This is a genomic window from Flavipsychrobacter stenotrophus (genome assembly GCF_002954265.1).
In the GTDB taxonomy this organism is placed as follows: Bacteria; Bacteroidota; Bacteroidia; order Chitinophagales; family Chitinophagaceae; genus Flavipsychrobacter; species Flavipsychrobacter stenotrophus.
Map to the genome: position 1 here is coordinate 230,685 of NZ_PPSL01000006.1, position 57,671 is coordinate 288,355.

At 43.1% G+C, this 57,671-nt stretch carries 49 protein-coding genes (2 of these 49 cut by a window edge); 29 read left to right on the plus strand and 20 right to left on the minus strand.

Translation table 11 applies throughout. The features are described from left to right. Window positions 1–302 carry the 5' portion of an Hpt domain-containing protein gene (locus CJD36_RS19370; protein ID WP_105040854.1) on the minus strand. Its footprint begins 52 nt before the window's first position, so only the first 302 of its 354 coding nucleotides appear in the window; its start codon is at window positions 300–302; its stop codon lies beyond the left edge, outside the window. After that, complete coding sequence (locus tag CJD36_RS19375) at window positions 281–679, minus strand: response regulator (protein ID WP_105040855.1); 399 nt, start codon at window positions 677–679, stop codon at window positions 281–283. The genes CJD36_RS19370 and CJD36_RS19375 overlap by 22 nt, the downstream gene beginning before the upstream one ends. A gap of 268 nt (window positions 680–947) precedes the next feature. On the opposite strand from CJD36_RS19375, the gene CJD36_RS19380 reads away from it, so the two are divergent. The 7 genes from CJD36_RS19380 to CJD36_RS19410 all read left to right on the plus strand — a co-directional run bounded on the left by CJD36_RS19380 (window position 948) and on the right by CJD36_RS19410 (window position 7,856). After that, entirely contained in the window at window positions 948–2,870 is a 1,923-nt protein-coding gene (locus CJD36_RS19380) for a polysaccharide biosynthesis protein (RefSeq protein ID WP_105041007.1), read from the plus strand. 153 nt (window positions 2,871–3,023) lie between these two features. Next, window positions 3,024–4,190 carry an AIR synthase related protein gene (locus CJD36_RS19385; RefSeq protein WP_105040856.1) on the plus strand — a complete coding sequence of 389 codons (1,167 nt, stop codon included), beginning with the start codon at window positions 3,024–3,026 and terminating at the stop codon, window positions 4,188–4,190. A gap of 56 nt (window positions 4,191–4,246) precedes the next feature. Beyond that, on the plus strand, window positions 4,247–4,903 hold the full coding sequence (locus tag CJD36_RS19390) for a hypothetical protein (protein WP_105040857.1): 657 nt from the start codon (window positions 4,247–4,249) through the stop codon (window positions 4,901–4,903). Window positions 4,904–4,925: 22 nt separating this feature from the next. Beyond that, on the plus strand, window positions 4,926–5,519 hold the full coding sequence (locus CJD36_RS19395; RefSeq protein ID WP_133162719.1) for a hypothetical protein: 594 nt from the start codon (window positions 4,926–4,928) through the stop codon (window positions 5,517–5,519). Between the two features lie 75 nt (window positions 5,520–5,594). After that, on the plus strand, window positions 5,595–6,446 hold the full coding sequence (locus CJD36_RS19400) for a hypothetical protein (protein WP_105040859.1): 852 nt from the start codon (window positions 5,595–5,597) through the stop codon (window positions 6,444–6,446). Window positions 6,447–6,492: 46 nt separating this feature from the next. Further along, a complete protein-coding gene (locus tag CJD36_RS19405; protein ID WP_133162720.1) occupies window positions 6,493–7,119 on the plus strand; it encodes a hypothetical protein in 627 nt (208 codons plus the stop codon). A 131-nt stretch (window positions 7,120–7,250) separates the two neighbouring features. Then, window positions 7,251–7,856 carry a hypothetical protein gene (locus CJD36_RS19410; protein ID WP_105040861.1) on the plus strand — a complete coding sequence of 202 codons (606 nt, stop codon included), beginning with the start codon at window positions 7,251–7,253 and terminating at the stop codon, window positions 7,854–7,856. A gap of 63 nt (window positions 7,857–7,919) precedes the next feature. On the opposite strand, the gene rluF is transcribed toward CJD36_RS19410, so the two are convergent. Then, entirely contained in the window at window positions 7,920–9,347 is a 1,428-nt protein-coding gene (gene rluF, locus CJD36_RS19415) for a 23S rRNA pseudouridine(2604) synthase RluF (protein WP_105040862.1), read from the minus strand. A 356-nt stretch (window positions 9,348–9,703) separates the two neighbouring features. Next, window positions 9,704–9,973 (minus strand): hypothetical protein, encoded by a 270-nt coding sequence (locus tag CJD36_RS19420; protein ID WP_133162721.1) that lies wholly within the window; start codon window positions 9,971–9,973, stop codon window positions 9,704–9,706. Between the two features lie 102 nt (window positions 9,974–10,075). Here CJD36_RS19420 and CJD36_RS19425 point away from each other — a divergent pair, with 102 nt between their 5' ends. Continuing rightward, the gene (locus tag CJD36_RS19425) at window positions 10,076–10,804 is read left to right on the plus strand and encodes an alpha/beta hydrolase (RefSeq protein ID WP_105040864.1); all 729 of its coding nucleotides are present in this window, start codon (window positions 10,076–10,078) and stop codon (window positions 10,802–10,804) included. A gap of 205 nt (window positions 10,805–11,009) precedes the next feature. On the opposite strand, the gene xerD is transcribed toward CJD36_RS19425, so the two are convergent. Beyond that, entirely contained in the window at window positions 11,010–11,909 is a 900-nt protein-coding gene (xerD, locus tag CJD36_RS19430; RefSeq protein WP_105040865.1) for a site-specific tyrosine recombinase XerD, read from the minus strand. A gap of 64 nt (window positions 11,910–11,973) precedes the next feature. On the opposite strand from xerD, the gene aroQ reads away from it, so the two are divergent. Then, a complete protein-coding gene (aroQ, locus tag CJD36_RS19435; protein ID WP_105040866.1) occupies window positions 11,974–12,414 on the plus strand; it encodes a type II 3-dehydroquinate dehydratase in 441 nt (146 codons plus the stop codon). Between the two features lie 179 nt (window positions 12,415–12,593). Here the strand turns inward: aroQ and fmt are convergent, their stop codons facing one another. Then, window positions 12,594–13,526, minus strand: a complete 933-nt coding sequence (fmt, locus tag CJD36_RS19440; RefSeq protein ID WP_105040867.1) for a methionyl-tRNA formyltransferase — start codon at window positions 13,524–13,526, stop codon at window positions 12,594–12,596. Between the two features lie 259 nt (window positions 13,527–13,785). On the opposite strand from fmt, the gene CJD36_RS19445 reads away from it, so the two are divergent. Beyond that, window positions 13,786–14,448: an NAD(P)H-binding protein gene (locus tag CJD36_RS19445; RefSeq protein ID WP_105040868.1), complete on the plus strand. Its 663-nt coding sequence runs from the start codon at window positions 13,786–13,788 to the stop codon at window positions 14,446–14,448. 237 nt (window positions 14,449–14,685) lie between these two features. Here the strand turns inward: CJD36_RS19445 and CJD36_RS19450 are convergent, their stop codons facing one another. Both CJD36_RS19450 and CJD36_RS19455 read right to left on the minus strand, forming a co-directional pair. Next, window positions 14,686–15,237 carry a DUF1543 domain-containing protein gene (locus tag CJD36_RS19450; RefSeq protein WP_240609389.1) on the minus strand — a complete coding sequence of 184 codons (552 nt, stop codon included), beginning with the start codon at window positions 15,235–15,237 and terminating at the stop codon, window positions 14,686–14,688. Between the two features lie 94 nt (window positions 15,238–15,331). Beyond that, window positions 15,332–15,985, minus strand: coding sequence for a DUF4294 domain-containing protein (locus tag CJD36_RS19455; protein WP_105040870.1), 654 nt, complete (start codon window positions 15,983–15,985; stop codon window positions 15,332–15,334). 141 nt (window positions 15,986–16,126) lie between these two features. Between CJD36_RS19455 and CJD36_RS19460 the strand changes: the two genes are divergently transcribed. Further along, the gene (locus CJD36_RS19460; protein ID WP_105040871.1) at window positions 16,127–16,387 is read left to right on the plus strand and encodes a hypothetical protein; all 261 of its coding nucleotides are present in this window, start codon (window positions 16,127–16,129) and stop codon (window positions 16,385–16,387) included. Between the two features lie 8 nt (window positions 16,388–16,395). Continuing rightward, window positions 16,396–16,800: a thiol-disulfide oxidoreductase DCC family protein gene (locus CJD36_RS19465; RefSeq protein ID WP_105040872.1), complete on the plus strand. Its 405-nt coding sequence runs from the start codon at window positions 16,396–16,398 to the stop codon at window positions 16,798–16,800. A 795-nt stretch (window positions 16,801–17,595) separates the two neighbouring features. Here the strand turns inward: CJD36_RS19465 and CJD36_RS19470 are convergent. Next, on the minus strand, window positions 17,596–18,225 hold the full coding sequence (locus tag CJD36_RS19470; RefSeq protein WP_133162722.1) for an XAC2610-related protein: 630 nt from the start codon (window positions 18,223–18,225) through the stop codon (window positions 17,596–17,598). 173 nt (window positions 18,226–18,398) lie between these two features. On the opposite strand from CJD36_RS19470, the gene CJD36_RS19475 reads away from it, so the two are divergent. From CJD36_RS19475 to lpxA, 9 genes are all read left to right on the plus strand, one after another. Continuing rightward, window positions 18,399–21,020, plus strand: coding sequence for a transglutaminase-like domain-containing protein (locus tag CJD36_RS19475; protein WP_105040874.1), 2,622 nt, complete (start codon window positions 18,399–18,401; stop codon window positions 21,018–21,020). 336 nt (window positions 21,021–21,356) lie between these two features. Further along, entirely contained in the window at window positions 21,357–23,651 is a 2,295-nt protein-coding gene (locus CJD36_RS19480) for a transglycosylase domain-containing protein (RefSeq protein WP_105040875.1), read from the plus strand. 967 nt (window positions 23,652–24,618) lie between these two features. Next, window positions 24,619–25,560 carry an NHL domain-containing protein gene (locus CJD36_RS19490; protein WP_105040877.1) on the plus strand — a complete coding sequence of 314 codons (942 nt, stop codon included), beginning with the start codon at window positions 24,619–24,621 and terminating at the stop codon, window positions 25,558–25,560. Further along, the gene (locus tag CJD36_RS19495; protein WP_133162723.1) at window positions 25,463–26,986 is read left to right on the plus strand and encodes an NHL domain-containing protein; all 1,524 of its coding nucleotides are present in this window, start codon (window positions 25,463–25,465) and stop codon (window positions 26,984–26,986) included. The genes CJD36_RS19490 and CJD36_RS19495 overlap by 98 nt, the downstream gene beginning before the upstream one ends. Before the next feature lie 18 nt (window positions 26,987–27,004). Further along, window positions 27,005–28,663 carry a tetratricopeptide repeat protein gene (locus tag CJD36_RS19500; RefSeq protein ID WP_105040879.1) on the plus strand — a complete coding sequence of 553 codons (1,659 nt, stop codon included), beginning with the start codon at window positions 27,005–27,007 and terminating at the stop codon, window positions 28,661–28,663. Between the two features lie 235 nt (window positions 28,664–28,898). Next, entirely contained in the window at window positions 28,899–30,116 is a 1,218-nt protein-coding gene (locus CJD36_RS19505) for an HD domain-containing protein (RefSeq protein WP_105040880.1), read from the plus strand. 56 nt (window positions 30,117–30,172) lie between these two features. Next, window positions 30,173–31,246 carry a UDP-3-O-(3-hydroxymyristoyl)glucosamine N-acyltransferase gene (gene lpxD / locus CJD36_RS19510; RefSeq protein ID WP_105040881.1) on the plus strand — a complete coding sequence of 358 codons (1,074 nt, stop codon included), beginning with the start codon at window positions 30,173–30,175 and terminating at the stop codon, window positions 31,244–31,246. A 47-nt stretch (window positions 31,247–31,293) separates the two neighbouring features. Continuing rightward, window positions 31,294–32,709, plus strand: coding sequence for a bifunctional UDP-3-O-[3-hydroxymyristoyl] N-acetylglucosamine deacetylase/3-hydroxyacyl-ACP dehydratase (locus tag CJD36_RS19515; protein WP_105041008.1), 1,416 nt, complete (start codon window positions 31,294–31,296; stop codon window positions 32,707–32,709). Then, window positions 32,706–33,509, plus strand: coding sequence for an acyl-ACP--UDP-N-acetylglucosamine O-acyltransferase (gene lpxA / locus CJD36_RS19520; protein ID WP_105040882.1), 804 nt, complete (start codon window positions 32,706–32,708; stop codon window positions 33,507–33,509). The genes CJD36_RS19515 and lpxA overlap by 4 nt, the downstream gene beginning before the upstream one ends. 362 nt (window positions 33,510–33,871) lie before the next feature. Here lpxA and CJD36_RS19525 read toward each other — a convergent pair whose 3' ends face one another. Beyond that, complete coding sequence (locus CJD36_RS19525; protein WP_105040883.1) at window positions 33,872–34,351, minus strand: FKBP-type peptidyl-prolyl cis-trans isomerase; 480 nt, start codon at window positions 34,349–34,351, stop codon at window positions 33,872–33,874. Between the two features lie 433 nt (window positions 34,352–34,784). Between CJD36_RS19525 and CJD36_RS19530 the strand changes: the two genes are divergently transcribed. Both CJD36_RS19530 and CJD36_RS19535 read left to right on the plus strand, forming a co-directional pair. Beyond that, complete coding sequence (locus CJD36_RS19530; protein WP_105040884.1) at window positions 34,785–35,645, plus strand: ABC transporter ATP-binding protein; 861 nt, start codon at window positions 34,785–34,787, stop codon at window positions 35,643–35,645. A 21-nt stretch (window positions 35,646–35,666) separates the two neighbouring features. Then, a complete protein-coding gene (locus CJD36_RS19535; protein ID WP_105040885.1) occupies window positions 35,667–39,302 on the plus strand; it encodes an ABC transporter permease/M1 family aminopeptidase in 3,636 nt (1,211 codons plus the stop codon). A 150-nt stretch (window positions 39,303–39,452) separates the two neighbouring features. On the opposite strand, the gene CJD36_RS19540 is transcribed toward CJD36_RS19535, so the two are convergent. Beyond that, window positions 39,453–40,106: a hypothetical protein gene (locus CJD36_RS19540; RefSeq protein ID WP_105040886.1), complete on the minus strand. Its 654-nt coding sequence runs from the start codon at window positions 40,104–40,106 to the stop codon at window positions 39,453–39,455. Between the two features lie 163 nt (window positions 40,107–40,269). Here CJD36_RS19540 and CJD36_RS19545 point away from each other — a divergent pair, with 163 nt between their 5' ends. The 3 genes from CJD36_RS19545 to CJD36_RS19555 all read left to right on the plus strand — a co-directional run bounded on the left by CJD36_RS19545 (window position 40,270) and on the right by CJD36_RS19555 (window position 42,725). Beyond that, the gene (locus CJD36_RS19545) at window positions 40,270–40,812 is read left to right on the plus strand and encodes an NADPH-dependent FMN reductase (RefSeq protein WP_105040887.1); all 543 of its coding nucleotides are present in this window, start codon (window positions 40,270–40,272) and stop codon (window positions 40,810–40,812) included. A gap of 87 nt (window positions 40,813–40,899) precedes the next feature. Then, window positions 40,900–41,979, plus strand: a complete 1,080-nt coding sequence (locus CJD36_RS19550) for an SGNH/GDSL hydrolase family protein (protein WP_105040888.1) — start codon at window positions 40,900–40,902, stop codon at window positions 41,977–41,979. An 83-nt stretch (window positions 41,980–42,062) separates the two neighbouring features. Next, window positions 42,063–42,725: an NAD-dependent epimerase/dehydratase family protein gene (locus CJD36_RS19555; protein ID WP_105040889.1), complete on the plus strand. Its 663-nt coding sequence runs from the start codon at window positions 42,063–42,065 to the stop codon at window positions 42,723–42,725. A gap of 61 nt (window positions 42,726–42,786) precedes the next feature. Here the strand turns inward: CJD36_RS19555 and CJD36_RS19560 are convergent, their stop codons facing one another. Then, a complete protein-coding gene (locus tag CJD36_RS19560) occupies window positions 42,787–43,170 on the minus strand; it encodes a hypothetical protein (protein WP_105040890.1) in 384 nt (127 codons plus the stop codon). A 258-nt stretch (window positions 43,171–43,428) separates the two neighbouring features. On the opposite strand from CJD36_RS19560, the gene CJD36_RS19565 reads away from it, so the two are divergent. Together CJD36_RS19565 and CJD36_RS19570 are read left to right on the plus strand one after the other, a co-directional pair. Beyond that, entirely contained in the window at window positions 43,429–43,980 is a 552-nt protein-coding gene (locus CJD36_RS19565) for a DUF7935 family protein (protein WP_105040891.1), read from the plus strand. Window positions 43,981–44,066: 86 nt separating this feature from the next. Continuing rightward, window positions 44,067–45,620: an acyl-CoA mutase large subunit family protein gene (locus CJD36_RS19570; RefSeq protein WP_105040892.1), complete on the plus strand. Its 1,554-nt coding sequence runs from the start codon at window positions 44,067–44,069 to the stop codon at window positions 45,618–45,620. 43 nt (window positions 45,621–45,663) lie between these two features. Here CJD36_RS19570 and CJD36_RS19575 read toward each other — a convergent pair whose 3' ends face one another. The 5 genes from CJD36_RS19575 to trxA form a co-directional block, all read right to left on the minus strand. Then, complete coding sequence (locus tag CJD36_RS19575; protein ID WP_105040893.1) at window positions 45,664–46,740, minus strand: DUF3810 domain-containing protein; 1,077 nt, start codon at window positions 46,738–46,740, stop codon at window positions 45,664–45,666. Between the two features lie 280 nt (window positions 46,741–47,020). Beyond that, window positions 47,021–51,631 carry a T9SS type A sorting domain-containing protein gene (locus tag CJD36_RS19580; RefSeq protein WP_105040894.1) on the minus strand — a complete coding sequence of 1,537 codons (4,611 nt, stop codon included), beginning with the start codon at window positions 51,629–51,631 and terminating at the stop codon, window positions 47,021–47,023. A 152-nt stretch (window positions 51,632–51,783) separates the two neighbouring features. Then, a complete protein-coding gene (locus tag CJD36_RS19585) occupies window positions 51,784–52,296 on the minus strand; it encodes a hypothetical protein (RefSeq protein WP_105040895.1) in 513 nt (170 codons plus the stop codon). 163 nt (window positions 52,297–52,459) lie between these two features. Beyond that, window positions 52,460–53,686: an NADP-dependent isocitrate dehydrogenase gene (locus tag CJD36_RS19590; RefSeq protein ID WP_105040896.1), complete on the minus strand. Its 1,227-nt coding sequence runs from the start codon at window positions 53,684–53,686 to the stop codon at window positions 52,460–52,462. Between the two features lie 174 nt (window positions 53,687–53,860). Beyond that, on the minus strand, window positions 53,861–54,160 hold the full coding sequence (gene trxA, locus CJD36_RS19595) for a thioredoxin (RefSeq protein ID WP_105040897.1): 300 nt from the start codon (window positions 54,158–54,160) through the stop codon (window positions 53,861–53,863). Between the two features lie 112 nt (window positions 54,161–54,272). On the opposite strand from trxA, the gene CJD36_RS19600 reads away from it, so the two are divergent. Next, window positions 54,273–54,926, plus strand: a complete 654-nt coding sequence (locus CJD36_RS19600; RefSeq protein WP_161499391.1) for a porin family protein — start codon at window positions 54,273–54,275, stop codon at window positions 54,924–54,926. 71 nt (window positions 54,927–54,997) lie between these two features. On the opposite strand, the gene CJD36_RS19605 is transcribed toward CJD36_RS19600, so the two are convergent. The 3 genes from CJD36_RS19605 to CJD36_RS19615 all read right to left on the minus strand — a co-directional run. Further along, a complete protein-coding gene (locus tag CJD36_RS19605) occupies window positions 54,998–55,360 on the minus strand; it encodes a hypothetical protein (protein ID WP_105040899.1) in 363 nt (120 codons plus the stop codon). Between the two features lie 161 nt (window positions 55,361–55,521). Next, window positions 55,522–56,727: a DegT/DnrJ/EryC1/StrS family aminotransferase gene (locus CJD36_RS19610; RefSeq protein ID WP_205685651.1), complete on the minus strand. Its 1,206-nt coding sequence runs from the start codon at window positions 56,725–56,727 to the stop codon at window positions 55,522–55,524. A gap of 139 nt (window positions 56,728–56,866) precedes the next feature. Further along, on the minus strand, window positions 56,867–57,671 hold the 3' end of the coding sequence (locus CJD36_RS19615) for a DUF7619 domain-containing protein (RefSeq protein ID WP_105040900.1). Its footprint extends 905 nt past the window's final position; the window shows 805 of its 1,710 coding nt (coding positions 906–1,710); the start codon falls outside the window, past its right edge — the gene reads right to left on this strand; it ends in the stop codon at window positions 56,867–56,869.

The following is a 57,671-nucleotide window of genomic DNA, read 5'->3' on the forward strand; positions in this document are numbered from 1 at the left end:
ATAAGGTTGAGTGATTGCTTGATCTCATCAAGCCCGGTTCTTTGCTTAGCAAGTCCATCGATCTTCACCAGGCTATCGTAAACACCTGTAATTTTTATAATACCTGCCGACGATTTCAGAAAATGTGCCTGTTTGTGTATATCTTCAAAATCTCCATTATTCCTTATAAGATCGGAGAGTTTAAGCATACCGGTTGCCATTGTATCCACAAAAATGCCTATTACCTCCCGTATATAGCCTTCGTCTCCGCCCGATATTTCGCTGATATAACTGAGATCAATTAAAGGGTGTTGTATTGGCATGCAATATTATTTTCAATTAGTTGAACAATCAATTCACATAACACGGGTGGGTCAAATGGTTTTGAAACGCACATATCCATTCCGGCTGCGGTCCAGGTTGCATTCTCATCTTCTACATTATTGGCAGTAAGGCCCACAATGGGAATATTGAGACCCATTTCAAATTTAATATATCGCGATGCTTCAAGTCCGCCCAATTCAGGCATCTGTATGTCCATAACAATGGCATCAAACCGCTGAAACAGTACACATTCCACAGCTTCAAGGCCATTATCAGCAACCTTAATAACAGCACCATTCTTTTCGAGAACAAAGCCTAATATCTTCTGGTTCAGCTTGTTATCATCTACAATGAGTATATTTTTACCTTCCAGCAAATTTCCTGTTTTTAATTCCTGCTAAATTCGTTATTTTTGACAACATAAAAAAATTATAATTAATTAGTAATACATTTATTTATAAATAATTATAATATATATCCTTTTCCGTTTAATAAAAAAGTTTTGTATATTGCAGAAGGGCTTTATGCATTAAGCAATTATTAATGTTAGTCCAGGCCATTGTATTGCTTGTTAATTGAGCTTAATTTTGGCGGATAAATTTAATTGTGCTGTGATATTGATCGGTGATTCTTAAATGTTGAGTATGGCATATAAAATACGCATTCTTCCCAGGTGGCTGGTTTTCTTATTGGATCTGTTTTTAGTTTGTTTTTGCCTGTTTCTGGCAAGAGCACTGAAAATGAATTTTTCATGGCCGCATGTAGTTGTGGGGCTAAGGTCAATGACGGTAGTTGTGCTGTTGTTGAATGCTGCACTGTTCTATATATTCAAGAGCTATGCGGGAATAGTACGTTATACTAATATTGAGGATACATCCAGATTGGTAATGGTGAATGCTATTGCTTCATTTTTTTACCTGGCAGTTAATATTTTTGTTTACCATTCGCAGAACTTCTTTACGCTACAGGTTGTTACAATCAACTTTTTTATAACCAGCTTTGTCATTATCTCTTATCGCCTGGCGGTGAGGTATTGCTTCCAGTTCTACAAATTATACTCTGAGGGCGAAAAAGTACCCCGTAAAAAAGTTGCGGTATACAATGCTTCGGCGAACGGATTACATATTAAAAATGTAATGAACAACCTGCCTAACGGAGACATGCAGGTAGTAGCATTTTTAGATGATAATTTAAGTGGTAACGGTAAATTGCTGGAGGGTATTCCTATATATACTACCAATGAAAGCAATATAGAGAAACTAAAAAATGAAGGTGTAGAGCTGGTGATCTTTGTAAATAAGATCACAGAAAAAGATAAGCTGAATGCACTGGTAGATAATTGCCTGCACTATGGCATACGCATACAGCAAGTGCCTACTATGCGAGACTGGCTGAACGGCAAATTGGATACGCAGCAGCTACAGAATATCAACATTGAAGATCTTCTTGAAAGAGAAGTTATTAAAATACATAACGAAGCTATATATACTGAGCTGAAAGGCAAGAAGATACTGGTAACGGGCGCCGCAGGATCAATAGGCAGCGAGCTGGTGCGCCAGCTATTAAACTACCGTCCATCTTTGATTATACTTTGTGACCAGGCAGAAACGCCGATGCACGAGTTTACACTGGAGATACAGGAGAAATATAAGAATGCTAACATTAAGGCATACCTCGGGGACATTACCGACAGGCAGCGTATGGAACACCTGTTTGAGGTTTACAACCCGCAGATAGTTTTTCACGCAGCAGCTTATAAGCACGTACCATTGATGGAGGATAACCCGTCTATAGCGGTAATGAACAATGTGCTGGGCACAAAAAATCTTGCAGAACTATCAGTAGCTAATGATGTGGAGAAGTTTGTAATGATCTCTACAGATAAGGCGGTGAACCCTACCAATGTAATGGGCGCATCAAAACGTATTGCTGAGATATTCACGCAGAGCTTCTACAGATCTATGCTCAATGATATGGAGCTGCATAAAGAAGATGGCACTCCACACATTACTAAGTTTGTAACAACCAGATTTGGCAATGTACTGGGATCAAACGGATCTGTGATACCACGATTTAAAATGCAGCTGGAAAAGGGCGGACCGATCACCGTTACTCACCCTGAAATTACCCGTTATTTCATGACCATACCCGAAGCTTGTATTTTGGTATTAGAGGCAGGTGTAATGGGACAAGGTGGCGAGATATTTGTGTTTGACATGGGTAAGCCTGTTAAGATAGCAGACCTCGCCAAAAAAGTGATTCGCCTGGCGGGCAAGGAACCTGATGTAGATATACAGATTGTATACAGCGGACTGAGACCGGGAGAAAAGCTATATGAGGAGTTGTTGAACAACGCAGAAAATACGCGCCCAACGTACCACGAAAAGATCTTGATAGCAGACGTGCGTGAATACAATTTTGCTGATGTAAGCAAGAGAGTGGAAAAACTAATAGCCTGCGCCAAACAACATTACACACTGGAGACTGTTTACCTGATGAAAGATCTGGTACCTGAGTTTGTGAGTACCAATGTGGCCTATGAGAAGGTGAATGCTACTACAAAATAGTTTCTATTTGATTACTGATATTAAAATCTCCCGTCAATGCGGGAGATTTTTGTTTTGAGCCCGGTCTATAAACAATAAGAATTTTACCAAATCACCCTACCGGTTTACTTTTTACTTTTCAAAAGGTTACTTTTGCGGTCTGAAACATAGACTTTGAACAGATATAACCAACGCGGTGTTTCCGCACAGAAGGAAGACGTGCATAAAGCTATTGAGAAACTGGATAAAGGGCTTTTCCCAAATGCCTTTTGTAAAGTTTACCCCGACTACTGGGGCAATGACGATGAGTATTGCAACCTGATGCATGCTGATGGCGCAGGCACCAAATCGATCCTCGCTTACATGTACTGGAAAGAAACAGGTGATATGAGCGTATGGAAGGGTATTTCTATCGATTCTATAGTGATGAACATAGATGATATGCTGTGCGTGGGGGCGGTAGGTCCATTTACTTACTCATCAACTATTGGTCGCAACAAACAGTTGATCCCGGGAGAAGTTATTTCCGAACTGATCAATGGCACACAATCTTACTTTGACAAATTGAGTGAATATGGCCTTACCGTTCACCTGATGGGTGGTGAGACAGCTGATGTAGGAGATGTGGTACGCACTGTAATTGTTGATGGTACTATGGCTTGCCGTATGCGCCGCGACAAATTGGTGACCACAGAAAAAATGCAGGCGGGTGATGTAATAGTATCGCTTGCCAGCTACGGACAAGCCACTTACGAAGATGAATACAACAGCGGCATGGGCAGCAACGGTCTTACCAGTGCCCGCCACGAAATGCTGAAGAATGATTATGCACGTCTTTATCCTGAAAGTGTTGATCCTAACCTGCTGGCAGAAGTAGTTTACAATGGCAAATATTCACTTACGGATGCAACTGAAACGGGACTTGATATAGGTAAGATGATCCTATCCCCTACCCGCACTTATGCACCGGTTATCTTAAAAGTACTGGAGCAGCATTTTGATGCTATACATGGCATTATTCATTGCAGTGGTGGTGGCCAGACCAAGTGCCTGCATTACCTGCCTAAGCCGCTTCGTGTAGTTAAAAACAATTTATTACCTGTTCCACCGTTATTCACCATGATACAGGAATCTGCCGGTACCAGCTGGAAGGAAATGTATCAGGTATTCAATATGGGGCAGCGTCTGGAAATATTCACAGACAAGGCTACAGCAGAAAATATCATTGCCATTTCTAAGAGCTTTAATATTGAGGCGCAAATTTCGGGCTATGTTGAGGAGTCTGACCAAAAAGAATTACTGATCAGCAGCCCTTTTGGTGAGTTTACTTACCATGGATAAAAATATTATATAGTATATTTACAATTAATAATCATCATTCTATAACTCCTTCATGTATGGCCAGATATTTCCCAGGTATTTTTGTTGCCGCATTACTTTCGTTCAGTACTGCTATTGCGCAAACTGATGATGACGATAAGGCGGACAATAGTAAGAACGGGAATAAAGAGATGCCTACCGGCATTCACATGAATGAAAGTGGCCAATTCCCAGTAGGGAGAAAGTATAAAGTTCTGGCAGTAGCACCAATGCAGTTTACCGAAAATGGTGTTGGCCTGGCCGTTAGCTACGAGCATAGTATAGACAAGCATGGTATAGTTACCTATATACTTCCTGCCATAGCCACGCTAAACTCAACTACCTCTAGCTTCAGCAATAAGCGTCACCAGGACCCCATGTTCTATTTTATGCCAGGATTGAAATTCTATCCTACATCTTGTTACGGCAAGATAAAGTATGCGCTAGGTCCATCGTTGGTAATAGGGGCAGGTCAACAAAGAGTAGATGACTATTACTACAGTAACGACCAGCTTTATGACAAATTCGTCTTTGGAATAATGCTCAATAATTCCATCAACTTCACCCCTTCGGCTCACATTTACCTCGGTATTGAATTCGGACTTGGGTTTACTTATCTGAATCGCCTTAATGGTGTTAATGATGGCATTGCAGGGCTTACACAAGGCGGACTGAAGATCGGCTACAGATTTTAATACATTCTAAAACGGGCATGTTATGACCCTACGGTCTCCACTCCTTATTGCGGCTACCTTCTTATTGACTACTAGTACCATTGCGCAGCATGTAGACCCCAAGAACAAAGAGTTGACACATGAGAAATATGAGGTATGGTCAATTGCGCCCGTCCATTTATTTGAAAGCTGCATAGGTACATCAATTAGCTACGAAAGAGGTATTGATGCCGGGGGAATTGTGACCTATATGCTACAAGCAATGGGTGGTGTAGACCTTACAAAAAAATACGCATCTAACAGGGCTACCGAAGACCCGATAATATTCATAATGCCCGGACTCAAATTTTACCCTACTACACGTTTGGGCCATACTAAGTACGCAGTAGGGCCTTCTTTGGTGATTGGTGCCGGTCAGGCAAGCGACTATAGCTCCTATTACCCGAGCGACCGCGTAGGCACCCGGTTTCTGTTAGGCATAATGGTAAACAATTCACTTAACTATCAATTTGGCCAGCGGGTATATCTAGGGATAGATTACGGGCTTGGCTTTTCATACATTGATAAATCAAGAGGCGTTAATTCGGGTGTTAACCTCCTTAACCAATTGGCTTTCAGAATGGGATACCGTTTCTGATTTATTCTAGAAGTATAATTATTTTACTTTTTTGGCACAATTAATGCTGTTAGAAAATAACACATACTTTTTTTTATGAACAAAAAGTCGTTTATAGCCACTATCATATTCCTCCTATCTGTATCTGCGGCATTTGCGCAAGACAGAATATTTCAAAGCAATGGCAATGTTATTGAAGCCAAAATAAAGGAAATAAACAAGGAGAACATTATCTATACTCACTGGAGCAACGTAAATGGATCTGCATATTCTATTTCATTAAGAGAAGTAGACAAAGTGAGGTATGAAAATGGCGTGGAAGAACGGTTCAATGGTGAGAATGACGGCGAAAATATGACAAATACTAGCCATGCCCAGCATATAGGGGGCAATCAATATCGCACTGCTGACATGAAACTAGCCGATAACATATTGGCCATAGCCCCTATTCAGTTCACCGAAAATGGTGTAGGCTTTGCACTTAGCTATGAGAAAACTATAGACAAAGCCGGCATTATTGCTTATTCATTACCAGTTATAGCCACCTTTAACCTTAATGGCCAGACAGAAGCCCACGATGGTAAACATCAGGATGCTATGTTCTATTTTTCACCGGGATTGAAATTTTACCCTACCGGCAGCCGCGGTCGCACTAAATATGCAATTGGCCCGTCGTTGGTTATTGGGGCAGGGGAAAAAACTACGGGCGGAGAGTATCATTACTGGTCAGGCTATTCTTATCTCTCAGGTTTTAACCCATATGAAACGCACAGTAAATTTATGCTGGGTATATTGGTCAATAATTCACTCAACATAAATCCTTCACCACGCATGTATATAGGTATGGACTTTGGCTTCGGTTTTACTTACATCAACCAGCTTGGAGGTGCTAACCAAGGCATAACGGGAATGGTGCAAGCCGGGTTTAAGATTGGTTACAGATTCTAATTCACGTTTCATTCAAAATTTCATTTTTAATTCAATTTATATGTTCATGAAAAAGTTGTTAATGCTCGCTTTGCCATTATTGATCTCAGGAATTGCAAAAGCGCAGACGGACGAAGCCGCGGCAAGCCCGGCTCATAAAAACGATAATAGCAACATTATAGCTATTGCACCAATACAGTTTACCGAGAATGGCGTGGGTCTGGCTTTCAGCTACGAAAAAGGAATAGACAAAGCCGGTATTGTAGCATATAATCTTCCGCTTATAGCAACGTTCAATCTTAATAATAATGTATCGAACGGCGACCACCAGGACGCGATGTTCTACTTTTCTCCTGGTATTAAGTTCTACCCTACCAGCAGCCATGGCAATGTAAAATATGCCATAGGCCCATCGTTGGTAATAGGCGCGGGCGAAAAAACAACGCACTCATCAACTTATCTTCCCAATCCCGGCAATCCTTCCAACCCTTATTATTACGAACAATACACAACCCAAAGCAAATTTATACTGGGCATAATGGTCAGCAATTCGTTGAACATTAATCCTACTGAGCATTTCTATCTTGGTCTTGACTTTGGTTTTGGCTTCACTTACATCAACAGGCTGGCCGGCAATAATGATGGTCTTACCGGCGTAGTGCAGAGCGGCTTTAAGATCGGCTACAGATTCTAAGATATTCTTCAAACATATTTACAAGAAAGGGATAGACGTTTAGTGTTTATCCCTTTCTTGTTTTTGACTTAGATACTTTACTTTAGAATCCGGTGGCACGATTACTGTTGTCTTATCATAAACACACAGTTATGATATCTAAGATACTGCTTGCTTCGGCACTTTCATTATTGATCACCAGCAATGCTAACGCGCAGGAAGCTGCACCGGTTACTGACCCAACTATTCCGGTGCTATCACCATTCAATAAAGTTCTTGCCATCGCACCTATGCAATTCACAGAGAATGGCGTAGGACTTGCAGTAAGCTATGAGCAGGCAGTAGATAAAGAAGCGATCGTAGCATTCATACTCCCGGTAATCGTTACATTCAACCTGGCACACGACCAGAAATATGGTAATAAACAGGATGCAATGTTCTACTTCATGCCGGGTATTAAATTTTACCCTACAGGTGGTTTTGGAAAAATAAAGTATGCGATAGGTCCATCCCTTGTATTAGGTGCTGGACAAAAAACAGAACCGGTATACAATCCTATTGTACCCGAATACAAAACACGCAGTAATTTTCTACTGGGCATAATGGTCAATAATTCCATCAACTTCAATGCTACACCTCATTTCTACTTAGGCCTGGACTTTGGCTTCGGCTTCACTTACATACATAAGCTGGATGGCGAGAACCAAGGAATAAATGGCATAGTAGAGGGTGGATTGAAACTGGGATATAGGTTTTAAAGATCTACTTAAACTTAGTAAGTAAAAAGCAGAATGTAAATGAATACATTCTGCTTTTATATTTTATCCTCTCCCTCTCGGGGTAGGCTTGTTGGTTGTCTTAAAGTTGACTGCGGCCCGCTTGCCTTTGGGTGTTGATGCTTTTCCCTTCTCTTCGCTGCGGGTTTTCTTCTTGGCGGCGTCGCTGTCTGACTGCCTTAGCCTTCTTGGCTTTTCGTCTCTACGGCCCATGCCCTTCTCCGCATTCTTGCCCTTTTCTTCCCTCTTCACCTTACCGTCTCTCTTACCCGTTTCGTCTTTGCTGCCGCGTGGTTCTTTTTTGGCTTTTATAATTTTATTACCTTTAGCATCGAAGCCAGGCTTATCTTTCTTATCGCCCTTATCTCTGAAGCCTTTATAGCTATCACTCTTTTTCTTGCGTGGACGCATAGGATCTACAGCCATAGACTGTTCTTCTATACTTGCAGATTCAAAGTCACTTACAACATGGCCCTTCTTCTTCGTTTTAGCACTTGGCACACCGGCTTTCTGCTCCTTCTCTTTCTTTACCTTGAAGTAGTTTTCCTTTTCTCTCTTTGCTTTTTCTTTGCGGCTGGTTACTTTTTTTACCCCAGCAATTTCACTGTCAGCAGATTCGGTCCTTCCACCCATTTCACGGTCCAGGAAGGCTTCTTTGCGCAGTCTTGCCTTTGTTTCTTTTTCGCTTTCCGGCTTTTCGTCGGGGTTGAATGGCTTTCTTTCAGACTTTGGTTTACCTGGCTTTACTTCGCTGCTCGATCCGCTCATCATATCATTAAGCTTTTCCATTTCGGGCTGTGAAAGGTAGCGCCAGTGACCTACCGCCATCCCTTCCAGGTTGATGTTCATGATACGGATACGTGTCAGTTTCTGCACCTCATAGCCCAAATACTCGCACATACGGCGGATCTGACGGTTAAGGCCCTGCGTAAGCGTGATACGGAAACGTTTGTTACCTTCCTGTCTTACTTCGCACTTTTTGGTACGTGTACCCAATATAGGTATACCATTGCTCATTTGCTGTATGAACTCGGGTGTAATGTTCTTATCAACTATTACTATGTATTCCTTTTCGTGGTTGTTACTTGCGCGGAGGATCTTGTTGACAATGTCACCATCGTTGGTAAGCAATATCAACCCATCACTATCCTTATCTAAGCGGCCTACAGGAAATATGCGTGTAGGGTGATTGAGGAAAGTAATGATGTTGGTCTTATCTCTTACATCTGTAGTACTGGTAACACCTACAGGCTTGTTGCAGGCTATATAAACGGTCTTCTTCTTTTTCTTGATCGGCTCACCATCTACTTCTACTTTATCACCTGGCATAACCCTGTCTCCGGGGAATGCAGGCAGGTCATTTACAGTTACTCTTTCCGATTCTATCAATTTGTCGGCTTCTCTTCTCGAGCAGAATCCCGATGAGCTGATATACTTATTAAGGCTTACTAATTCGCTTTCTATTTGTTTCATCTTTGGCTTTACACCTACTTTTAATAGCTGTAAATGTAATTCATTATTACCACTCGGTCATTTTGAGCGCATTTAAGGTGAATATATTGCCTGAGTATTCTACTTTCATGATTAAAATTGAGGCGTTACCTGCTTCATTTTTTTTGCGCCTAACTGATTAATGACATTGACTTAAGAATTTGGCAGGTTACTACCAAAGTTATTTCGCCCTTTCAGGGCTGAGTGTTTTGTACTCTATTTAACCGAGGGCTTCACCCCCGGCTATTGTGTTTCGCCTCTTCGGGGCTGGCTAAAAACCCTTAAGTCAATGGCTTTGAGATAAGTGCGTATGAAATGTATTAGCGCCAGATTATCTGCTATTTTCCGATATTCCTGATAGCCTCGTCTAGTTTAGGTTCCAGAGCAGTAACGGGTGCAGGAAGATCTGCGGGAAGATTACGAAATTTGAATGAACCACTATAGGGATCGAGATGCAACTCCAGGCTATGGATCTGTTGATTTAGCGTAGTGCCATAGCCGGGTATGCGGATATCCACAGAAAAAAAAGTGATATCATTAGCCTGCCTTTCCATAATACCGCATTCATATAATGTACCTCCATCCTCTATTTCTACATCGAAAACCATGTTAGTTTGTTTTAAAACCATCACACAATTACCATGCCCTCAATCGGGGATTACTACCACACTATTAATTGATTCTATAACTTCGTCTATATAATTGATGCAATGAAAATCATACACTCGCTGCTGTTCGCCATTTGCCTGATAGTATCTACCGGCATTTCTGCAAAAGAAACCAGGATCCTGCAAAAGGATATGGTGCTGAAGTACATAGTTAATGAACCCACTACTAAAACCTCAAACACTCCGCTCATTATATTGCTGCATGGCTATGGCAGCAATGAGGGTGACCTTTTCAGCCTTGTCAAAGATCTGCCACAAGAGGCGATAATACTTGCGGTGAGAGCACCTGTTACATTACCCAATGGGTATGCATGGATGCCGGTCGCCAGATTTGGTGATAAAGAAGACCCTGCGGCACCGGAAAGAAGCAGGCAATTATTGATGCAGTTCATTGACCAGGCAGCAAAGAAATATCATGTACCGGCATCGCGCATATACCTGTTAGGCTTTAGCCAGGGAGCAATGATGAGCCTTACCATAGCCCTTACCCAACCCGAGAAGACAAATGGAATAGCCATGCTAAGCGGAAGATTGATAGACGAGACCAAGAACAAGATGGCCAGGCCCGAGCTTATCAATAAGGTATCTATTTTTGAGGCCCATGGCACCGAAGACCAGGTAATACCAATAGCTACAGGGCGCGAAGCCCATGCCTACCTGACCAGCAAGAATATAAAAACTGAGTATCACGAATATAAAATGGCACATACTATTAGTGGGGAAGAATTGTTGGATATAAAGAAATGGTTTGCGGGGAATTTGAAGAAGTAAACGATTATATCTACCTTTTATTTAGTTCATACAAAACGAATACGTCCCGAGGCGAGAGTGCTTTCCCGCAATTCTGCGGGATAAACTCAATCCTCGAAATGCCCCCTTGGGGAGTACAAAACGAATACATCCCGTGCGAATGTCCGGGGTTCGAGAGCCTCACCCTGACATTCGGGGAAGAGGACAATATTAGATGCTGAATGATCTATTTATACCTCGGGTGAAATTTCTCTAGAGTATTGCGGAGATAAGAGCGGTCGAGGTGGGTGTATATCTCTGTTGTGGTGATGCTTTTGTGGCCCATCATTTCCTGCACAGCTCGGAGGTCTGCCCCACCTTCTACAAGGTGCGTCGCAAAGGAATGACGCAAGGTATGCGGATGTATCTCTCCACTCAATCCTGCCTTAGCCGCGAGGTCTTTGATGATGTAAAACACCATAATGCGCGACATGCCTGCACCCCTGCGATTGAGGAACAACACGTCTTCCTGCCCGCGTTTAATGGAGACATGACTACGGATATGCTCCCGATATATTTGTATCTGGTTTATTGCTTCCTCTCCTATCGGTACTAATCTTTCCTTATCACCCTTACCCAGCACTTTTATAAAGCCAACATCCAGGTAGAGGTTTGTGAGCTTTAGTGTGATCAGCTCACTGACGCGCAGGCCGCAGCTGTACATGGTTTCTAGCATAGCGCGGTTTCGGGTTCCTTCGGGCGTGCTGTGATCGATAGCTTCGAAGAGCTTATCTATATCGGCAATGCTGAGCACATGAGGTAGTGCCCGTTTTTGCTTAGGGGCTTCCAACAGTTGCGTAGGGTCTTTGCGAAGGATCTCTTCCAACGCCATGTACCGGAAGAATGATTTTACCCCGCTGAGTATTCTGGACTGTGTACTGGCGGCCAATTCCAGCTCATGAATAGATTGCAGAAATGATTGCAGGTGCGCCAGCTCCATTTGTTGCAGAGAGATCTCCTTATGCTCATCCTGCATATGATCGCGGAGCATGGCCACATCATGCAGGTATGCCTCAACAGTATTGTCAGACATACCCCTCTCCAGCATCAGATAAGCTTTAAACCCTTTGATATATGCATCCCACATGATCGGGTGTAAATTACGGAACTAATTTGTGTGAACACTTCAGCAGAAGTTTTACATTTGTTGTATGCAACACCTGGCTATAGTCAACGGACCTAATCTTAATCTCCTTGGGGTAAGGGAGCCGCATATCTATGGCAGTGAAACATTTGAAGACTACCTGGCTAAGCTTAGAACACAATTTCCGGAGGTGGATATTGAGTATTACCAGAGCAATGTGGAAGGTGAGCTGATCAATTTCCTGCATGGCTGCATGGGCAAGAAACAGGGCATTATACTTAATGCAGGTGCCTATACCCACACCAGCATAGCCCTGGCTGATGCTATCAGTGCTATTAATGTACCGGTGGTAGAAGTGCACGTCAGCAATGTGCTGGCGCGGGAGGATTTCAGGAAGACTTCATTCATAGCGGCAAAGTGTGTGGGGTCTATAAGTGGATTGGGCATGAGGGGTTATGAGCTGGCGGCTAGGTGGTTTGTCGGAAGCGAAACGCTTCCGAAGGGTTAGGACGAAGCAGGACGCTTCGACGAGTGCGGGATTGTCTGAATCACAGATTCAGGTAATCGCTCAGATTTCACAGATTCTATTTTTATATTCAAAACGAATACGTCCTGTGCGAATGTCGTGGTTCGAGAGCCTCAACATGACATTCGGGGACAAAGTAAGTCTATGCCAGAGCAGTCTACTTAACCTCTATACCCTCTCAAAAACGAAACGATATCCATTCTCTTTTTGCCTTCCTGTTGTAGTTCTTTTATATAGAGCCAGCCGTCGTCACCTGCAAAACGAAGGTAGGTGGCGTGATCGGTTTCGAAGGTACCGGGCTTTACCGACAGATGCACAGGCGTAGGTTCGGAGGTGAATATTTTTATGGATTTATCGCCCAACATGGCGTGTGCAGCGGGATAAGGCGATAATCCGCGTATAAAATTATTGATGTCGGCTACTTTCCTGTCCCAATGGATAAAGGTATCTTCTTTGAATATTTTAGGTGCGTTTCTCAGTTCACCGGCATCTACTTTATCCTGTGGTATTTCTACAATAGTGCCTTCTGCAACAGCTTTTACCGTTTTAATGAGTAGTTCTGCGCCTGCGGCCATTAGCTTATCGTGCATGGTGCCGGCAGTATCTTCGGACATAATGGCTACCTTTTGTTGCAGCATAATATCACCGGTATCTATCTCATGCTTTAGCTTGAATGTTGTAACGCCGGATTCTGTCTCACCATTCATAATGGCCCGGTTGATTGGTGCTGCACCGCGGTATTGTGGTAGTAGTGAACCGTGAACATTCAATGTGCCCATAGGAGGCATGTTCCACACCACCTCAGGCATCATGCGGAAGGCTACTACCACCTGGAGGTCTGCATTGCAGTCACGCAGTTCTTCAAGAAATGATTCTGCTTTCATCTTTTCTGGCTGCATGAGGTGCAAGCCATTGGCCACAGCATATTCTTTTACGGCAGAAGCATGATTTTGCTTGCCACGGCCGGCAGGTTTATCTACCGCCGTAACAACACCTACAACATTGGCGCCTGCATCAACAAGTGCTTTGAGGGAGGCAACAGCAAAATCGGGAGTGCCGAAAAAGACAATACGCAGTTGGTCGAATGATTTCATTGGAGTGCAAAGTTAATGGAAAAAGGGAAAGGGGTGCTTTGTGTGATTGGCTCGGCAACACGTATATAAAACGAATACGTCCTGATGCGAGACTTCTCCACCAACGAGTTGGGGACAGGTTCGTTCATCGCAGTGACATCTTAGTGCACCTCAAAGAGAACCGACCCGATGGCCGTCGGTCAGAGACCGACAGCAGGCGTACCTTGTAAATTAGACTGGCATAAATTTTATAGTGATGATATACACGTAATTTTATTGAATGAGAACTGCTATAGTGATAGGCGCAACCGGGCTTGTAGGTAATGAGCTTACCCGACTTTTGCTTAAAGATTCCCGCATTGGGCAAGTGAAAATATTTGTACGTAGGAAAACGGGGTTGAGTCATAGTAAACTGGAAGAGCATATAGTAGATTTTAACTTACCTGATGAATGGAAAAAACTGGTAACGGGCGATGTACTGTATTCGGCATTGGGAACAACGCTAAAAGCCGCGGGGAGTAAAGAAGCTCAATATACAGTAGATCATACCTATCAGTTCAATACAGCAAAGGCAGCAGCTGCAAATGGTGTGCAAAAATATGTGCTGGTGTCGGCGGGCGGTGCTTCTGCAAATTCAAAGATCTTTTATTCCCGTATGAAGGGTGAATTGGAAAGGGACATCAGGAAGTTACCTTTTGAAACCATCCACATTATACGCCCAGGGATGCTAAAGGGTCACAGGGCGAATACGCGCACAGGCGAGATCATTGGCGGTGCGGTACTTGGGCTGGTGAGCCGCTTACCTGGCCTTAAAGCCCTGCAACCGATAGAGGGACACGAGGTGGCCAAGGCAATGATCAATGCATCGTTCAGGCATATAGTAGGTATTCATAGTTATAGTCCGGGTGAGTTGTTTAAGTTGGCGGAGTTGGTGTCGGCGTGAGGTGATTTACAACGAAGTCGTTATGCGCGAATGCCTCACAGGTTTTTTGAGACATATTCGTTCCGGTTTCTGACCAAAACGAATACGTCCTTAGGTGAGATTGCTTCGCAAAGGGCTCGCAATGACCCGCATGAGGAATCTCAAAACGAATACGCCCCGTGCGAATGTCGTGGTTCGTACTTCGAGAACCTCAGGATGACTGGCCACCATGATATTCGATGTAGCTTTCTATTTGATTTATAGTTTATCCAATTTAAAGTAGCCGATGTTTAATTGATCATCGTGGCCGTTGTGGCCAGGTTCTACCAGTAGAGTATAGTTTTGGGCTTCGTCCTGCAGCACATCCTGAACGATAAAAATATCGTCGACGTCTACTCCGTATTTATCATCAATATGTGATTCTGCACCTTTAAAGCCCATGTGCTTGTAGAAGGCTGTTTGCTTAGATAGTTTTACCGCTGTTGCCATATCGGGGCCGGCAATAACCATCTTGTAGTGGTATTCTTCAAAATCGCCGGGCTTGTAGCCGCCAAGGTTAACGAAGAAAAGCTGATCACCGGAGGTTTGCGCATGTGACCTTTCTACGACCGATACTTTATAGCCATTAGCATTGTTCACTTCGCGCCATGCGTCTACGTGCATCTTCCCTTTTGCTTCCGGCCAGAAGGCCTTCATGGAAGGGATAAGTTCTTTCATTGATGGGGCAATACCGAAAAAAATGTCGTGCTGTTCGATGCTGCGTCCTGCGGGCCTGCAGCCTATGAGTACCATAAATAGTTTTTGTGTCAAAGTGTGTGTGTGTTGGAAATGCTTGTGATGCCCGGCCGCTTAGGAGACGCAAAATCTTGCGTCTCTACGTACACCGGTTTAAGAAATTGTATCGCTATTTTTTACTGACCTTTTTCATTAGTTCGTCCTGGAGGTAGAGCTGGTAGCGGTAGGCTGTGGAGGCTTCCAGTTCTCGGACGATCATTTCGAGTTCTTTGTCATCGCCGGTGGGGTCGTAGTCTTTCCGGAGGTTATTGTTGAAAAATACCCCGACCGACTGCCACATGACTGCCGATAATCCACCCTTTAGTTCTCTTATGACGTGGTAGCAGTTGTCCCCTGTCTGGCGATTGATGAGGGAGATGAGTACGTGCCCCTGCTCTATGGACATATTTTTGAGGGGCTGTTTAAAGGCGGCATCCAGCTGGCGATCAATCTCCTTCATATATTTTTTGCGATCGCGTCTCCTATCCATGGTATCCATATCGGCCTGTACCTTTTTAAAGATGGCCGCAGCGGTGAGTGCATATGAATAAGTGTTGTATACCCGAGACCTGAGTAGGTTGAGCCGCTTACGTTCTTCTTCATTACGCATTCTGTCTTTTAATTCAAATTCAGCCAAGAACACATACGGATATGCCCGACCCTCTACTATTATACCACCAAGACGTATAGTGTCGTTGGTTGTAGCCTGTTGAGCATGGCTTTGCAGTAATGCAGTAAGCAGCAACAAAACAACAAGTGAACAATATATATACGACTTACGCATCTCTATCAAATTTACTACATTTCTTAATGACACTTCTGACAAAAAGTAACCCAACAGCCTACAAACAAAGTGTTAATATTCTATACATGCATCAGTGGCACGTTGTTTGCTCTGTATATATAAAGTATTTTTGCACCGCTTATGAATAAGTTATTACCGGTATTATTGGTTTCTGCGATCGGTTGGACATCATGTACCAAGGAAAAAACCGCAGTACCGCTTACACAAAAGGAAATAAAGAAACAGGTAGATTCTATTATGTCGGCTAAGAGTAAGTCTATAATAGAGAGTGCAAACAGGGACCTGCAATTGCGCCTGAAGATAGAGGTTAAAGGCCGTGCCGATTCATTAGTGCGTATGCATGCAAAACCCGACACAACTGTAAAGACACCCAAAATATAATTATGTATATGCAAACACAGAGACCAATATTGTTCTTTGATGGTGTTTGCAATCTGTGTAATTCCACCATTCAGAAAATAATCAGGTTCGACAAGCAAAAACAATTTCTGTTTGCGCCGTTGCAGTCTACCGCCGGGCGAGAAGCATTGCAACATGTTACCGAAGCCGAGGGTAAAGCAGGCAGTGTTATTCTCTTTCATAATGATCAATACTATACGCGTTCTTCTGCGGTATTGCAGGTCTTTAGGCTGTTAGGAGGTTGGTTTAATTTATTGCTTGCGGGCTATATCCTACCTCGATTTTTACGCGATGCTCTTTATAATTACATAGCCTCTCACCGGTATAAGTGGTTTGGCCAACAAAATGAGTGTATGGTGCCTACGGCGGAGTTGAAGGAGAGGTTTCTTGCCTGACTCCCCGGGGTTAAAACCCCGGGCTAACATTATTAGCCCATTCAGGGCTTTCCGAAAGTGGCAATTTTTTCGTGTTTACGGAATTTTTGTTTGGTTGGTTTTGGCTGTGCTTGTTTGTGGGAAAGGGTTTTAGGGCGATTTAACAAATTTCATAAAATTTCCACTTTCTTCTACTTTTTTCTACTCACTTCTACTTTTTCGTCCAGTGTCTGGTCCCATTGCCCACCCGATGTGGAGACGCAAAATCTTGCGTCTCTATGAACTGCCTCGTACCTAAATAAATTTACTTGTTGCCTTCGATAAATATTCAAGGGTACAGGCTCGGCAGGAGATCTGTTGGCAATTTCCGCCAGTGGTGTTTTTTGCGTTTCCGGCAGTTTTTTTTAGTGAGTTTCCTTTGGATGACTGGTCTGTAAAGGGTTTGGGCTGTTTTTAAAAACCGCCAGTTTTCGCAGTTTTTCGCAGTTTTTCCGCCAATTTCCGCCAATTTCCGCAGTTTTTTGTCTGAATCAGGATGGTCAGGATTTCAGGAAAAGGTGGATGTCAGATGCAACCGGGCTGAATATTTTCAGCCCCTACATGTTGTGAGGCGAATGGGGGTGATGAGGGTTCATATGTCAAAGAGCGCACAGGTTTTCGCCTGATTTGGGTGTAAATTAATACGCGGAAATGACGTGAGAAAATAAAGATATTCACAAAAATGTGGATAACTCATGCTATATAATGAAGGTTCAATGGGTTATGGCAGTTACCTGAAGTGAAAAAAAATCACTTAGTTTGATTGCTTGCATAGTGTTAATAATTCGAAATAACATTATACACTTTAACCCATTTATCTATCTTACTGTTGTACTGAAATTTTACGGTTCTTTTTTTCATTGCATTGATCGCAATTTTAAATGTCAGAATTTTCGTCTTTACATTTATGTTGGTTGGGAAAACTGTTGGAAACTCTAGTGAACCGATTTTCAGAAAGTCTGAATTTTCAATAAAGCTGCCATCCTTGTTCTGAAAGTAGAAAGTATATAATTGGCCAAATGCATTGCTAGCTTCGCTCCTCACTGCCAAATCTTCCTTACCATCAAAATTCAAATCTGCGATAACAATATCGCCCATATCACCATCAGTTACCGACTCACCCTTGTTTACATTTGTTACGTATGACCGACCTACACAATCAAAAGGAATAGTGACTTCAGTTGTAGAATAATATAGTTTTTGTGTTTTATGTGTAGTCTTATTGCGAACAATGACAGTTAGGTTTTCAATGTGTTCAAATGAGTCTGTTTGCTTATCAGTGACGTTAATTTCGAAATCAAATATGCGAGATAAATTACTGTATTTGCAGCTTTTTTTCTGTGCGAATCCATCGAACACGCTAAGTAGAAGTATAAATACGCAAATATGACATCCTCTTTTATTCATAGTGATATGATCAAATTTGAAGATAATGCTAATTAATGTGAATTGGACTGAATTCGTCAGCTATTTATGTGACCAATTCAAGAGCGTTGTTAAAAGACAATTGTAATTGGACGAACTCACGTTATTTTTTAACAAACATCATAAAAGTATAAACCCTATTTTTATGCAGCTATATGAATATACAACGTGCCACACCTGTAAATGAGTTCCTGGCAAAGCTTATTTTCCTGATGTTGCCAACGGCTGCTATAGGCTTTTACCTGCTCAATAGTCTTAATGTGCGGTATGCCATACTGCAGAATGAGGCATGGCTGCAAAGCTTGTACATGGCCGCGGGGATGGGTGCTGCGGCGCTTATCTATTCGTTCCGTGTACGATTTCTACCCACTTATATAGCGCTACTGGTGGTGCTGTTCTCTACTTATAAGGGAATGGATGCCTTTTCTACCAGTGAGTTTTCTTTTTTCGCATCGGTACGCTTTCTTGTCTTCTCCATTTTGTTTAGCACCGGCTGGCTTATTGGCTGGGGATATATCAGACTCAGATATTTTGCGGTGTTGATATCGGTGAGTCTGCTTACTGCATGTATAGCCACTATAGCTACAGCCAAGGTAGATACCGTAGAAGCATTGCTGATAGCTTTCATACCTACGATAGCCTATGTTATCTATAATATATTTACGGCAGAGCAGATCTACAATTATAAGGATAAGTCTAAGAAATTCTGGTGGTTCCTTATACGGCGGCTAAGCATATTTGGTGTGTTGCTGGGTATGTTGCTATGGAGTGTGGTCTTCTTTATGCGCAAGGACATAAAAGAAACGGTGGCCCAATATGGCGGCGGAGGCAAAAAGGGCGGCAATAATATGATGAAGCAGAACAAAGATGGCACCTTTGATCTGAAAGACTATTCTAAACTGAGTAATTCTCTGAACCGCGATAAGCAGTTACTGTTTTGCGCACATATTGATAATTACTTCCCGGGTACTAAGTACCCCAACCCGCTGTACCTGACGGCATTCTATTTTACTAAGTTTGATACCACTACGGAGACATTTGAAAGGGATGCAACCATACCTTATAATGACCTGTTTGAACCCGACCCATCTAAAATACCGTTGTTTGGCACCAAGCAGGATACAATGGTGATACACAATAGCCTGGGCAATAAGGCACGTACCATTGTGGATGTAGAGATCTATAATTGTAACCTGTCTCCCAGCACCTACCTGGCACCTAATGTGGGCTTCTTCGTGCAGCCAATAACGGTGGAGAAAGATTTCAGGGAGAAGTTCAGGTCGGCATATCGCACGAAGAGTTATGTTTCATCGCTCAACAGTGCCTATTTTGTATATAACATGGACACGCCTGTAATGAGACAATTTCAGGAGGCGAGGTTTAAGGTATTGCGCACAGCAGGCGGATATGAAAAGGTGGATCCGAAGTTCATGAGCTATTATACCTACATGCCGAGTGGAGATAAGTTCAAATCTATTACAGCTCTGGCGCACAGGGTAACGGATACCGCCCATACGCCGGTAGACAAGGTGATAGCCATAAGAAACTACTTCCTGTCGAAGAACGAAAACGGAGAACATTTATACAAGTACACCGACAATCCCGGCGAGCCGGATATCCCGAATGCATCTAAGTTGCTGTACTTCCTGAATGAGAATCATAAGGGATATTGCGCTTATTACGCAGGGGCTACCCTCTTCATGCTGAGGTCTATAGGTATTCCATCGCGTATTGCAGTAGGCTTCCTTACGGAAGACAGGAGCGATAAAAACAAGGGCTGGTATTGGTATTACGCCAACCAGGCGCATGCCTGGATACAGGTGTATTTCCCTGGTTTTGGCTGGCTGGACTTTGATACTACTGTGGGTAACAGCGACTCTGAGAACCGCCCTACTCCACAGCCTGATGGTACACCACCGATGCAGCCACCTAAGGCATGGCTGGCCGCCGAAGGCGTGGTAGAAAGCACGGATACTGTAAAGAAGACGATGCAGTTTACTGTAAAGCACTATGTATTTCATGATAAGGAGTACAAGCCTGAGCAGCCGGTAAGCATATCGCTGGACATGAAGGTGTCGTCTATCTTCAGAGATAGTATGACGATACCGTTTGCCAAGGTGCAGAAGGGCGATGAGGGCACGGCGGTGTCTTATGCGGAGATATTGAAGAAGATAGAGCCGTCGGATAATGAGAACGCAACATCGCTCATTAACAGCCTGCCGATGCCTACACCAATTGATGAGGTGTACCTGAAAAACAAGACACAGGTGGCGCCGAAAGAGCTACAGAAAAAAGTGGCGGAGGTGAAAAAGGTATCTAAAAGGCAATTGCTGTGGATAGGACTGGGTTTACTGGGTGCGTTCCTAGTTGTTATGCTGTTATTGCCGGAAATAGTGCTACGCTATTTTATCTACAAGTATAATCATACAAAGGCTGAAAACGACAAACCGTACTGGGCATACAGAGCGGCAACGTATTACCTGCATATGATAGGCATTAGTCGCGGTAACCGGACACCTATGCAGTATGCGAAGCAGTCGGTAGATCCATTCTATAGTACTTCGTTCGGGGCATTTATGAATGTATATCTGAAGAAAAAGTATGCGAAGCAGGAGCTGAATGAGCGGGAAAGACTGTTGGTTGATGAGTTCCTGAAGCCGTTCTTAGCGGCTGTGAACAGTAAAACTGCGTTTAGCGACAAGTTCTTCGAGTTTATGAATGTTGTGCGGATGGCAGGCTTTTTTACAATGCCGCCGGAAGAAGAAAAAGAAGTGTAAATTTGCGGGGGGAGGTGTGGCGTTTACAAAACGAATACGGCCGGATGTTCGGGTCAGAGACCCGTTAAATTTGCTCGTCACGAGAGCGCTTCGCTAACTCTCGCGACAGTCAGGGTTGTGTGGCGTGTATAAAACGAATACGTCCCGGTGGCTCGTGTTGGGTAGAGACGCAAAATCTTGCGTCTCTACGTACGGATGAGTGAAGAAGGATGGGGTGTACAAAACAAATACGTCCCGATGTCCGTCGGTCAGAGACCGACAGCAGGCGGAGAGGTGAAAGTCGGATAGTAGTGAATCATAATAATTAGTATATTACAGATAAAACAATAAAAGGAATTGAAAAACCAACCTGAAAAACCAAAAGTAAAAACCAGGGCTAAGCGGTCTGTGCGCATTCTCTGGCGTTCGTTTATCGTGTTCCTTGTATCACTGGTTTTGCTTGTAGTAGCTATAGACCACGGGCTTATCGGCTATATGCCGTCAATGATAGAACTGGAAAATCCGCAGAGTGCATTGTCGTCTGACGTGTATGCGGCGGACGGAACTATTCTGGGCAGATATTATGTCCAAGACAGATCGAATTGTAAATTTTCAGAGGTTTCTCCCAATATCATCAATGCGCTGATAGCTACCGAGGATGCCCGTTTTTATGATCATGCGGGTATTGACCCTATTGCTACGGTGAGAATATTTTTCAGACTTGGCCGTGCGGGTGGAGGTAGTACCATATCTCAGCAGCTAGCTAAAAACCTGTTCCCGAGAGAGAAAAAGAGTTTTCTCACACTACCGTTTGTAAAGCTTAAAGAGTGGGTACTGGCCGTAAAGCTGGAACGTAACCTTACCAAGAATGAGCTGATCACTTTGTATCTGAATATTGTTCCTTTTGGTGATAATGTATTTGGTATAAGGAATGCTTCGCTGACATTTTATAATAAGACTCCTGATAAGGTAACTGTGGATGAAGCAGCAGTGCTGGTAGGTATGTTGAAGGGTAATACCATGTATAACCCGCGTAAAAATCCTGAGAGAGCTAAAAACAGGCGTAATACAGTGCTGGACCAGATGGTAAAATATAATTACCTGACTGAGGGCCAGGCGGACAGTTTTAAAGACCATGAAACACCGCTGAACTATCATAAGATAGACTACCATGATGGTATTGCGCCGTATTTCAGGCAGGTGCTGGAAAGCCAGGTAAAGGCAGTGCTGAAGGACATGAAGAAGCCCGACGGTACACCTTATGACCTTTATAAAGACGGACTGAAAATATATACTACCATTGATGTGAGGATGCAGCGCTATGCAGAAGAAGCTATGCAGGAGCACCTTACAGAGTTGCAGAAACAGTTCATGGCGCAGAACGGATATCGTGATGGAAGTATATGGACCAAGGGTGGGAAATCTATTGACAATATACTCACTGCCAGCATTAAGGCTAGCGACCGATACCAATCTTTCCGCGACATCAACATGACGGAAAAGCAGGCTATGGCTATGATGGCAAAGCCTAATAAAACCAAGGTATTTGCCTGGAACAAGTTACATTATAAGGATACGACGATAAGTCCGATAGATTCTATCAAGTACATGAAGACCTTCCTGCAGTCTGGCTTTATGGCTATGGATCCGTTTACCGGTGAGGTGAAGGCATGGGTAGGCGGTATAGACCATACGTTCTTCCAGTTTGACCACGTAAATGTGAACACGAAGCGCCAGGTAGGTTCTACGATCAAGCCGTTGCTTTACAGCTTTGCAGTAGACAATGGATTCTCTCCATGTGGTATAGTTCAGACCAGTCCGCAGAGCTTCCCAAGTATGCCTAAGCCATACGATGCGCAGCCGGGTGAATCATTTGGAGATGTACCTATGAAGTACGCGCTTGCTAAGTCACTGAACAATGCGGCACTTTATATATTGAAGCAGGTAGGTATTGATGCATTCGTTGATTTCGCGCATAAGTGCAATATCACGAGTCGTATGGATAAGTTCCCGTCTGTTGGTTTGGGTGTATCAGACATTTCACTTTATGAAATGATGGGTGCCTATACTATGTTCCCTGCAGGTGGCACCAATACGCAACCGTACTTTATGGTGCGTATAGAAGATAAGAATGGTATGCTGGTGAAGAACTTCGCGCCGACACAGAAAGAAGTGATCAACCCCAATACTGCATTTAAAATGGTAAAGATGATGCAGGGCGTGGTAGACTTTGGTACCGGTGGCCGTATGCGTCACAGGTATGGACTAATGAACCAGATAGCAGGTAAAACAGGTACTACCAATAACCAGGCAGATGCATGGTTCATAGGCTATACCCCACAGTTGCTGGCCGGTGCATGGGTTGGTTGCGATGACCGTCAGTTCCGCTTCAGAAGTGAGGCCCTTGGACAAGGTGCTGCAGCAGCGTTGCCGATATGGGCGTTCTTTATGAAGCGTGTATATGCTGACAAGAATCTTAACATCACGCCAAATGCAACATTTAAGGCACCTGATGGATTTGATGATTGCGGTATTGGGACAGATGGCGGTGGCACACCTGAAGACAAAAAAGGCAAGAAAACCGGAGCGGATGATGAAGTAGAAGAGCATGGCGCAAGGACTCCGGCGAATAATAATGACGATTACGAATAAGGAGTGTGTAACAAAGAGCAGAGAGTGACCACGACGTTGCATGGAATCTTATTGCTACAATTGATGGCACTGCATTTTGGTAGGGAGTTTAAGGTAATAAAATAAGATTAAACATGAGAAATATCTTGTCGTTAATTTTGCTATTTACCTTGAGCTGTGTTACACATAAAAAACCACATCGGGTTGTTTTTAAACCAATAAATTCACATATAATTTTAGGTAAAGAAACTAAATATCTGAATGACACCTTTCTATATGAACCTCAAATTGTATTATCATATGTAGAGATCGACGCTATTACTAAAGACAGGTGTTTTATAAGACGGAAAAATACGATTGAACAGTCGTATGACGAGGGGGTATATTTTATTGATGGCTATTTATTGAAGACGTTTATTAATAACGGTAATGAAATTGATTCTTCACTGAAGAAATTATATGCAACTTTAATCGATGATGACTATGAATTTAATGGGAAAGAATATAGCACTGCGTATTATGGCCTCAAATATCGGCAATACTGTATGAGCGTTAAAGTAATTTTCATTGACTCAATTCTTCAAAAAATACCCCTTTTTCTAGATAGTCAACAATATTATAACTTCTCGAAAAAACATCACGGAATAAACTATTCTTACAAAAAATTGCCGTCATATTTAATTGTCGAGGGAACGATCAATTAATGTTGTTTATAGTATTGAGATTTAACGAATGGGCAACTCTTTTACAAAGGGTTGTCCATTTTGGTTTTATTAAGCCGCTCCCCATCCCTCTCCAACCCTGTCAGTCAGCAGACAAAGTATAGAAAGAGAGACTATTCCAACGCAATCGCTTGGTACAACAATACCCCTATAGCCAAAAATTTGACATATCCCCTTTTGATACCGTTCGTGGTCATTACCTTCGCAAACATTACATTTGTATTATTTTATAAGAAGCACCATTAAAACTATAATTTTCTATTCCCATGCAGCTAAGGCTAACTCTACTTTCCATATTTATTTGTTTGCAGGCCAGTGCTCAGACAGCCATAACAACTTTTGCAGGTCGGAATATTCATTCTTTTTACAATGGTGCGCCAGCTACTGCTGCCCAGTTCAACGCGCAGCATAAGATACGATTTGCAAACGGGCTACTTTATATAGCTGATGCGAGTAATAACAGTGTGCGCATACTGAACCCGGCGACCAATAATATCGCCATTTTTGCCGGCAAGGGATCGTCTAATTTTAGTGGCGACGGAATGCCTGCGACGGCTGCCGAAATGAATTACCCGCAGTCGGTTTGTATAGATGACACCGGCAATATTTATATAGCAGACTGTTGGGGACACAGGATACGCAAAACAACTCCTGCCGGCATCATAACTACAGTAGCAGGCAATGGTATTGCAGGATATTCGGGAGATGGCGGCCCTGCGACAGCTGCACAATTCAACAAACCACAGAGTGTCGCGACAGACGACTCGGGCAATATTTACATCGCTGACTTTTTGAACAACGTTATAAGGAAAGTAGACCTTGCCGGGAATATATCGACCATAGCAGGAATAGGCGTTGCAGGTAATACAGGGGATGGTGGACCAGCAACTTCAGCATTGCTGAATAAGCCTATGGACCTGTTTTTTGACACTGCAAATAATATCTACTTTGCTGATCAGGGCAATCACTCCATAAGAGTTATCAGACCCAATGGCATCATACAAAGGATTGCCGGTACAGGAATGGGCGGATATAGTGGCGATGGAGGACCCGCAACCGCGGCCAAATTGCAAAGTCCGTATGCGGTAATGTGGCACCCATCGGGTCTACTTGTATGTTGCGGATTATGGGAACCACAGAGTAAGAAACATTTCACTTTCTACCGGCATTATAAATACTGTAGCCGGAAACGGCACGGCAGGCAATAGTGGTGATGGTGGCTTCTCTGCAAGCGCACAACTGCAAAACCCTGCAGGTGTTGCTATGGATAATACAGGCAATTTATTTATCACCTCCGGTAGCCGCATCCGTAAGGTAAGCCCGACAGGTATAATAACTACGATAGCCGGTAACGACGGATATGGCGGCGATGGTGGCAGAGCAGATACTGCATTGCTGCAAAACCCCATGCATGTGTGCAGAGATGCGGCAGGCAACACTTACATAGCCGATTCGGGCAGCCACACCGTGAGAAAGGTAGATGGTGCAGGCATCATTACAACGATAGCAGGCAATGGCAGCAGAGGTAATACCGGAGATAACGGGGCGGCAACTGCAGCAACACTGAATCAACCTGTAAGTGTGGCTATAAACAGCATAGGCTATCTGTATATTTCAGATAAGGCAACACACGTGATCAGAATGGTAAATACTGCTACCGGTATTATTACTACTGTAGCGGGAACGGGCGGCCCGGGATACTCAGGCAATGGCGGACCAGCTACGACAGCACAAATGAATAACCCATACGGGATAGCAGTTGACACCGCTGACAACTTATATGTAGCGGATAATGTCAATAATTGCATAAGAAGAATAGATGCTGCAACCGGAATTATAACAGCTGTTACAGGGGCAGTAGTTGGGAGCTTTTCGGGAGATGGCGCTCCAGCTATAGCTGCGTCTATCAATGGGCCGGTGTACATAACCTTTGATCGCGACAACAACCTGTATATTGCCGATAAATACAATAACAGAATAAGAAAAATAAATGGCAGCACCGGTTTCATCAGTACTGTATTTGGCAATGGTACAGGTGGCGACGCAGGTGATGGTGGCACGGGGGTATCGGCAGAGCTATGTGAACCAACGAGCGTTGCAGTGGATGACAGTGGTGGTATCACTACCTATGTGTGCGGAAAAATAAGACATGTACCTACCAGTGGAGGGCCTGTGAGATTAGAAGCGGGCATGAATGTATCGGGCATCTCTGCCGATGGACTTACCGGAGGCCTGGTGACCTTTGATACCGCATCAGGCATTGCATATGATGAACATAATGACCTGCTGATACCAGATGTGGGCAATCATTGCGTAAGGATGAAGTTATTGCCATTTACCGTGTCGGTAGCACATCCTAGTAAAGAAACGGGACCAATCACGATTTCGCCGAACCCTGTGCGGAATACCTTTATTATTTCTATGACTACTCCGGATGGAGTAACGGGTGATGAAATGAACGTATCGATAAGTGATGTGTTGGGCAAGATAGTTTATAGCAGCTCTATGTTGGTGCATAACAATAAAGCGCTATCCACGATAAGACTCAATGATGACCTGGCTGCAGGTGTCTACTTTTGTACCATAACAGGCCCGGGTATACGACGATCAGCATCATTCGCACTAGTACGATAAACGCAAACTCAATCATTAATGAACTGCCGCCAATTTATTGATTCAATAGTCCGGTATCTGCTGTTGCTTACACTATTATTTAGTGTTGCTGATGTAGTTGCACAAAATAATGAGGGGAATGAGAAAATAACTGACTCCGTTATCAAGGCGTCATCCCATTTAAACGATACGGTGAGGATAGCACTACTCAACAGAGCGGCAGCAGCAAAAGTGAGGACAAACCCACTGGAAGGCATTACCTATGCTGAGCAGGCTTTGGCGTTGGCACAGAAAACGAAATGGAATAAAGGCGTTGCAGATGCTTATTACAACCTTGGTAAAAACAAGCTAGTAAGGGCAGATTACAGAACTGCACTGCAAGACCTGGAATCGGCATTGAAACTGGAAGAAAGCGCTAAAAATTCTGCAAGGATAATAGAGACCTATTTTGCCATGGGGGACGTATTTGTGAAACTGAGCAAATACCCGACAGCAAGCGATTATTACTTTAAAGCATTAAAAATTGCAGAACAGGAAAAGCGAACAGATGATATTGCAACGTGCCTTATTTACATTGGTGATCTATTCAGAGCTTCGGGAGACTATGAAAAAGCACTCACCTACTTTTCAAAAGGTGTGGAAAATTGTACGGCTACGGGTAACAATATTGGACTGGCAGTATCGCTAAGGAATATTGGGAATGTATACTACACAAAGGGCAATACAGATAAAGCCGAAGCATACTATAACCAGGCATTGAGTGTGGCCCGGCAAGGAAATGACAAAAGAAATATTGCGGAGAACCTTGTCAACATGAGCATTATTTATTCGGATAAAGGCGAAAACGATAGAGCGCTGGAGAATGCATTTAACGCGCTGAATATTTATAAAGAGATAGGCGACAAAAGTGGCATAGGTAATCTGCTGGGCAATATTGGCACTACCTATCTACTATCGGCAACAAGGGATGGCCATTCTGAATCGGGCAAGTATATACCTGCTTCTAAAAGAGCCACTCTTAATAAAGCAATTGATTACCTGCAACAAGCTTTGACCATTGAAAAGGAACTAGGTGAGCTTACTGCGATACCTCAATTTTATGAAAACCTGTCGGAAGCATACTCTTTGCAGGGCAATTACAAGAAGGCCTTTGAAGCACATTCGGACTTTGTGACCTATAAAGATAGTGCGGAGAGCCTGCAACGATCGAAAGAAATAGCTACCATAAATATGGAGTATGAGTTTACCAAACAAAAAGACTCGATAAAGATGCAGAAAATGCTGACGGAGCAGCGCTTGTCGGTAGAGCAGATATTAAGGAAAAGAGAGAAGGTCTACTATATATCGGGGCTAGTTGTTTTACTACTTGTTGCTGTATTTATTTTCCGAAGCTTACGTACCCAACAAAAGCTCAACCAAACCATTACACGGCTGGTTGCTGAACAAGAACTTACTATAGAACAACGCACAGCTGACCTGCGAATAACCAATGAGAAACTACGGGCGCTCATTTCGTTCAATGCCCACCAGATAAGGGAGCCACTTACGCGAATTACGGGTACGCTATCTATAAGGGAGGATGTGGAGCCGGAGGAGTTTATGAATGATTTTGTGCCGCTTATGGAGAAGGCGGCAAAAGACCTCGACAACGCCATTAAAGATGTACTTGCCAATGCCCAAAACAATGATATAAGTTAAATATTGTTGTTGAAAGGTAGTTCCCCGAAGGAAAGCTGAATAATTTACAGAATAGGTAGATATTTGCAAATTAGGAACGATGATTGAATAAAGCATACCAATTTGTCTGTTCTTTTCCATTTCTGCCGCGTTGCAAAAAGTCTTTAAATAGCTCACTATTCGCAGATTTTGCGCCTCGCATAAAAGAAAAATAACTATCCAACTTAGTATGCTTTATTGAATCAACGTTCCTTAGATGAGTATTAAAGTAAAAATTATCAATGATCCGGTTTATGGCTTTCTACGCTTTCCGGAACCAGAGGTTATCAAAGTCATAGACCACCCGTGGTTTCAACGACTTAGAAATATCAAGCAAATGGGCATGGCACAACTGGTATATCCGGGAGCTGTGCATACAAGGCTGCATCATTCGCTAGGCGCCTGCCACCTGATGGGTAAGGCACTTGATGAGCTGAAGACCAAAGAAATAATAACCAGCAAAGACGAGTGTATTGCAGCAAGACTGGCTGCACTACTACATGATGTAGGCCATGGACCTTACTCCCACTCTTTAGAGCATACAATAGTAGGCGTGCATCACGAAGTGTTATCGAAGCTGATAATGGAGCGGATGAACAAAGAGTTTGGCGGCATGCTATCTACAGCGATAGAAATATTCGATAGCTCTTACCCAAGACAATATCTGCACCAACTGGTATCGAGCCAAATGGATGTAGACAGGATGGACTACCTGAACAGGGATAGTTTCTTCACCGGCGTGTCTGAGGGGGTAATTGGCTATGACCGTATTTTGCAGATGCTGACCGTGCGCGATAACGAGCTGATGGTAGAAGAAAAGGGCGTGCACTCAGTAGAAAAATTTATTATAGCACGCCGACTTATGTACTGGCAGGTGTACCTGCACAAAACAGTTTTGGGTGCTGAGGTATTACTAATTAATATATTAAAGAGAGCGAAAGAACTGGCAAGGGAAGGGAGAGACCTTTTTGCAACGCCGACGTTTAAATATTTTTTATATCGGGATCTGACGGAAGAAGATTTCAAAAATGACCCTAGTCATTTGGAAAAGTATTGTCAACTGGATGATACAGACGTCATGGCATCGATCAAAGTATGGCAAACACATGAAGATAAAATACTATCCAAACTGTGCCAGATGCTCATTTTAAGAAAACTTTATAAAATAATCTTCAGTTCTGAATCTTTGGCAAGCATTTTGACGCAAAAAAGGGAAGAGGTAAAACTGCGTTTTGGAATAGAAGATAAACATTTAGATTATTTCGTATTTGACGGTGTGGCCAGTAATAGTACATACAATACAAATGAAGAATTAATTAAAATTGAAACGAAGAGCGGATTAGTTAAAAACATAACGGAAATAGACGATTCATTAGTTAATCAAACTCTTGCTCGTGCCGTTCATAAAAACTACATTTGCTATATCCAATCCTGAAAGTGACCTTGGCGAAATTAATAATGGGCGTAATAATAACTGAAAATTAATTTGATATGCAGTTTACAGCACAGCAGATAGCTACCCTATTGCAAGGAAGACTGGAAGGAGATCCTGCCGTACAGGTGAGTGATGTAGCCAAAATAGAGGAAGCAAAAAGTGGCTCGCTGAGCTTTATAGCCAACCCTAAGTATGAAGAATACCTTTACTCATCACATGCATCAATCATAATTGTCAACGAGTCGCTGGAAATAGAAAGACCTATAAGTGCCACATTAATAAGAGTGAAAGATGCTTATAGCAGTTTTGCCCTTTTACTGGAGAAATACGACGAGATGATGTCGGGCAGAGTAAAGACCGGCATTGAACCACAAAGTTATGTTGCTGCAACTGCCAAGATCGGAAAAGATGTATATATCGGTGCTTTTTCGTACATTGGTGAAAATGCGGTAGTAGGAGATGGTGTAAAGATATATCCGGGTTGCTATGTAGGCAGTAATGTGAAACTGGGAGCCAATACAAAACTATATGCAGGTGTAAAAGTTTACGACCTGTGCTCGCTGGGAGACCGGGTAACGATACACTCGGGAACAGTGATAGGTGGAGATGGATTTGGATTTGCACCGTTGAAAGATGGTAGTTATAAAAAGATAGCGCAGATAGGCAACGTGATCATAGAGGATGACGTGGAGATAGGCGCCAATACTACCATAGACAGGGCTACAATGGGCTCTACTATAATAAGGAAAGGCGTAAAGCTGGACAATCTTATACAGGTAGCACACAATGTAGAAATAGGCGAACACACTGTTATTGCTGCACAAACAGGGATATCAGGAAGTTCTAAAATAGGCAAGTATTGCACGATAGGCGGACAGGTAGGAATGGTAGGGCACATAACGATAGCTGACGGCACGAAGATCAATGCACAAAGCGGAATATCTAAATCTGTGACCACACCCTATACGGTGTTAAACAGCTCACCTGCATTTGATTATAAAAGTTCGTTGAAAAGTCAGGCAATTTTCAGAAATTTGCCGGAGTTACAACAAAGACTTCTGAAGCTGGAAGAAACCGTTCATGAATTAACAGCATTATTGAGTACCCAAAATCTGGAATATAAAAAGTGAGTGACGATATTTCTTTAAGATCAGAAAGTAAGAAAAAAACCGATTCTTTGCATCAATCGAATGTTGGCAAAAATCAAAACACGCTGAAAGGCAATGTTACAGTGCATGGTGTGGGATTACATACCGGCGCTATTGTAACTATGACCATGAAGCCTGCTAATCCGGGTTTTGGGGTTCGTTTTCAACGTATTGACCTGCCTGAAAAACCGATAGTGAAAGCTGACGTTGATTTTGTGGTAGACACATCGAGAGGTACAACCATTGAGCACCACGGTGCCAGGGTAAGCACAATTGAGCATACTATGGCCGCCCTTGTGGGATTGGGCGTAGACAATGCGCTGATAGAACTTGATGGCCCTGAAGTGCCTATTCTTGATGGTAGCTCGCGCGAGTTTATGGAAGCCATAGAAAGCGTAGGTATACAGGAGCAGGATGCGCGCAGAATAGTTTACTCTATAGATACTAACATACATTATTATGATCCGGTAAAGAACGTAGACATGCTGGCCGTGCCTTCGTCTGACTACCAGATCACTACTCTTATTGACTTCAATTCCCCTGTACTGGGTACGCAGCATGCCGCAATGAGGCATATTGCTGATTTCAAAAAAGAGATAGGCCCTTGCCGTACATTCTGCTTCCTGCACGAACTGGAGTATTTGCTGGATAACAACCTGATAAAAGGTGGTGATCTGAACAATGCGATAGTAGTTGTAGACAAGGTAGTAAGCCAGGACACACTGGACAGGCTTGCGGTAATATTCAACAAACAAAAGATAGAAGTAAAGCAAGAAGGTATATTGAACAATGTACAGCTTCACTTTACAAATGAACCTGCCCGCCATAAGCTACTGGATGTAGTTGGTGACCTGGCACTCATAGGTCACTCTATCAATGCGCATATCATTGCCAGCCGTCCCGGTCATGCTTCAAACGTAGAATTCGCGAGGAAGATCAAGCAGTATATCAAGAAGAACAAGCATCTTTCTGACATACCTCATTATGATCCTTCTCAGCCGGCTATCTACGATATCAATATGATATCAAGAGCATTGCCACATAAGTATCCTTTCCTGCTGGTCGATAAAATCATAGAGTTGAGCGATACGCATGTGGTAGGTATCAAGAACGTAACTGTTAATGAATACTTCTTCCCGGGACACTTCCCAGGCAACCCTGTAATGCCGGGTGTGCTGCAGATAGAAGCGCTTGCACAAACCGGTGGTATCCTTGCGTTGAACAACTACGTTGATCCTGAGAACTATGACACCTACTTCCTTAAGATAGACAAAGTACGTTTTAAGCAAAAAGTAGTACCGGGTGACACCCTGATATTGAAACTGGAATTGTTAAGCCCTATACGCAGAGGTATCTGCGAAATGAGGGGAATGGTTTACGTAGGTAACAAGCTCGCTACAGAAGCAGAGCTAGTAGCTCAAATAGTAAGAAAAGACAAAAAATGATTCACCCGCTTACATACGTACACCCCGACGCTAAAATAGCGCCAAATGTAAAGATCGACCCGTTTACTACCATCCATAAAAATGTGGAGATAGGAGAAGGTACATGGATCGGATCTAACGTAACCATTATGGAGGGAGCAAGAATAGGTAAGAATGTTCGCATCTTCCCCAGCTCTGTTATCTCTGCCATTCCACAGGACCTTAAGTACAAGGGAGAAGATACGACCACTATTATTGGCGATAACACCACCATCCGTGAGTGTGTAACTATCAACAGGGGTACTTCTGACAAGAACGCAACCAAGATAGGCAACAACTGCCTGATCATGGCCTACACGCACATTGCCCATGACTGTGAGATAGGTAACCATTGCATATTCTCTAACAATACTACCCTTGCGGGCCACATTATAGTTGGAGATTACGTAGTACTGGCCGGCCTTACTGCGGTACAGCAGTTTGTGCGTATCGGTTCACATTCATTTGTAACCGGCGGATCTTTGGTGCGTAAGGATATACCACCTTATGTAAAGGCTGCTCGTGAGCCTCTATCCTATGTTGGTGTTAACTCTGTAGGCATGAAGCGCAGAGGCTATTCCATAGACCAGATCAATCACATCCTCGATATCTACCGTATTCTTTTTGTAAGAGGTTATAATGTGTCAAAAGCATTGAGCATCATAGAAACAGAAATACCGGTGAGCGATGAGCGCGATGAGATCATTACATTCGTCCGCGAAACAGGCCGTGGTATCATGAAGGGCTATATCCGCAGACATAGTAATGAAGGAGTAGAATAAGAATTTTCATAGATGATATTGGAACAGGCTGACCGAAGGGTTGGCCTGTTTTGTGTTTTTTGGGGATTGGCAAATTGGAAGTTGGAGCAGTTAAATGCCAAATAAATTCACAGTTACCGGCGTGTACTATAAGAATGAACTTAGTGATGCAAACCTATTGTAATTATGTCGCCCTTACAGGGCTGATGTTATGGTAGTGTTTCCGTACGAGGGGTTGAAACCCATCGCTATTTATTTCGCTCTTTCAGAGCTTGATCATTTGCTGATAGCAACGCCATGACTGATATTTTGCTCCTGAAATTTCCCATAAAAAAAGCACCCGCTGACGCAGGTGCCTTATCCAAATTCTTTACTTTATAATATTATTTTGCTGACAGCAATTCTACATTAAATACCATGATAGTGTTGGGTGGAATTGGGCCACGACCACCGGGGCCGTAACCTACGCTAGATGGCAGATACAACGTAGCACGCGTACCCGGATTCAATAGCTGAATACCTTCATCCCAACCTACTACTACCTGGCCTACCCCAAGTGTGAAATTAAGTGGCGCTCTATTGCTGACATATTTTTCGTCGATATTACCATCGAACTTCTTACCATCGAGAAACGTGCCGAGGTAGTTCATAGACACATTCTGTCCTTTCTTAGCATTTTCGCCGCTACCCTTCTTAGTGATGACGTAGTACAGGCCGGTGGCTGTTCTTGTAGCCTTAATTTTGTTCTTTTTGAAGTATTCCTTCAGAATAGCTTCGTCTTTTTCATTCTGCGTTTGTGCAACAGCTGTTATTGCAAAAAGCATGGTGCAGGCAAAAAATAAGGTCTTGATCGTGTTGAGCATGTTTGGTTTGTTGTTTAGGTTATGAATTAAGGTGTAGCACCCAAAATCAAATATAGGATTTTATCAGGAGGAAGTAAGAATGGTTTTTTAGCTCATCCAATACATTTTGGGCTGTTCTAATTCTCATTTTGCCTTTCTTGCGTATATGTGACTACGCACTCAAAGAGAGCCAGCCCGATGGCTGTTGATCAGAAAACACAACAGCGGCATAGATGGAATTATAAGCGTATCTGAAAACGAATACGTACCGTGCGAATGCGAATGGTTCGAGGGCCTCACCCTGACATTCGGGTATGATGGCGGCTTAATGGGCAGAGCTAGCCGTTTCTAAAATTTATTTTTCAAATTTTGTAACAAAAGGAGTACTTTAACGACTAACAGGTATTAGCCGGCAAAACAGGCTCAAACACACACATAAATAAATCATCATAAAATGCTACAGATCTCCAATCTATCTAAAACTTACCCTAATGGGGTGCAGGCACTGAAAAACGTATCGTTGAACATAGGCAATGGCATGTTTGGCCTGCTGGGACCAAATGGTGCGGGCAAGTCGTCACTGATGCGCACGATAGCCACGCTGCAGGATGCGGATTCGGGCAGTATAATGTTTGGAGACATAGATGTGATGAAGAATAAAGAGGAGCTACGCAAAACCCTGGGCTACTTGCCACAGGAATTTGGCGTATATCCTAATGTGTCGGCAGAGGAGATGCTACAATATATAGCCCGCCTTAAGGGCATTTCGAATGGCGGGGAAAGAGATGCGTTGGTAAAAGCACTACTGGAGCAGGTGAACCTGTATCAGCACCGTAAGAAATACCTTGCGGGCTATTCGGGTGGGATGAAGCAACGCTTTGGTATTGCACAGGCATTGATAGGCAATCCTAAACTTATCATTGTAGACGAACCAACCGCAGGACTTGACCCGGCAGAAAGACTACGTTTTAATAACCTGCTTAGCGAGATAGGTGAAAACATAGTGATCATCCTTTCTACCCACATTGTAGATGATGTGAGCGAGCTATGCAATGACATGGCTATAATAGCCGGTGGAGAAGTAAGACAGCAAGGGCATCCGGATGCATTGATGGATACACTACGCGATAAAATATGGACAAAGCGAGTAAGAAAAGACGAGGTAGCGGAGTACCAGGCAAAGTATAAGGTGATCTTATCTAAGCTATCATCGGGACAGGTAATGGTGTATGTAAATAGTGATGTAGATCCGGGCAACGGATTTGCACCGCAGAAACCTACGTTGGAAGATATCTATTTCTCAAACATCGCCTAATCCGTCCAAAACACTTCGACCATGTTCAGTACCATATTTTCATTTGAGGTCAAGAGGTTGCTTAAAACCTTTTCTACCTATATATATTTTACTATCCTTTTTGCGGTAGCTTTTTTCATTGCATTGATCATAGGCGGCGCATTCAAATCGGCCAATGTAAACATGGCCGGCGAAAAAATACTGGCCAACTCTCCCCTACTTATCGACGGCTTGTTTGCCCAGATAGACGGATGGATAGGCGCTATAATTGTAGTAGCGGTAATAGGTAATGCTGTACTGAAAGATTTCAGATACAATACCCATAATATTATCTTCTCTACCCCGGTCAATAAGTTCAGCTACCTTTTCGGGCGCTTTTCGGGTGCAGCATTTGTGTGTATGCTGATACTTACAGGTCCTGCGTTTGGCATGATGCTGGCATATGTATCTCCATGGGTAAGCGCTGATAAGGTTGGTGTCTTTCACCTGATGCCATATGTACAGGCATATCTGCAAAGTGTAGTCCCTAACTTACTATTGCAGGGAGCTATATTCTTTGCCGTAAGCCTCATAGCAAGAGATATATTCATCATCTGGTTGTCACTGATCATCTATTGGGTAACAATAGGATTTGCCAGCGCATTTGTAGGTTCTCTGCAGTATGAAACGCTTGCCGCCATGCTTGACCCTATGGGCGACCAGGCGAAAGAAATTGTTACTAAACACTGGAGTACCTATGACAAGAACAACCTTAGCTATCAGCTTACGGGAGTATTGCTATGGAACCGACTGCTGTGGCTGAGTATATCGGCTTTAGTATTTGTGGCGGGGTATCTTAGCTTCTCCTTTTCGTCGTCGGCAAGAAGAATATCTTTCCGTAAAACAAGTGTTAGTGAAAAGTCAGGTACCAACCCAAATGCATTTGTAAAGATATCTTTCGACCAGGATAAACTTCCACAAGCCAGTCGTTCATTTACTGCTGCAACAAATCTGAAGACCCTGTGGGGACTGGCAGTCAACGAGTGCCGTACCATATTGCGTAATGTGTACTTCAGGATCATCATACTGTTTGGCATGTTGTTCCTGTTCATTGTTTCGTTCCAGCTGGGCAAGGCCATATATGACACAGCCACTTACCCAGTAACTTACCAGGTTGTTGAGTATTTTGGCGGCACATTCTCTCTCTTCATCGTTATCCTTACCATATTCTTCAGCGGAGAAATAGTGTGGCGTAACAGAGAGAACAGGATGGATAATATACTGGATGCGCTACCGGTTCCTAACTGGGTATTCTATGTAAGTAAAATGTCGGGGCTCATATTTATGCAGTGCATACTTGTTGCGCTGATCATGGTTTGCGGGATAATCGTACAGCTGTTCAGAGGCTACTTCAACTTTGAAATATTCCTTTACATTAAGTACCTGTTTGGATTCAGAATAATCTCGTTCTGGATACTGGCTATATTATGCGTTTTTGTGCAGACACTCGTTCGCAATAAGTATATAGGTTACTTTATCGTTGTGCTCTTCTATGTATGGAATACCTTCTTTGCGTCTACTGTATTGAAGCACAACTTGTTTGTGTTGAACTCATCTGCAGGAGTAGCTTACTCTGACATGAATGGATTTGGACATACTGTATTCCCATACATAGTCTTCAAAATCTATTGGGGCGCATTTGGTCTTATACTTGCAGCATTGAGCAGTCTGTTATGGGCAAGGGGGACTGAAGCAACAATATCGTGGAGATTGTCGCAGGCAAGCGCAGGTGCAAAGAAGAGATCGATGGCACTTATAGCCGCTGCGGTAATTATTTTCATTGGCTGTGGCAGCTTCATTTACTACAACACCAACGTGCTGAACAAGCATATGAGTGGCTACGACCAGGGTGAGCTACAGGCAAATTTTGAAAAGAACTACAAGAAGTTTGAATTGAGCGCGCAACCAAAGATCACCGACGTAGTGGTAAAGGTGGACATCTTCCCAATGGAGCGCAACCTGCATGCATCGGGCACTTATGTGCTGCAAAATAAAACCGGCAAAACAATAGATTCACTGCATTTATTGATTCCTGATGAGATAAAGGTAAATAGCCTTAGCTTCAGTAAGGGAGCACAGATGGTGATGAATGACACAACATTTGGATATCGTATCTACAAGCTGCCACAACCAATGGCGGCAGGCGACACAATGACTATTGCATTCAACGTCGACAAAAACAGCCACGGATTCCCACATGACTTTACCGGGCTGAGCAGCCCGGTGTACAATGGTACGTTCATGAACAATTCCAGCTTCATGCCATCTATCGGTTACAACAATGCATATGAGCTGTCGGACAATACAGAACGTAAAAAGCATGGCCTTGGCTACAGAGCTACTGAAAATGCCATTACCGATACCACCCAATACAATACCAATGGCTTTACAAAAGATGCCGACTTCATAACCTTTGATGCTACTGTGAGCACGGTGCCTGACCAGATAGCTATTGCACCCGGTTACCTACAAAAAGAGTGGAGTGAAAATGGCCGCAGGTACTTCCACTACAAGATGGACAGTAAGATCATGAACTTCTATTCGTTCTTATCGGCCAGATATGAGGTAAAGAAAGAAGTATACAATGGTGTAAACCTTGAGATCTACTACCATAGAGGCCATGAATACAACCTGCAGCGCATGATCAACGGAATGAAAAAATCACTGGCCTACTACACCGCTAGTTTCTCTCCGTACCAGCACAAACAAGTTCGTATACTAGAGTTCCCAAGGTACGGCACGTTTGCGCAATCATTCCCTAATACCATTCCTTTCTCTGAGGGTATAGGATTCATTGTGAATGTAGATGACAGCAGTAAAGAAGATCTGGATTATACCTTTTATGTAACGGCGCATGAAGTAGCCCACCAATGGTTTGCTCACCAGGTAGTAGGCGCCAATGTAGAAGGATCGAACATGCTGTCTGAAACGCTTGCGCAGTATGGCGCCATCACGGTAATGGAGAAACAGTATGGCGAAGAAAGGATCAAAAAATTCCTGCACATAGAAATGGACAAATACCTGACAGCCCGTTCCAATGAAGCTGAGAAGGAAAAAACACTGTCGTTAGTTGATGGCGGCCAGCAATACATACTTTACCAGAAAGGTGGGATCATTATGACATCACTACGTAAGTACATAGGTGAAGACAGCATCAATAAGGGACTGAAAATGTTCCTGGACAAGTATGCATTTAAAGCTCCGCCATACCCTACCACGCTCGACTTCCTGGCATGTATGCGTGCGGTTACACCAGACTCTATGCAGTATATGATCACAGATGGTTTCCAAAAGATCATTATCTATGATAATAAAATAACTGAAGCGAGCGCAGCTAAAAACGGTGATCAATATGTAACGAGTGTAACAGTAGACATTAAAAAACTAAGCGGCGCAGGCGATGGTAAAGAAACACCAATAAGCTGCAATGACTATATCGATATAGCGGTTTACAAAGACAAGAGCACTATCCTTACCACTACCCGCTACAAGCTAAAGAATGGCACAACCAAGCTGAGCATACCTACCTCTGTGAAACCATATAAGGTGGTATTAGATCCGCAGGTATTGTTGATAGACAAGAAGACCGATGATAACGAGAAGCGGTTGGATGTGAATGATAAAGTAGCGAAGAAGTAGAATTTTATCTCAAACCGAATACGTCTGGAAAGGGCCGTGTTATGTGGAGGCGCAAAATCTTGCGTCTCCACGTACCTGGGACATTGGAGCAATAATAATTATGAAATATGCCTTACCAGTAGCCGCTTGGCAACAGGTAGCAAGGTTTCATTAAGCGGGACGTCGATTCGGGTATTCAACCATGTATACTGCGGGATTGGGCAACATGCGATAGGCACGAATGATGTCCAGTTTTATTTGCTCATATGTATTGGCCAGGTTTTTTGTGCGGCTGTCCATATACTCCATACGTATGCCTTTATAACGGGCGTCTTTGTGCTCTAGTAGCGTAATAGAGTAGTTGTAAATTTTCACTTCAGAGTACGAACCATAGCGAACAAATACATACCCTTCATTTTTATAGAGGGGCATGATGCCAACAGGCTCTATCAGCATTTGTTTTTCGACGTATTCATAGAGCTGTGCGCCCTCGGTAATAGTATTATGGATCTCTTCTATTGCATAAGAGGTAATGTGCTCGAGCTCCTGCATTACTTCGTCGTCCTGCAGCATTCGCTCATAGACGAATTCCATCTTCTGTAGATTGAGCGTGTCCATGCGCTTGGGGAACTTATCCTGAAGGAACCGTTTATTTTGTTGAAAAGAAAGCAGGTTGTTGTAGTGGGCTACGATCTCTGCGAGGTGCGGATAGAGGCGGGTTTGATCGAAGCCATTCTTTACGTCTTTAAGGTAAGCGAGGAGGCGATATTTCTGTAATTCAAAATCTATAAATCCCTCCATGAACCATGTTTCACTGAGTATCATACACACAATAGATTAGTTATACTAAGTTAATGAAACAAAAGCAATGCCAGAGTAAGTAAAAAGTGAAAACTTAAAAGTAAAAGCTGTCTAATCATATCGGTTTTAGCGGATTAACTTTTCATAAACCTGCCACTAGTTAACTTTGCATCCCGAAAGCAATACCATGAACACACAGCATCGCTTACCCAATATCCTTGCCATATCAGGAAGCCTAAGATCAAACTCATCTAACAATACTGTCATTAATACCGCTGCAGCTATGTTGGCGGGTAAGGCTAATGTGGTTATCTATGATGGCCTTAGCAGGCTACCCCATTTTGATGACAGTAAGGAAGAATACGCTGAGGTGACCCGTTGGAGAAACCTGATAAAGGAATCGGACGGGGTACTGATCTGCTCACCGGAATATGCATTTGGTGTGCCCGGATCATTGAAGAATGCGCTGGACTGGACCGTATCGACGGGAGAATTGGTATATAAGCCGCTGGCGCTTATAACGGCAGCCACTGGCGGAGACAAGGCACATGCGGCATTACTCAATACCTTTACCGCACTCTCAACGAATGTAACAGAAGAGACATCTTTGCTGATTTCGTACATACGGGCAAAAATGAATCCGGCTGGCGAAATAACGGATGCCGGCACATTGGCTGCAATTGAGAAGGTGTTAAGTTCGTTGATTGGTATTATAAAGGCCGCAGAATAGTTTGCACATCTATTTCACATGGTTTACATTTTGCGTAAGTTTGAATAGGAATCTCCGCATGCTATTCATTTTCAGTAATAACAAACTATGACGAAATACAGTTTCTATTTCATCGCACTTTTATCGTTTATAGTACAGTCGTGCGCGGCTGCACCATTGCGTAAAGTGAGTTGTAAAGACCCATCGGTGCAGTACATGGGGCGTATAAAACATGAGGATTCATCAGCTACATTTTACTGGTCAGGCACATCGGCCACCATGCGTTTTACAGGGTCGACTATTGCAGTGGATCTAAGAGATGAGAAAGGAACTAATTACTATTACGGCATCGTTGATGACAGTGTTTATACTAAAATAAAAGCTGACACCATAAGGCAGTCTTACACAATAGCCGACCACTTAAAGAAGGGTGTGATGCACAAGGTGCAAGTCTTCAAGCTTACTGAAGAAAGCGCCGGAAAATCCTGGCTTTATGGGTTTGAAACGGATGGCAGTACCATTTCATTACTGGATAAAGTGAGAAAGAAAATAGAATTTTACGGCAACTCTATAACAGCAGGCTATAGTGTAGATGATACCGTAAGAGACACCGGATTGCCGGAATATTTCAACAATTACTACACCTATGCTGCTATGACCGCAAGGCATTATGATGCCGAGTACTATAACATTAGTAAAAGCGGCGTAGGCCTTATGTTGAGCTGGTTTCCGGTAATTATGCCTGAGCTTTATGATCGGCTGGATCCGCTGGATTCTATTCACAAATGGAACTTCCATTCTTATGTTCCCGATCTAGTTGTTATCGACCTGTTTCAAAACGATTCATGGTTAATTACCAAGGTCAATCACCCGCAATTTAAAAACCGCTTTGGCACTACCCCACCCGACAGCACCTACATTGTCAATGCGTATAAGCAGTTCGTTACAACCATAAGAAACACTTACCCGGATGCATCTATTGTTTGTACGCTGGGCAGCATGGATGCCACCAAAGATGGTTCGCCATGGCCGGGATATGTAAGGGCGGCAGTGTGCCAGCTGCACGACAGAAAAGTCTACTCGCATATCTTTGCCTATAAGAACGCTACGGGACATCCTAAGAGAAAGGACCAACAAAAAATGGCTGAAAGCCTTATTCAGTTTATAGATGCGAATGTGCAATGGTAAGTCGTAACCTACCTAACGGCAGGCAGGGTCGTAAGTCGTAAAGGTTGCTTAGTGCATCAAATAAAGAATTAAATAAAAGAACAATGAAGATAAGAGCTATAGTTACTGGGGCAACAGGTATGGTAGGTGAAGGGGTACTGCATGAATGTCTGCAACATACAGAAGTAGAAAGCGTGCTGATCATCAACCGCAGACCATCGGGCATTACGCACCCTAAACTAAAGGAGATAATTCATAGTAACTTCTTTGATCTGGCACCAATAGAAAATGAACTGGCTGGATATAATGCATGCTACTTCTGCCTGGGTGTATCGTCAGCAGGAATGAAGGAACCGGAATATACCAGGATGACCTACGACCTAACGCTCAATGTAGCTAAGACCCTTAGCAGGCTCAATAGCGGTATGACCTTTTGTTATGTATCGGGCTCTGGTACAGACAGTACAGAGAAAGGTAGAAGCATGTGGGCACGGGTGAAAGGTAAGACAGAGAACGATCTGATGAAATTACCCTTCAGGCAGGCGTTTATGTTCAGGCCAGGATATATGCATGCTACGCCGGGTTTAAAGAATATGCTGCCTGCCTATAAATATGTTTCGTGGTTGTACCCGCTGTTCAAAGTAATACTACCCAATTTTGTATCAACGCTTGCTGTCGTGGGCCAGGCAATGATCAATGTAACACTGAAAGGATATGAAAGGAATATACTGGAGGTAAAGGATATAAATAAAGTGGGTAACCAATAAAAATAAGGTGCATAACAATAATTGCTATGCACCTTCTATGATCAAAGATCAACTTGAATAGTTAGGCTGCCTGGCTGTCTTCCGACTTGTCCCGCTTTTCTACATTCTTATTGATCTCCTCTACATGCTTCATAAATTTGGTCACATCATCATCGGCATATGTGCCATAAGCATCTACTACCATTCCCTTCACACCATCAGTTGTTTCCACAACGTATAGTATGCAATTGTCTGCAGGGTCTGATTGACCTTCGAACCTGTAAAAATCTACTACCCTCACATCGGCCGGTCCGTACTTCTTATCCTTTTCTACAGAGTATAGACCTTCGGGTGAAATAGTGATGGTATCAGTGTACCCGTTTTGTGTCCATTTATTAGTAACACCCGTAAGCGTGTTCATAAATGGTATCTTAGTATTTATCGGTTGCTCGTTGCTGGTGTTCATAAAAGTGGTTTTTAATTACACTACCCTAAGCAAAAATCAGCCATCATAAAATAAATATTACTTACACATGTAGTTAATTATCAGAAAACAACTTACATGCCATAACAAAGCCTTCACATTGTGAGAACAAGTACAAGTTGTAGAAATGACACCCCACTGATTGGTTGTTATTCACCAATTAGCTTAATAAACATGAAAATTTGATACAATCGCATTAAAAGCTATTGTAAACCCGCTAAACGGTTTATTTTTGTGGATATGGATAATACATCAGCAGTCTTACTTGATATACTCAAGTATACTATACCGGCCTTTATAGTACTGATCTCCACCTCATTGATCGTCAATAAGTTTCTGGTTTCCCAGACACAGCGCAAGCAACTGTCGCTATTCCAGGATGCGCAGAATATTACCATCGGCTTACGCCTACAGGCGTATGAGCGGTTGGTACTTTTTATTGAACGTATCAGCCCGCGCCAGTTACTGCCAAGGATCTATGATTCGTCGATGACGGTTATGGAACTGCGTACAGCAATTACGTTCAGCATACTTGCAGAGTACGAGCATAACCTTTCTCAACAGATCTATGTATCTAAAGAGGTTTGGGAAACAGTGAAGAACGTAAAGGAGCAGGAAATAAGCATGGCTAACCAGGTGGCAGGAAGGCTTGACCCCAATGCACCTGCAAAGGAACTCCACAAGATGATAATGGACTATGTGTTGCAGGGCGATTCTCAGCTACCTACAGATGTTGCGCTTACTATCATTAATGATGAAGTGAAGAAGGTGATGGCTTATGGATCTTATTAGTAAAGAGTAGATAGTAGATAGCCCCCAGTATAAATCAGAAAGCTGTCATTCAATAAACAGTAACGATTCAAATAGAAGATCACGTAATGGAAGATAAAGTAATTAAGATAGATAGCGGGATAGAGATCAGGCAACTGTATTGCGACCCGATAAAGATGGATGAGATGCCGGGTGTGTTTCCTTTTACAAGGGGAGTACATGCAGCCATGTATCGTGACAGGTTGTGGACCATGCGCCAGTATGCGGGTTTCAGTACTGCAGAAGAATCTAATAAGCGCTACCATTTCCTGCTGAGCCAGGGTGTAAGCGGCTTGTCAGTAGCATTCGATCTACCAACACAGATAGGATATGATTCTGACCATGCTATGAGCGAAGGTGAAGTAGGCAAGGTTGGGGTGGCAATCGATTCGCTTAGAGATATGGAGATCCTCTTTAAGGATATAAAGCTTGCGGACATATCAACTTCAATGACCATCAATTCTACCGGCTTTATATTGCTGGCTTTATACATCGCCCTTGCAAAGAAACAAGGAGCGGATATAAAGAAGATATCAGGTACTATTCAAAATGATATCCTGAAAGAATACGCGGCACGTGGCACTTACATATACCCGCCTACGCCATCAATGCGTATCATTACCGACATATTTGAGTATTGTAGTAAAGAAGTACCTAAGTGGAATACCATTTCTATATCTGGGTATCATATACGTGAAGCTGGAGCTAATGCGGTGCAGGAACTTGCCTTTACATTGGCCAATGGAAAGGCCTATCTGCAGGCCGCTATTACTAAAGGGTTGGACATAAATGTGTTTGCCCAGCGCTTGTCATTCTTCTTTAATGCACACAACAACATATTTGAAGAAGTAGCTAAGTTCAGGGCGGCAAGGCGCATGTGGGCTAATATCACCAAAGATCTTGGCGCAACTGATCCACGCGCGCAGATGCTGCGTTTCCATACGCAGACAGGTGGCAGCACCTTGACGGCACAGCAGCCAGAAAACAACATCGTTCGTGTAGCATTGCAGGGATTGTCGGCGGTATTAGGTGGCACGCAGTCTTTGCATACCAATGGATATGACGAGGCGCTATCTTTGCCTACTGAAAGGGCCGCAGCTATTGCGCTACGCACCCAGCAGATACTGGCTTATGAAAGCGGTGCTACTGATACAGTAGATCCACTTGCCGGGTCTTTTTATGTAGAAGCACTTACCAATGAGATAGAAGCCGCCGCATGGAAACTAATCGAGAAGATAGATGGCATGGGCGGTGCAGTTAAAGCCATAGAGCACCACTTCATGCAGGACGAGATAGCCCGTTCGGCTTATGCCTATAATAAAGCGATAGAAGATAAGAGCAAGATAATAGTAGGTGTAAATAAGTTTACCGCAAAGGAAAATAACGATACGCCTTTATTGAAGATAGATGACTCTATCCGCCAGGTACAAACAGACAAACTGAACAAGCTACGTGCTGAGCGTGACAATGAAAAAGCAAAGGCTTGCCTGGAAGCGATCCGTAAGACAGCTAATGGAACTGACAACCTTATGCCATTTGTTATAGACGCAGTAGAGCACTTGTGTACACTTGGCGAAATAGCAGATACACTCCGCGATGTGTGGGGAGAATTTAAGGGATAACACGCTTTCAAATTCTGACTGATACAATGCCATAGACACCAGTCTATGGCATTTTTAATAAGGTGCGAATAGCCGTATCGCGTAACCGCTTCTTTTCTAAGAGCCATGCATTAGCGGTAACACTACCATAGCTCCTTATACCCTCTTTCTGTTGCTGCATTTTCAGGTAGCCATCGTATACTGTGTTGCTGTATTGGTGAGCATCATTATCAGACAATTTCTCACGCGCTTCTATTGTGTCAATATGCGCATGAGTTAGCTTGTTCAATTGACTTTCGAATCGCTGTGCTGTTATAGAGTCCTTTCTTGAAAGTCGTGCATTAACGTACAACCACAGATTAAGATCAGCAGAGTAATTGAATGAGGGATCACTGCAAGCCGTGCATAATGCATAAGCCATGAGATTGGCATCGCCCTCGGCTGCAATACCTGCCTGGTGGGCCATTTCATGACTAACTGTAAACGGCAAAAGAAATGCCGGCAGTGTTTTTACTATCTGCCCTTCCCCTGTAAATGGATTGAAATAACCATCAATACCTATCCTGTCCATATACCAACCAAATAGTGTTGGTTTAACACCATACAATGTCAACCTGGCATCGGTATACTGTTGATAATTTGCTACAGATATCTTGTTGATCTCACGAAGCGAATATGATCTGTAAACCGGGGCCAAAGCATTCAACCTGCCCACCAGCAGGCTATCAAACCTAACAAGATCAAGGGTGTCGTTATGGTCTTTTAATTGCCATGCAGTTCTTAGTGGGGGGTTATAATAGTTGATGCCCCAGCCAAATAAAAAAAACAGGTAACCGATAAGTATGGCATTAACAGCATAAAATACCGAGTGTAACAAGCGTTCTTTATTCGCTTTGAAACGCCATATATATTTACCCCATTTTACAAGCGTAAGCAAAAACCAAATTCCAGCAGCTATGTATAATATATCGCCAAGGCTGAAAGGGAGGAAATGCATGAAGCCGCCCCGCTGGTCCTGCAGCATAAAATAAGGTATGTGATAAAAGCCGGTAGGAGCAGTAGCTCTTGTGAAAAATAACACGCTCACTATTATTACCAACAATAATACAACAAGCAGATATATCTTTCTTTTTAGCTTCATACGGAGAAATTATTGCTGTTGTTGTTGGCTTATATAAACATGCGATACCTTCGGAATCGACCTCATTTTATTTTGTGTTGACTACAAACATTTGATGCCTTCAGCATCATGACGTTTAATTACTGCCAATAGTCTTACTCTCTTCGAGACTCCATGACCTTATCGCTCACGTTCCTGTTGTAGTAATTATTTTAAATTGAATGTAGTAGCTAAAAGTAAGAAGAGCCAATGATTTTATCATGGCTCTTCCTTATTCTATTAACAGTATTAACAAACCTGTTTATCTTGTTATCATTACTTTTTCAGTGTGTGCACCATGCGGCGTAGTAACAGTTACAAAATAAATGCCAGCCGGCTGTTCAAGAAATATATTCGTCTTATTGTTTGTACTGCATGGCATTTCCATCACCTTGCTACCTATCATATTTGTGATAGATATAGTACCCGGCTCAGTAAAGTCCGATACAATATTCACTGTGAACGTTGTGCTTGCAGGATTAGGCGAAATGCTTACCTGTCTTACACCACCTATACTGGCATTGATCACACCCGTGGGAATTGTATAGTAGGTCTTTTGTTTGCAGAACAAATGTTCCGTCATTACCCAATAATATTTTCCGGCAAAGTCGGGGCTTCCGTTAATATAATTGGAGCCTGTCTCTCCTACCAGTATTGTAGAATCGAGTGTTACTGCATCATCATATCCCCACTGATAAGTAGACATACCAGGCTGAGCAATAAACACACCACCAAAGTAGTCAACTGAAATCGTTTCATTAGTATTATTGTCTACAAACACTACGAAGGAATCAAGGCTTCTGCAGCTATAACCGACATTAGAAGTAGCTAAGTAAATAGTTGCAGTACCGGGAGCAGGGAAGCTGACAAGGCTATACTGATGCCCTGCACCTTGCGCCCATACTGTAGCGCCCTGTGCAAACCAGTCGTAAGTAACTGTGGTATCAGGAACAGATGATGTACCGAAATTCTGGAACATGGTACCAGTACACAACCAAGATGGTGACTTAGTTGTAATAACCGGTGGTGGCGGGCCTTGTGGCTGAATAACCAGGTATACGTTTTGTGGCGCGCTGCATCCCGCAGCAGTTAAGGTATAGTTGATAACCGCATTTACAGACGAAGTACCAGAGGTGGTGTAGGTTTCTACTACGTTACCTATTCCTGAACCTGAAGCAGGTGAAACACCGGCAACTGCCGGACGTACCCAGGTGTATGTAGTACCCGGTGTAGCGCTTGCAGGCACATAGACAAAAGTTCTGCCGGCGCAGGTAACCACAGTATCGCTGCTTGACAAAGTAGGAATAGGCTTCACTACAACGGTCACATTCTGCACAGTAGAACAGCCACCGGCGCTAACTGCAAATGCATAGATGACGTTAACCGGGAGTGCAGTTGTATTGATCAGAATTTCATTTGGATCACCCGAGCTGCCCGCTGTAGGATTTAAGATACCGGGAACTGCAGAACGCACCCAATTAAAAGATGCGCCGACGGTAGTACTAGATGGCGTATAGTTAAATAATGTACCGCTACACACTGATGGTGGTGTAAGAGAACTATTCAATATCGGGAAAGGATTTACTGTAACGTGATGCACGGCAATATCCGTTCCGCAACTATTAGTGACGGTGTAGCTAATGTTAGCACCACCGGCAGACAATCCGGTAACAATGCCAGAGGTATTAACGGTAGCGATCAAAGGAGCAGAGCTACTCCAAATGCCACCGGATGCAGTATCTGTTAAAGTAACAGGCGCGCCTACGCATAGCAATAACGCTCCTGTAATAGTATCTGCAAATGGCAATGGCGCCACGGTAAGCGAAAGGGTTGCGGTATCTGATCCGCAAGTATTACCAACCACATAGCTGAGTACAATACTTCCCGGCATCAAGGTATTTACATATCCTGTACCATCTACCGTAGCTATGGCAGTATTGCTGCTGCTCCATAAGCCGCCCGATGAACCAGATGTAGTAAGTGTTACCGGCAGCCCCGAACATACAGTAGACAAGCCGCTAATTGTTCCGGCTGACAATACAGGAATAACAACTACGATATGCGAAGCTGTATCGGGATTACAACCGCTTGTTACAATATAATAGACTGTGTCTGTACCCCCTGAAACTGGTGTAACAATACCTGCGGCATCTATTGTAGCAACGGCAGGATTTCCACTCAACCAATAGCCACCTGTAGCTGTATCTGAAAGGGTAATAGCTGAACCTACACATACTGACCCTGGCCCTGTAATTGTACCCGCATCATGCAATGAACTTACGCCAATAGTAATAACAGATGAGGCAATGGCAGTATTGCAGGAATTGCTGACTGTATAGTAAACAGTATCCTGACCTGTGGTAACTCCAGACACAACTCCTGCTGAAGTAATGGACGCATGTGCATTAGAAACAGACCAGGTACCACCGGCGACTGTGTTCGATAAACTAATAGAATACCCCGGACAAACTGTAGTTAGTCCAGTGATAGCACCTGCAGAGAGAACAGGATCGACAGTAATAATATGGGCTGCGGTGTCTGCTCCGCAACTGTTGGAAAATATATAATAGATAGTATCTACTCCGGGAGCTACTGTAGTAATTACTCCGGCAGCATTGATGGTAGCTATGCCTGTATTCCTACTCATCCAGTTACCAGTTGTTGCGGTATCTGAGAGTGTAACAGATGACCCAAGACAAACAGCTGAAGGACCAGTGATACTGCCCGCTGCATGTAATGGACTTACTCCTATCGTAATTACAGAAGAAGCGACCGCTGTTCCGCATGAGTTGGTAACAGTATACCGTATTGTATCCAACCCACTGGTAACACCTGTAACAAGGCCGATTGAAGTTATTGTTGCGCGTCCGTTAGTAGCACTCCATGTACCACCTGCACTTGCATCAGTTAAACTGATCGTAGCTGAAGGGCAAACAAAAGTAGCTCCCACAATTGTACCCGCCGAAGGAGTATTGCCTACAGTAACAATATGAGTAGTAGTTGCACTACCACAGGTGGCAGTTGTCACTGTATAAGAAATTGTATCAGTACCTGCTGACAACCCGGTTACCACTCCACCTGAGGATACTGTCGCCGAAGAATTGGAAACGCTCCAGGATCCACCCGTACTGCCTGAAATTGTGAGTGAAATTGTATTAGTTGTACAAACAAATGTAGGACCCGACACCGTGCCTGCATTCGGCAATGGCACCACCCTCATAATACGGGATGCTCTTACAGGATTGGGCATTGCGCATACAGCATTTGAAGTAAGAATAGCCGTAACAGTATCTCCATTACTCGGAACATATGAATAAGACGAACCGGTTGCAACGGTTGCCCCCGACACCTTCCACTGAATGGCGGGCGTGGTGCCACCATTGGTGATAGACGCAGTATAATTAGCAGTAGCTCCAATACAAACTGTATCGCTCGCGGTTAAGATACTTATAGTTGGCACTACCACGGGGTTAACCGTCATTGTAATAGTATCTGACTTGGCTAACAGCATACCACCATTTGCCGTATCAATAATAGTGCACGACACCCTGTCGTTGTTATTTATTGACACAGGATGGAACGTTCTGGAATTAGTACCTGCCGCTACGCCATTAACTTTCCAACGATATTCAAATGAATAATACCCTGTTGTAGTTACCGCGGTAAAATTTACTGTATCAGAGGAACAGATAGTGTCATTTGGGCTTACAGTAATACGAAACGTATCAACGTTGAATATCTGCCTGATCCTTCTTCCTGCGCCGCCGGTAAGTGGTACGTTACCAGGGCCATGATCGGCAATAAACATGTGTCCGGCAGAATCGAAACAAATACCATTTTCACCAAAAAATCTGGTGGTAGAGCCAATAACAGCACCATCTCCGGTATAGTTGGCCAGCATGGCCGTATTATTGATGCCGGTATAACTGTTTATAATTCCTGCGGGAGTTACCTTACGTATCTTATTGTTCCCGATATCACAAATATAGAAATTACCGGCAGCGTCCTTTTTCATACATCCCGGAGAATTTAACTTAGCAGCTGTAGCTGGATTTGTATCACCACTACTTCCACCAAGAGTAGGGCCCTGACCCGCAAATGGAGTGATAATGCCGGTAGTACTTACTTTACGTACAATATTATTGGCTTGCTCAGAAATGTAAACAATACCCGCAGCGTCAACAAACACATCAGAGACGCCCTCCATAAATGCAGCAGTAGCCTGGCCTCCATTACCGCTAAAACCTATGCCACCACCACCGGCAAAAAGACTGATCGTAGTTCCGGTTGGATCCAGCTTCCATACCCTATCATTACCATTAGCTATATAAAGATTTCCCGCAGCATCGAATGCCAGACCGGAAACAGCACCTAAACGAATGGTAGTAGCAGGACCACCTACCGACGAAACTGTGGCAGGTGCAGGAGGTGGATCACCTGCTATGGTGCTGATAAACCCAAAAGTATCAACTTTTCTAACGATCTTGTTTGCAGCATCAGCTATATAGAGATTCCCAATACCATCGCACACTAAACCTGCGGGCGATTGTAACTTTGCATTAATTGCAGGACCACCATCGCCACTATACCCACCAGACCCAGTACCTGCATAAGTAGTAATGAGCCCATCGGGGCGTATCTTTCGGATCACATTTTTTCCTGCGTCGGACAAATAAATATTTCCCTTCCAGTCTACGGCAATACCATTAGGTACCAGAAATCGCGCTGAAACACATGGCCCCAAATCCCCATCGCCTGAGGTTGATGCACCTACGCCGTCTCCGGCTAATGTCCTTATTATCTGCCCATCCACACTAACATAAAAAAAGAGTGCTATTACTAACAGCAAACCCTTCATCTGGCTACACCTCATCTTATATATTATTTATCCGACCTGAATTGTTACTTACAAATATAATTCATCAGCAATTACCAGTCAAAACAAAAATGGGTCGCAATAAGCGACCCGTTTTATGAAATGACATTGAAAAAATGTTTTTTTATGAACATCTTAATGAGAGTACATTATATCTTCTTTACATACCCAAAGACATAAGATGTGGAATCAGGTAAAGCGTGAATGACCCTGATCTGATTATTGGCTGCTCTATCATTTGTAGTACGGAACAGTATCACTACATCATTATTAAGAAAATCATGTAACAAGTAACCTCTTACAGAATCGTGTATCGGGTATGCAGAAAAGACCAATGCATTAGGGATCTGCGCCCAGTTAATGTTATAGTCAAAGCTGGTATTGATAGCGTAAGTGATCGTATCAGGGTAAGTGTGTGAAAGAAAGTCATAACGGTTCTTAACCTCAGACACTGTACCATTTGAGCGGAACAAAACCCTATCTGAATCAACAGTGGTAACACCGCCTACAGTACGCTCAAAAAAGAATAAGTAAGTTTTATTATAAGACAGGTTCATACTATCTATAGCCTGTCCGTAACCTGAAACAGTACGCGTGTTATCTGCCTTTTTACAAGCCAGAAAAGCACTAAATAAACAGCAGAGCAGCAGTATTTTTTTCATTGAAACGCAATTATCAGGCAATATACTTATTTAATAGACAAAATTCAAAATTCAGCAAACCAAAGTGCGATGAGCTTGAACTTGCAGGACAAACATTATGAATTATTAAAACATGACAAGGCAAAAAAAGTGGATGATCTTCACGACCATCCACTTAAAAATATTATCCCAATTTAGCTTTTAGGTTTTCGTTAATTGCATCAAGGAATTCCTCTGTATACAAGTAGTCTTTACCATGGCTCACTTTATTACCATGAATGCAAACCGCAAGATCCTTTGTCATCTTACCGCTTTCTACGGTATCAATACAAACCTGCTCCAGTGTGTTGGCAAAATGTATGAGATCCTGATTATCATCCAGCTTACCACGGAAAGCCAGACCACGAGTCCATGCAAAAATAGATGCAATAGGATTTGTAGATGTTGGATTACCCTTCTGGTGCTCACGATAGTGACGCGTAACGGTACCATGCGCCGCTTCAGCTTCCATGGTCTTGCCGTCAGGAGTGATCAATACTGAAGTCATTAGTCCAAGAGAACCGAAACCTTGTGCAACAGTATCGCTTTGTACATCACCATCATAGTTCTTACAAGCCCATACAAAGTTACCATGCCACTTAAGAGCGCTCGCTACCATGTCATCGATCAACCTGTGTTCGTAAGTAATGTTAGCTTTTTCGAATTCCGCCTTGAATTCTTTCTGATAGATGTCTTCAAAGATATCTTTGAAACGACCATCATACTTTTTCAGGATAGTATTCTTTGTAGAAAGGTACAAAGGCCAACCCTTAGACAAAGCAAGGTTGAAGCAAGAGCGGGCAAAACCAATAATAGACTCATCTGTATTGTACATAGCCAATGCTACGCCGTCTCCCTTGAAATTGTATACTTCGTGCTCAATGGTCTGACCATCTTCACCTTCAAATTTGATAGTAAGCTTACCCTTTCCTTTTACTACGAAATCTGTAGCACGGTACTGGTCACCAAATGCATGACGACCTATACAGATAGGTGCGGTCCAGTTAGGAACCAATCGAGGAATGTTTGACATAACGATAGGCTCGCGGAAAACAGTACCATCAAGGATGTTACGGATAGTGCCGTTAGGGCTCTTCCACATCTGCTTCAGGCCAAATTCTTTTACACGCTCTTCATCAGGAGTAATTGTAGCACACTTTATACCAACACCATATTTCTTTATAGCATTAGCTGAGTCGATAGTTACCTGGTCGTTGGTCTCATCTCTGTACTCCATACCCAGATCGTAATATTTGATATCGAGGTCCAGATAAGGGAGAATCAGCTTCTCCTTAATGTACTTCCAGATTATCCGGGTCATCTCATCTCCATCCAGTTCTACCACCGGATTCGCTACTTTAATTTTAGCCATTATTATGTGTGTTTATATTATCAGTTGATATAATGTTCTGTTTAGAACTGCCCAAATGTAGGGAGTTTTTTAAAATAAAGAAAGCCTTTTATTGGGGATAAAAGGCTTGGTAAAATAAATATAATCAGTGTCGCAATACGACACGTAGCTGGCTAGTAAGCAAAAACTCAGGGATCAGGCAACATGCTCCTTTAAAATCTGCTGCAGTTGTTTTGCCTGCACTACCCCAGACTGACGCCACTTAACCTGCCCGTGCTTAAAAACAATAAGAGTAGGTACTCCCTGAACATTGAACTGAGCCGCTAATCGTTGGTTTTTATCTACATCAATTTTAAGGACTTTCACATCATCTCCCATTTTATCTTTCACGTCTTTAAGAATAGGGGCCATCATCTTACACGGACCACACCAGGTAGCAAAAAAATCTACCAGCACCGGCTTATCTGAATTGATAACTGTTTCGAACGAATCCATAATACCTCATTTTGAAGTATAGCTGCAAAAACTGAACCATAAATAAAACCCGCGTTCCAGCATTAGCGTGGCACAGTCTTTTAAGCAGTAATGGCATACCAAAATGTTTTTTATGAAAAAGATAGCACTGATAGCAGCAACTCTGACAGCTTTATACGCAATACCAACACATGCCCAAACTGAGGCAAAAAAGACACCCAACGGCCAGTATGTTTCAATAGGCCCGGTAGCGGGTGTAGGCCTTAACTGGGTGGGCAATATGGTAGGTAATAACATGACAGTAATGTCGGGCAACCTAGGAATAGGGTTGATCTATGCCCGTAATGAGCATTGGGGCTGGGGAGGCCAGCTGATGGTGTCGTCTGAAGGATATGATGTGAAATATAATGGAACAGAAGTAAAGGCTATTCCTCTCTATCTGCGTATGCCACTACGTGCCTACTATTTCTTTGGCGATTATAGAAATACTATAAGACCGAAATTATATGCGGGACCAACTCTTGGACTGAAGTTGAGCGAAACAGACGATATGAACGGTAGAAACACAGAGGTAATGGCCTATAATAATACTGGTACTTTCAGAACTTTTGATCTTGGAGTAAATGTAGGCACAGGAGTGAACATTAAACTGGCAAAGGCAATATGGCTGAATCTTGATCTCGTGTACAACCAGGGATTATTGGATGTAGTTGACGATCCGGCTGATAACTATAATACCAATCAGAACTTAAGCTTCAGTGCAGGACTATTGTTTGGATTGAAATAAAACTTCACAGACAGTTATAAAAGGACAGGCCATGCACGATGCATGGCCTGTCCTTTTCTTGTTCATAAATATTAAATCTCTCCCTGCTTTTCGGGTGTTTTCTTGGTGCTGAGCAGGTAACGCGCAAATAAATACCCCCCCAGGGCACATCCCATAATAGCCAGGCTGTGCACAGGATTGTTTATTACTGCATGCTGAAATTCTAATGCCAATTCCTCGCTGTACTTTACTTTATCAGTCTCCAGTCTATGCATATCCAGCACTCCCCTGAAAATGGCCAGAAATGTGATTATATAGCCAACAAAAAAGCCAACGAACATGAACAAAACGGTCAAAAATCCCCACAACACCACACTAACGCCCTTTTCTTTTGCCCGTGCGCAGTTACGATATACAAAAAAGCCCAATAAAAATACAATAGATATCAGATCCATATTCCGGTAGCAACAATTTCAAAAGCAGGCATTGAAAATGCCCGCCTGTTAGGGCGCAAGTTACATCAATCAATTTTTATTCAACAGAAAGATATGATCAGCTGCAATAAAAATAGGCATGCATTGTACAAATGCATGCCTACAATATATTTTACTACTAATTAGAAGCTCTTCATAAACACTGTAACGCTCTCCATTACATGTGCAATCTGCTCTTCGCTAAGACCATGATGGCAAGCTAACAGCATACCGCCACGCATTACCTTATCAGACTCAGGGTAACCGCCACTAGCCTTCTTGCAGTTTACATGCTTGAAGCCCGGCTGGCGAAGGATATTACCGGTAAATACAGTACGTGTCTGAATATTTCTCTTCTCCAGGAAAATCTGCATATCGCGACGGATAAATGGAGCAGTTTCGCGGATAGTAGACGCATAAGCTAACCAACCTGTTCTTGAATCAGGCAATTGCTTTGGCAGGATAAAGAACTCTTCATACTGTTCAAAAAACTTGCGCATGCGCAGGTAATTTTCTGTACGTGTATCTATGTTCTGTTTTAGCTTGTTCAACTGAACTACACCAAATGCAGCACCCATTTCAGATGGTTCAATGTTGTAACCCGGCTCTTCAAATACGAACTTAGCATCGTAAGGAATACCATCTACTTCTACATTGAAGCGGTTTTCGATCTTCTCTGATTCTACGAACAAAGAAGAGCTACGGCCCCAACTACGCAACAAACGACCGCGATCGTAAAACTCAGGAGTATTAACACACAACATACCGCCATTACCACCGCAATTGATGATATGTGAACCATAGAAGCTGGTTGTGCTCATATCGGTAAAACGACCTGATGACGCACCACCTATTTCAGCACCCAATGTATCAGCAGAATCTTCTAATACAAACAGGTTGTGTTTATCAGCGATGGCGCGTAAAGCCTGCCAATCAGGAAGGTTACCCATAAGGTTAGGTATCACCATCGCCTTAGTATTAGGCGTGATCATTTCTTCCACCTTATTAGCGTCTAGATTGTATGTACCTTCTTCCACATCAATAAAAGCAGGAACCCAGCCTTTTTTAACCAAAGGCGCTACAGTAGTAGAAAATGTAAGTGCAGGAGTGATGATCTCAGCGCCGGCTTCATAATTCATAAGGTCTGCAGCAAGATAAAGAGCAGAAGAACCGCTGTTTACCATGATACCATATTTCTTGTCATATAGTGCAGAAACGCGTTCTTCCATTTCACGCACATTCTTACCCATCTGGGTAGATGTACGCAATACTTTCACCACCGCTTCTACTTCATCTTCGCCATGTACGGTTCTGCCGTACGGCACGTGTATAAAATCTGATTGTACCATTTGGAAAAATTAGAATGCGAATGTAATATTTACTTGCTAAATTTCTAAGTTAAAAAATGTTAGTACTATATAGTTTGTGTCTATTCATACAAAAATCGCCCGAATGAAGCGACTTTTGCACTATACAATTTAAATATAATTACATCTTCTGGAAGCGCTCTACTTTCACTCCGCTATTACCTTTTACAAAAATATAGTAGCTGCCGGCAGGGAGTGCTTTTACATTCAGTTTTGTGCTGTTGCCATTTATCTCCTGCTTCATTACTACCTGACCCATGCTGTTGACCACACTGATAGTAGTGAAAGTACCCTTGCCGATTTTTACGGTCAGTTCATTTTCGGCGGGGTTAGGGAAGAGCTGAATATTGCTAACAGTTATGTTGCTCAAGTCTTCAATGCCTGCGGGCCAGCCGACTATGTTGGTAACGGTGTTGGTCATAACGACAGGGTTATAATCAAAATAGATGCCCGCGCGGTTGTCAATTTGTGTACCCACAAGCAGGTCGTCTTTAGTTTTTATTGTAAACCTAACCATACCATCGCATTGACCGTGATAGCTGCTATCAAGCAGATTTATATGTGGGAAGCCGAACTTCAGCACATTGTGCAATCCATTATTCAACACACAAGTTGTTACGGGATGAGTCGCTGTAAGAACTTTCAATGAATGCACATCCAGATCGTCAGACAGTGTGTCAAGAATATGGATATTAAATGCTGTGTCGGTACCTGTATTTTCAAATTTGAGCGTATAGGTAAGTGCTGTACCGCTACCAGGCGCAAGGATACCTGACGGGGAGACAGTTTTTTCATTGGGATCATATGAGGAGCGCACTGTGTCCACCTCGTTAACACTATTGTTGGTAAGATCAGGGTCTCCTGCCGGAGTGTTTAGACAATAAGATGAATGGACAGTATCCCCCGCCATAAGATCGACGCCGGGT

Bases quoted from the DNA above. Each gene is read 5' to 3' on its own strand.
- CJD36_RS19380 (WP_105041007.1), top strand. From the start codon at position 948: ATGGCATATAAAATACGCATTCTTCCCAGGTGGCTGGTTTTCTTATTG.
- CJD36_RS19390 (WP_105040857.1), top strand. From the start codon at position 4,247: ATGGCCAGATATTTCCCAGGTATTTTTGTTGCCGCATTACTTTCGTTC.
- CJD36_RS19395 (WP_133162719.1), top strand. From the start codon at position 4,926: ATGACCCTACGGTCTCCACTCCTTATTGCGGCTACCTTCTTATTGACT.
- CJD36_RS19400 (WP_105040859.1), top strand. From the start codon at position 5,595: ATGAACAAAAAGTCGTTTATAGCCACTATCATATTCCTCCTATCTGTA.
- CJD36_RS19405 (WP_133162720.1), top strand. From the start codon at position 6,493: ATGAAAAAGTTGTTAATGCTCGCTTTGCCATTATTGATCTCAGGAATT.
- CJD36_RS19410 (WP_105040861.1), top strand. From the start codon at position 7,251: ATGATATCTAAGATACTGCTTGCTTCGGCACTTTCATTATTGATCACC.
- rluF (WP_105040862.1), bottom strand. From the start codon at position 9,347: ATGAAACAAATAGAAAGCGAATTAGTAAGCCTTAATAAGTATATCAGC.
- CJD36_RS19420 (WP_133162721.1), bottom strand. From the start codon at position 9,973: ATGGTTTTCGATGTAGAAATAGAGGATGGAGGTACATTATATGAATGC.
- CJD36_RS19425 (WP_105040864.1), top strand. From the start codon at position 10,076: ATGAAAATCATACACTCGCTGCTGTTCGCCATTTGCCTGATAGTATCT.
- xerD (WP_105040865.1), bottom strand. From the start codon at position 11,909: ATGTGGGATGCATATATCAAAGGGTTTAAAGCTTATCTGATGCTGGAG.
- aroQ (WP_105040866.1), top strand. From the start codon at position 11,974: ATGCAACACCTGGCTATAGTCAACGGACCTAATCTTAATCTCCTTGGG.
- fmt (WP_105040867.1), bottom strand. From the start codon at position 13,526: ATGAAATCATTCGACCAACTGCGTATTGTCTTTTTCGGCACTCCCGAT.
- CJD36_RS19445 (WP_105040868.1), top strand. From the start codon at position 13,786: ATGAGAACTGCTATAGTGATAGGCGCAACCGGGCTTGTAGGTAATGAG.
- CJD36_RS19455 (WP_105040870.1), bottom strand. From the start codon at position 15,985: ATGCGTAAGTCGTATATATATTGTTCACTTGTTGTTTTGTTGCTGCTT.
- CJD36_RS19460 (WP_105040871.1), top strand. From the start codon at position 16,127: ATGAATAAGTTATTACCGGTATTATTGGTTTCTGCGATCGGTTGGACA.
- CJD36_RS19465 (WP_105040872.1), top strand. From the start codon at position 16,396: ATGCAAACACAGAGACCAATATTGTTCTTTGATGGTGTTTGCAATCTG.
- CJD36_RS19470 (WP_133162722.1), bottom strand. From the start codon at position 18,225: ATGAATAAAAGAGGATGTCATATTTGCGTATTTATACTTCTACTTAGC.
- CJD36_RS19475 (WP_105040874.1), top strand. From the start codon at position 18,399: ATGAATATACAACGTGCCACACCTGTAAATGAGTTCCTGGCAAAGCTT.
- CJD36_RS19490 (WP_105040877.1), top strand. From the start codon at position 24,619: ATGCAGCTAAGGCTAACTCTACTTTCCATATTTATTTGTTTGCAGGCC.
- CJD36_RS19500 (WP_105040879.1), top strand. From the start codon at position 27,005: ATGAACTGCCGCCAATTTATTGATTCAATAGTCCGGTATCTGCTGTTG.
- CJD36_RS19505 (WP_105040880.1), top strand. From the start codon at position 28,899: ATGAGTATTAAAGTAAAAATTATCAATGATCCGGTTTATGGCTTTCTA.
- lpxD (WP_105040881.1), top strand. From the start codon at position 30,173: ATGCAGTTTACAGCACAGCAGATAGCTACCCTATTGCAAGGAAGACTG.
- lpxA (WP_105040882.1), top strand. From the start codon at position 32,706: ATGATTCACCCGCTTACATACGTACACCCCGACGCTAAAATAGCGCCA.
- CJD36_RS19525 (WP_105040883.1), bottom strand. From the start codon at position 34,351: ATGCTCAACACGATCAAGACCTTATTTTTTGCCTGCACCATGCTTTTT.
- CJD36_RS19530 (WP_105040884.1), top strand. From the start codon at position 34,785: ATGCTACAGATCTCCAATCTATCTAAAACTTACCCTAATGGGGTGCAG.
- CJD36_RS19535 (WP_105040885.1), top strand. From the start codon at position 35,667: ATGTTCAGTACCATATTTTCATTTGAGGTCAAGAGGTTGCTTAAAACC.
- CJD36_RS19540 (WP_105040886.1), bottom strand. From the start codon at position 40,106: ATGATACTCAGTGAAACATGGTTCATGGAGGGATTTATAGATTTTGAA.
- CJD36_RS19545 (WP_105040887.1), top strand. From the start codon at position 40,270: ATGAACACACAGCATCGCTTACCCAATATCCTTGCCATATCAGGAAGC.
- CJD36_RS19550 (WP_105040888.1), top strand. From the start codon at position 40,900: ATGACGAAATACAGTTTCTATTTCATCGCACTTTTATCGTTTATAGTA.
- CJD36_RS19555 (WP_105040889.1), top strand. From the start codon at position 42,063: ATGAAGATAAGAGCTATAGTTACTGGGGCAACAGGTATGGTAGGTGAA.
- CJD36_RS19560 (WP_105040890.1), bottom strand. From the start codon at position 43,170: ATGAACACCAGCAACGAGCAACCGATAAATACTAAGATACCATTTATG.
- CJD36_RS19565 (WP_105040891.1), top strand. From the start codon at position 43,429: ATGGATAATACATCAGCAGTCTTACTTGATATACTCAAGTATACTATA.
- CJD36_RS19570 (WP_105040892.1), top strand. From the start codon at position 44,067: ATGGAAGATAAAGTAATTAAGATAGATAGCGGGATAGAGATCAGGCAA.
- CJD36_RS19575 (WP_105040893.1), bottom strand. From the start codon at position 46,740: ATGAAGCTAAAAAGAAAGATATATCTGCTTGTTGTATTATTGTTGGTA.
- CJD36_RS19580 (WP_105040894.1), bottom strand. From the start codon at position 51,631: ATGAGGTGTAGCCAGATGAAGGGTTTGCTGTTAGTAATAGCACTCTTT.
- CJD36_RS19585 (WP_105040895.1), bottom strand. From the start codon at position 52,296: ATGAAAAAAATACTGCTGCTCTGCTGTTTATTTAGTGCTTTTCTGGCT.
- CJD36_RS19590 (WP_105040896.1), bottom strand. From the start codon at position 53,686: ATGGCTAAAATTAAAGTAGCGAATCCGGTGGTAGAACTGGATGGAGAT.
- trxA (WP_105040897.1), bottom strand. From the start codon at position 54,160: ATGGATTCGTTCGAAACAGTTATCAATTCAGATAAGCCGGTGCTGGTA.
- CJD36_RS19600 (WP_161499391.1), top strand. From the start codon at position 54,273: ATGAAAAAGATAGCACTGATAGCAGCAACTCTGACAGCTTTATACGCA.
- CJD36_RS19605 (WP_105040899.1), bottom strand. From the start codon at position 55,360: ATGGATCTGATATCTATTGTATTTTTATTGGGCTTTTTTGTATATCGT.
- CJD36_RS19610 (WP_205685651.1), bottom strand. From the start codon at position 56,727: ATGGTACAATCAGATTTTATACACGTGCCGTACGGCAGAACCGTACAT.